At 66.7% G+C, this 56,042-nt stretch carries 58 protein-coding genes and 1 tRNA gene (2 of these 59 cut by a window edge); 38 read left to right on the top strand and 21 right to left on the bottom strand.

The genetic code is table 11. The features are described 5' to 3' along the window. On the bottom strand, positions 1-881 hold the 5' portion of the coding sequence (locus ACOQFL_RS19845; protein ID WP_435545694.1) for a UTP--glucose-1-phosphate uridylyltransferase. 40 nt of this gene lie to the left of the window's left edge; 881 of the gene's 921 nt are visible here — the first part of the coding sequence; the start codon lies at positions 879-881; its stop codon lies beyond the left edge, outside the window. Positions 882-919: 38 nt separating this feature from the next. Between ACOQFL_RS19845 and ACOQFL_RS19840 the strand changes: the two genes are divergently transcribed. The 3 genes from ACOQFL_RS19840 (at position 920) to ACOQFL_RS19830 (ending at position 3,039) form a co-directional block, all read left to right on the top strand. After that, positions 920-1,516, top strand: coding sequence for a 5-formyltetrahydrofolate cyclo-ligase (locus tag ACOQFL_RS19840; protein WP_435545693.1), 597 nt, complete (start codon positions 920-922; stop codon positions 1,514-1,516). A gap of 222 nt (positions 1,517-1,738) precedes the next feature. Continuing rightward, positions 1,739-2,089, top strand: coding sequence for an FmdB family zinc ribbon protein (locus ACOQFL_RS19835; protein WP_435545692.1), 351 nt, complete (start codon positions 1,739-1,741; stop codon positions 2,087-2,089). A 290-nt stretch (positions 2,090-2,379) separates the two neighbouring features. After that, positions 2,380-3,039 (top strand): SAF domain-containing protein, encoded by a 660-nt coding sequence (locus ACOQFL_RS19830; RefSeq protein WP_435545691.1) that lies wholly within the window; start codon positions 2,380-2,382, stop codon positions 3,037-3,039. A gap of 362 nt (positions 3,040-3,401) precedes the next feature. Here the strand turns inward: ACOQFL_RS19830 and ACOQFL_RS19825 are convergent, their stop codons facing one another. From ACOQFL_RS19825 to ACOQFL_RS19795, 7 genes are all read right to left on the bottom strand, one after another. Next, positions 3,402-3,581 (bottom strand): hypothetical protein, encoded by a 180-nt coding sequence (locus ACOQFL_RS19825; protein WP_435545690.1) that lies wholly within the window; start codon positions 3,579-3,581, stop codon positions 3,402-3,404. Between the two features lie 132 nt (positions 3,582-3,713). Then, positions 3,714-4,214: a MogA/MoaB family molybdenum cofactor biosynthesis protein gene (locus ACOQFL_RS19820; protein ID WP_435545726.1), complete on the bottom strand. Its 501-nt coding sequence runs from the start codon at positions 4,212-4,214 to the stop codon at positions 3,714-3,716. 205 nt (positions 4,215-4,419) lie between these two features. Further along, positions 4,420-6,237 (bottom strand): S1C family serine protease, encoded by a 1,818-nt coding sequence (locus tag ACOQFL_RS19815; protein WP_435545689.1) that lies wholly within the window; start codon positions 6,235-6,237, stop codon positions 4,420-4,422. Positions 6,238-6,336: 99 nt separating this feature from the next. Beyond that, the gene (gene galT, locus ACOQFL_RS19810; RefSeq protein ID WP_435545688.1) at positions 6,337-7,434 is read right to left on the bottom strand and encodes a galactose-1-phosphate uridylyltransferase; all 1,098 of its coding nucleotides are present in this window, start codon (positions 7,432-7,434) and stop codon (positions 6,337-6,339) included. After that, positions 7,431-8,270 (bottom strand): DeoR/GlpR family DNA-binding transcription regulator, encoded by an 840-nt coding sequence (locus ACOQFL_RS19805; protein ID WP_435545687.1) that lies wholly within the window; start codon positions 8,268-8,270, stop codon positions 7,431-7,433. The genes galT and ACOQFL_RS19805 overlap by 4 nt, the downstream gene beginning before the upstream one ends. 326 nt (positions 8,271-8,596) lie before the next feature. Then, positions 8,597-10,057, bottom strand: a complete 1,461-nt coding sequence (locus ACOQFL_RS19800; RefSeq protein WP_435545686.1) for a sensor histidine kinase — start codon at positions 10,055-10,057, stop codon at positions 8,597-8,599. Then, positions 10,054-10,746 (bottom strand): response regulator transcription factor, encoded by a 693-nt coding sequence (locus ACOQFL_RS19795; RefSeq protein WP_435545685.1) that lies wholly within the window; start codon positions 10,744-10,746, stop codon positions 10,054-10,056. The genes ACOQFL_RS19800 and ACOQFL_RS19795 overlap by 4 nt, the downstream gene beginning before the upstream one ends. Before the next feature lie 218 nt (positions 10,747-10,964). Here ACOQFL_RS19795 and bluB point away from each other — a divergent pair, with 218 nt between their 5' ends. The 3 genes from bluB to ACOQFL_RS19780 all read left to right on the top strand — a co-directional run bounded on the left by bluB (position 10,965) and on the right by ACOQFL_RS19780 (position 14,608). Continuing rightward, the gene (gene bluB / locus ACOQFL_RS19790; RefSeq protein ID WP_435545684.1) at positions 10,965-11,645 is read left to right on the top strand and encodes a 5,6-dimethylbenzimidazole synthase; all 681 of its coding nucleotides are present in this window, start codon (positions 10,965-10,967) and stop codon (positions 11,643-11,645) included. Positions 11,646-11,750: 105 nt separating this feature from the next. Next, a complete protein-coding gene (locus ACOQFL_RS19785; protein WP_435545725.1) occupies positions 11,751-13,244 on the top strand; it encodes a GGDEF domain-containing protein in 1,494 nt (497 codons plus the stop codon). Positions 13,245-13,372: 128 nt separating this feature from the next. Further along, positions 13,373-14,608: a hypothetical protein gene (locus ACOQFL_RS19780; protein ID WP_435545683.1), complete on the top strand. Its 1,236-nt coding sequence runs from the start codon at positions 13,373-13,375 to the stop codon at positions 14,606-14,608. 143 nt (positions 14,609-14,751) lie between these two features. On the opposite strand, the gene ACOQFL_RS19775 is transcribed toward ACOQFL_RS19780, so the two are convergent. Next, positions 14,752-16,875, bottom strand: coding sequence for an NB-ARC domain-containing protein (locus ACOQFL_RS19775; RefSeq protein WP_435545724.1), 2,124 nt, complete (start codon positions 16,873-16,875; stop codon positions 14,752-14,754). 193 nt (positions 16,876-17,068) lie between these two features. Here ACOQFL_RS19775 and ACOQFL_RS19770 point away from each other — a divergent pair. The 5 genes from ACOQFL_RS19770 to ACOQFL_RS19750 all read left to right on the top strand — a co-directional run bounded on the left by ACOQFL_RS19770 (position 17,069) and on the right by ACOQFL_RS19750 (position 21,633). After that, positions 17,069-17,141: transfer RNA gene (locus ACOQFL_RS19770), tRNA-Arg, on the top strand. 93 nt (positions 17,142-17,234) lie between these two features. Further along, positions 17,235-18,662 carry a tyrosine-type recombinase/integrase gene (locus ACOQFL_RS19765; protein WP_435545682.1) on the top strand — a complete coding sequence of 476 codons (1,428 nt, stop codon included), beginning with the start codon at positions 17,235-17,237 and terminating at the stop codon, positions 18,660-18,662. A 188-nt stretch (positions 18,663-18,850) separates the two neighbouring features. Continuing rightward, complete coding sequence (locus ACOQFL_RS19760) at positions 18,851-19,495, top strand: hypothetical protein (RefSeq protein WP_435545681.1); 645 nt, start codon at positions 18,851-18,853, stop codon at positions 19,493-19,495. 177 nt (positions 19,496-19,672) lie between these two features. Then, positions 19,673-20,476 (top strand): hypothetical protein, encoded by an 804-nt coding sequence (locus ACOQFL_RS19755; protein WP_435545680.1) that lies wholly within the window; start codon positions 19,673-19,675, stop codon positions 20,474-20,476. Between the two features lie 236 nt (positions 20,477-20,712). Next, on the top strand, positions 20,713-21,633 hold the full coding sequence (locus ACOQFL_RS19750; RefSeq protein ID WP_435545679.1) for a phosphotransferase enzyme family protein: 921 nt from the start codon (positions 20,713-20,715) through the stop codon (positions 21,631-21,633). On the opposite strand, the gene ACOQFL_RS19745 is transcribed toward ACOQFL_RS19750, so the two are convergent. Beyond that, complete coding sequence (locus ACOQFL_RS19745; protein ID WP_435545678.1) at positions 21,627-23,018, bottom strand: NsdA family TPR-like regulatory protein; 1,392 nt, start codon at positions 23,016-23,018, stop codon at positions 21,627-21,629. The genes ACOQFL_RS19750 and ACOQFL_RS19745 overlap by 7 nt on opposite strands. 229 nt (positions 23,019-23,247) lie before the next feature. After that, the gene (locus ACOQFL_RS19740) at positions 23,248-23,622 is read right to left on the bottom strand and encodes a winged helix-turn-helix domain-containing protein (RefSeq protein WP_435545677.1); all 375 of its coding nucleotides are present in this window, start codon (positions 23,620-23,622) and stop codon (positions 23,248-23,250) included. Positions 23,623-23,756: 134 nt separating this feature from the next. Here ACOQFL_RS19740 and ACOQFL_RS19735 point away from each other — a divergent pair, with 134 nt between their 5' ends. The 15 genes from ACOQFL_RS19735 (at position 23,757) to ACOQFL_RS19665 (ending at position 32,926) form a co-directional block, all read left to right on the top strand. After that, entirely contained in the window at positions 23,757-24,011 is a 255-nt protein-coding gene (locus tag ACOQFL_RS19735; RefSeq protein WP_092629362.1) for a helix-turn-helix domain-containing protein, read from the top strand. Continuing rightward, positions 24,008-24,475, top strand: coding sequence for a transcriptional regulator (locus ACOQFL_RS19730; RefSeq protein ID WP_435545676.1), 468 nt, complete (start codon positions 24,008-24,010; stop codon positions 24,473-24,475). The genes ACOQFL_RS19735 and ACOQFL_RS19730 overlap by 4 nt, the downstream gene beginning before the upstream one ends. A 13-nt stretch (positions 24,476-24,488) precedes the next feature. Then, the gene (locus ACOQFL_RS19725) at positions 24,489-25,382 is read left to right on the top strand and encodes a helix-turn-helix domain-containing protein (protein WP_435545675.1); all 894 of its coding nucleotides are present in this window, start codon (positions 24,489-24,491) and stop codon (positions 25,380-25,382) included. Continuing rightward, positions 25,363-25,611: a hypothetical protein gene (locus tag ACOQFL_RS19720; RefSeq protein WP_435545674.1), complete on the top strand. Its 249-nt coding sequence runs from the start codon at positions 25,363-25,365 to the stop codon at positions 25,609-25,611. The genes ACOQFL_RS19725 and ACOQFL_RS19720 overlap by 20 nt, the downstream gene beginning before the upstream one ends. Before the next feature lie 83 nt (positions 25,612-25,694). Beyond that, the gene (locus ACOQFL_RS19715; RefSeq protein WP_092629356.1) at positions 25,695-25,874 is read left to right on the top strand and encodes a hypothetical protein; all 180 of its coding nucleotides are present in this window, start codon (positions 25,695-25,697) and stop codon (positions 25,872-25,874) included. A gap of 84 nt (positions 25,875-25,958) precedes the next feature. Next, positions 25,959-26,492, top strand: coding sequence for a hypothetical protein (locus ACOQFL_RS19710; RefSeq protein WP_435545673.1), 534 nt, complete (start codon positions 25,959-25,961; stop codon positions 26,490-26,492). Continuing rightward, on the top strand, positions 26,492-26,875 hold the full coding sequence (locus tag ACOQFL_RS19705; RefSeq protein WP_435545672.1) for a WhiB family transcriptional regulator: 384 nt from the start codon (positions 26,492-26,494) through the stop codon (positions 26,873-26,875). Before ACOQFL_RS19710 ends, ACOQFL_RS19705 begins: the two co-directional genes overlap by 1 nt. After that, complete coding sequence (locus tag ACOQFL_RS19700; RefSeq protein ID WP_435545671.1) at positions 26,872-27,999, top strand: DUF2637 domain-containing protein; 1,128 nt, start codon at positions 26,872-26,874, stop codon at positions 27,997-27,999. The genes ACOQFL_RS19705 and ACOQFL_RS19700 overlap by 4 nt, the downstream gene beginning before the upstream one ends. Then, positions 27,996-28,220, top strand: a complete 225-nt coding sequence (locus tag ACOQFL_RS19695) for a hypothetical protein (RefSeq protein ID WP_435545670.1) — start codon at positions 27,996-27,998, stop codon at positions 28,218-28,220. The genes ACOQFL_RS19700 and ACOQFL_RS19695 overlap by 4 nt, the downstream gene beginning before the upstream one ends. Further along, on the top strand, positions 28,201-28,629 hold the full coding sequence (locus ACOQFL_RS19690) for a hypothetical protein (RefSeq protein WP_435545669.1): 429 nt from the start codon (positions 28,201-28,203) through the stop codon (positions 28,627-28,629). Before ACOQFL_RS19695 ends, ACOQFL_RS19690 begins: the two co-directional genes overlap by 20 nt. Then, positions 28,629-29,180 carry a hypothetical protein gene (locus ACOQFL_RS19685; RefSeq protein WP_435545668.1) on the top strand — a complete coding sequence of 184 codons (552 nt, stop codon included), beginning with the start codon at positions 28,629-28,631 and terminating at the stop codon, positions 29,178-29,180. Before ACOQFL_RS19690 ends, ACOQFL_RS19685 begins: the two co-directional genes overlap by 1 nt. A gap of 18 nt (positions 29,181-29,198) precedes the next feature. Further along, positions 29,199-29,609: a hypothetical protein gene (locus ACOQFL_RS19680; RefSeq protein ID WP_092629339.1), complete on the top strand. Its 411-nt coding sequence runs from the start codon at positions 29,199-29,201 to the stop codon at positions 29,607-29,609. After that, complete coding sequence (locus tag ACOQFL_RS19675) at positions 29,609-30,859, top strand: hypothetical protein (protein WP_435545667.1); 1,251 nt, start codon at positions 29,609-29,611, stop codon at positions 30,857-30,859. Before ACOQFL_RS19680 ends, ACOQFL_RS19675 begins: the two co-directional genes overlap by 1 nt. 77 nt (positions 30,860-30,936) lie before the next feature. Beyond that, a complete protein-coding gene (locus ACOQFL_RS19670; RefSeq protein ID WP_043576250.1) occupies positions 30,937-31,137 on the top strand; it encodes a hypothetical protein in 201 nt (66 codons plus the stop codon). Further along, on the top strand, positions 31,130-32,926 hold the full coding sequence (locus ACOQFL_RS19665; protein ID WP_435545666.1) for an ATP-binding protein: 1,797 nt from the start codon (positions 31,130-31,132) through the stop codon (positions 32,924-32,926). The genes ACOQFL_RS19670 and ACOQFL_RS19665 overlap by 8 nt, the downstream gene beginning before the upstream one ends. Here the strand turns inward: ACOQFL_RS19665 and ACOQFL_RS19660 are convergent, their stop codons facing one another. Further along, positions 32,927-33,220 (bottom strand): hypothetical protein, encoded by a 294-nt coding sequence (locus ACOQFL_RS19660; RefSeq protein ID WP_092604620.1) that lies wholly within the window; start codon positions 33,218-33,220, stop codon positions 32,927-32,929. It lies immediately after the preceding gene. A 135-nt stretch (positions 33,221-33,355) separates the two neighbouring features. Here ACOQFL_RS19660 and ACOQFL_RS19655 point away from each other — a divergent pair, with 135 nt between their 5' ends. The 3 genes from ACOQFL_RS19655 to dnaB all read left to right on the top strand — a co-directional run bounded on the left by ACOQFL_RS19655 (position 33,356) and on the right by dnaB (position 37,191). Next, positions 33,356-33,976 carry a GGDEF domain-containing protein gene (locus ACOQFL_RS19655; RefSeq protein WP_435545665.1) on the top strand — a complete coding sequence of 207 codons (621 nt, stop codon included), beginning with the start codon at positions 33,356-33,358 and terminating at the stop codon, positions 33,974-33,976. Between the two features lie 456 nt (positions 33,977-34,432). After that, positions 34,433-35,710, top strand: coding sequence for a radical SAM family protein (locus ACOQFL_RS19650; RefSeq protein ID WP_435545664.1), 1,278 nt, complete (start codon positions 34,433-34,435; stop codon positions 35,708-35,710). 107 nt (positions 35,711-35,817) lie between these two features. Beyond that, a complete protein-coding gene (gene dnaB, locus ACOQFL_RS19645; protein WP_435545663.1) occupies positions 35,818-37,191 on the top strand; it encodes a replicative DNA helicase in 1,374 nt (457 codons plus the stop codon). Here dnaB and ACOQFL_RS19640 read toward each other — a convergent pair. Beyond that, on the bottom strand, positions 37,152-38,429 hold the full coding sequence (locus tag ACOQFL_RS19640) for an MFS transporter (RefSeq protein WP_435545662.1): 1,278 nt from the start codon (positions 38,427-38,429) through the stop codon (positions 37,152-37,154). The genes dnaB and ACOQFL_RS19640 overlap by 40 nt on opposite strands. A gap of 107 nt (positions 38,430-38,536) precedes the next feature. Beyond that, on the bottom strand, positions 38,537-39,337 hold the full coding sequence (locus ACOQFL_RS19635) for a hypothetical protein (protein WP_435545661.1): 801 nt from the start codon (positions 39,335-39,337) through the stop codon (positions 38,537-38,539). A gap of 392 nt (positions 39,338-39,729) precedes the next feature. Between ACOQFL_RS19635 and ACOQFL_RS19630 the strand changes: the two genes are divergently transcribed. Next, on the top strand, positions 39,730-41,406 hold the full coding sequence (locus tag ACOQFL_RS19630; RefSeq protein ID WP_435545660.1) for a pentapeptide repeat-containing protein: 1,677 nt from the start codon (positions 39,730-39,732) through the stop codon (positions 41,404-41,406). 718 nt (positions 41,407-42,124) lie between these two features. After that, positions 42,125-42,904, top strand: a complete 780-nt coding sequence (locus ACOQFL_RS19625; RefSeq protein WP_435545659.1) for an SGNH/GDSL hydrolase family protein — start codon at positions 42,125-42,127, stop codon at positions 42,902-42,904. Between the two features lie 226 nt (positions 42,905-43,130). On the opposite strand, the gene ACOQFL_RS19620 is transcribed toward ACOQFL_RS19625, so the two are convergent. Beyond that, a complete protein-coding gene (locus ACOQFL_RS19620) occupies positions 43,131-44,012 on the bottom strand; it encodes an NAD(P)H-binding protein (protein WP_435545723.1) in 882 nt (293 codons plus the stop codon). Positions 44,013-44,162: 150 nt separating this feature from the next. Between ACOQFL_RS19620 and ACOQFL_RS19615 the strand changes: the two genes are divergently transcribed. Further along, complete coding sequence (locus ACOQFL_RS19615; RefSeq protein WP_435545658.1) at positions 44,163-45,074, top strand: LysR family transcriptional regulator; 912 nt, start codon at positions 44,163-44,165, stop codon at positions 45,072-45,074. Here ACOQFL_RS19615 and ACOQFL_RS19610 read toward each other — a convergent pair. From ACOQFL_RS19610 to ACOQFL_RS19595, 4 genes are all read right to left on the bottom strand, one after another. Next, positions 45,058-46,269 (bottom strand): acyltransferase family protein, encoded by a 1,212-nt coding sequence (locus tag ACOQFL_RS19610; protein WP_435545657.1) that lies wholly within the window; start codon positions 46,267-46,269, stop codon positions 45,058-45,060. The two genes, ACOQFL_RS19615 and ACOQFL_RS19610, sit on opposite strands and share 17 nt — an antisense overlap. An 81-nt stretch (positions 46,270-46,350) precedes the next feature. After that, positions 46,351-46,845, bottom strand: coding sequence for a hypothetical protein (locus tag ACOQFL_RS19605; protein WP_435545656.1), 495 nt, complete (start codon positions 46,843-46,845; stop codon positions 46,351-46,353). Continuing rightward, on the bottom strand, positions 46,842-48,275 hold the full coding sequence (locus tag ACOQFL_RS19600) for an ATP-binding protein (protein WP_435545655.1): 1,434 nt from the start codon (positions 48,273-48,275) through the stop codon (positions 46,842-46,844). Before ACOQFL_RS19600 ends, ACOQFL_RS19605 begins: the two co-directional genes overlap by 4 nt. Further along, positions 48,272-48,949 (bottom strand): response regulator, encoded by a 678-nt coding sequence (locus tag ACOQFL_RS19595; protein WP_435545654.1) that lies wholly within the window; start codon positions 48,947-48,949, stop codon positions 48,272-48,274. The genes ACOQFL_RS19600 and ACOQFL_RS19595 overlap by 4 nt, the downstream gene beginning before the upstream one ends. 113 nt (positions 48,950-49,062) lie before the next feature. On the opposite strand from ACOQFL_RS19595, the gene ACOQFL_RS19590 reads away from it, so the two are divergent. After that, the gene (locus ACOQFL_RS19590) at positions 49,063-49,725 is read left to right on the top strand and encodes a polysaccharide deacetylase family protein (RefSeq protein WP_435545653.1); all 663 of its coding nucleotides are present in this window, start codon (positions 49,063-49,065) and stop codon (positions 49,723-49,725) included. Between the two features lie 329 nt (positions 49,726-50,054). On the opposite strand, the gene ACOQFL_RS19585 is transcribed toward ACOQFL_RS19590, so the two are convergent. Together ACOQFL_RS19585 and ACOQFL_RS19580 are read right to left on the bottom strand one after the other, a co-directional pair. Then, on the bottom strand, positions 50,055-50,255 hold the full coding sequence (locus ACOQFL_RS19585; RefSeq protein ID WP_435545652.1) for a hypothetical protein: 201 nt from the start codon (positions 50,253-50,255) through the stop codon (positions 50,055-50,057). A 515-nt stretch (positions 50,256-50,770) separates the two neighbouring features. Further along, a complete protein-coding gene (locus ACOQFL_RS19580; RefSeq protein ID WP_435545651.1) occupies positions 50,771-51,205 on the bottom strand; it encodes a VOC family protein in 435 nt (144 codons plus the stop codon). A 363-nt stretch (positions 51,206-51,568) separates the two neighbouring features. On the opposite strand from ACOQFL_RS19580, the gene ACOQFL_RS19575 reads away from it, so the two are divergent. From ACOQFL_RS19575 to ACOQFL_RS19555, 5 genes are all read left to right on the top strand, one after another. Beyond that, positions 51,569-52,033: a PPOX class F420-dependent oxidoreductase gene (locus tag ACOQFL_RS19575; protein WP_435545650.1), complete on the top strand. Its 465-nt coding sequence runs from the start codon at positions 51,569-51,571 to the stop codon at positions 52,031-52,033. A 182-nt stretch (positions 52,034-52,215) separates the two neighbouring features. After that, on the top strand, positions 52,216-52,641 hold the full coding sequence (locus ACOQFL_RS19570) for a MarR family winged helix-turn-helix transcriptional regulator (protein WP_435545722.1): 426 nt from the start codon (positions 52,216-52,218) through the stop codon (positions 52,639-52,641). A gap of 180 nt (positions 52,642-52,821) precedes the next feature. Beyond that, positions 52,822-53,673: a p-hydroxycinnamoyl CoA hydratase/lyase gene (locus ACOQFL_RS19565; RefSeq protein WP_435545649.1), complete on the top strand. Its 852-nt coding sequence runs from the start codon at positions 52,822-52,824 to the stop codon at positions 53,671-53,673. Between the two features lie 86 nt (positions 53,674-53,759). Continuing rightward, positions 53,760-55,277 (top strand): acyl-CoA synthetase, encoded by a 1,518-nt coding sequence (locus tag ACOQFL_RS19560; RefSeq protein WP_435545648.1) that lies wholly within the window; start codon positions 53,760-53,762, stop codon positions 55,275-55,277. Between the two features lie 395 nt (positions 55,278-55,672). Beyond that, a protein-coding gene (locus tag ACOQFL_RS19555) for a beta-1,3-glucanase family protein (protein ID WP_435545647.1) crosses the window boundary here: on the top strand, positions 55,673-56,042 show its start. The gene runs 794 nt beyond the window's last position; only the first 370 of its 1,164 coding nucleotides appear in the window; its start codon is at positions 55,673-55,675; the stop codon falls past the right edge of the window.

Raw genomic sequence — 56,042 nt, 5'->3', positions numbered from 1 at the left:
TCATCCCCGTACTCGGAGTCCCGTAGCGCGAAATCGACCGCGGCTTTCAGGAAACCGCCGGGATTTCCCAGATCGTGCCGCGTCCCGCGATGGACCACGACGTGGACCGGGTGCCCCTCGGCGATCAGCAACGCTACGGCATCGGTCAGTTGCAGTTCACCGCCGGCACCCGGTTCGATGCGCCGCAACGCGTCGAACACCTGGCGGTCGAGCAGATAGCGGCCGGCGGCCGCGAGATTGGATGGGGCATCGGCGGGTTGGGGCTTCTCCACCATGCCGCGGACACGTTTGACGTCGGAGTCCTCGGTGTCGGAAACGTCGAAGACCCCGTAGGAGGAGGTCCGCTCGGGCGGCACGTCGAAGGCACACAACACGCTGCCGCCGTAACGAGCACGCACCTCGGACATCCTGGTCAGCACGCCGCTCTCCTCGGCTGCTGGATAGACCAGATCGTCCGGCAGCAGCACCGCGACAGCCTCCTCGTCGGCGCCGAGGTTCGGCTCGGCACAGGCCACGGCGTGCCCGAGGCCCAATGCCTTGTCCTGAATCGCGGAATCGGCAGTGATGAGCTCCGGGGCCCGGCGCACCTTGCGAAGCAGTTGCTGCTTGCCCCTGGACTCGAGAGTGGATTCCAGCTCCGGCTGAGAACGGAAGTGTTCGACCACCGAACTCTTGTCCGGAGCGGTGACGACGACCATACGGTCGGCACCGGCCTCGGCCGCCTCCTCCGCCACCAGTTCGATTCCCGGTGTGTCGACGACCGGCAGCAATTCCTTGGGCACGGATTTCGTTGCCGGGAGAAAGCGAGTTCCCAGCCCGGCCGCTGGAACGATCGCGGTGCGGAAAGCCGCAGCCGCCTGCGAGCTTGTCAGGCTACTCATGACCGCGAGCCTAGCGATATTGACTACCCTTCGTCGTTGTGACTCTCTCCGCGGATGAACTGAACCGGAAAGAACAATGGCGACGCAGGCTGGGTTCGGAACGTGACGCGCTCACCGAACGAACCCGTGCCGAGGAGAATCAGGCGCTGCGAACGGCGATAATCGAGTGGTTGTCCGAGACGCGGATCACAACCGTCTGCGCCTATGTGCCAGTGGGGTCCGAACCCGGTTCGCCGGAACTGCTCGACAGCCTCGTGGCGCGGGGGCACCGCGTGCTGCTGCCCGTCATGGCTGGCAGAAACCCCTTGGAATGGGCGGCCTACGAGGGAGCGGATTCGCTGCGGCGTGCGACCTACGGACTGCTGGAACCGAGCACGCCCCGCCTGGGGACGAGCGCGATCTCGGAGGCGGGCGCGGCGCTGATTCCCGCCCTGGCCGTGGACCGACGAGGGGTACGCTTGGGCAAGGGTGCCGGTTTCTACGACCGATCGTTGCCGCTGGCCGACGAATCAGCCGAGCTCACGGCAGTGGTTCGGGATTCGGAGTTCGTCGAGGAACTACCCGCCGAGGCACACGACGTGCGTGTCACCGGAGTCATAACCCCCGCTTCCGGCTTCACCCGCCTGCCGGCGTGATTTCGGTTACGGCCGGCTCCCGATACGCCTCGGGGAGCGTGACACTATCGAGGTCGCATTGTGACACAGCCCCGATTGCGTCGATGTCCAGCCGTGCAGCATTATCGTATTGGCACTCGACCTGTTCGAGTGCCAATGTCGTTGTCCGGGGACCGGCACCACGTGTGTCACCGAGCGCGGCGCGCCGATACGTCGCCGTCCGATTCCGGAGGTATGAGACCCGTGCCCACTTACCAGTACGCCTGCACCGCCTGCGGGCACGATTTTGAGACCTTCCAGTCGTTGAGCGAGGACTCGCTCACCGATTGCCCGGAGTGCTCGGGCAGGCTGCGGAAGAAGTTCAACGCGGTGGGCGTCGTCTTCAAGGGCAGCGGGTTCTACCGCAACGACAGCCGCGGCTCGAACTCCTCGAGCGAGTCCGGCACCTCGACGGGCACGAACTCCGGCTCGAGCAGCGGCTCCTCCGACAACTCCGGTTCGGGGAGTTCCGACTCCTCGGGCGGGAGTTCCGGTGGCTCCTCGGAATCGAGCTCCTCCGGAACCCAGACGCAGACTTCCGCGGCCACGAACTGATAGAACCTCTCCCCTCGCGGAGCCCGGGGTCCGCTGTCCGCGCGAGCCGCGGGCGGGCAGCGGGAGACCGCCCCGACGGGCTCGACTCGGCACCTCGGTCGTTCCCCGGCTCGCCCGCCGGGACTCGGCGGCACAGCGACGCGTGAGTTCCCCTGGTTCCACGAGGCACGATGCCGTCCACACCACGCTCGACGCTCCACAGCAGATCCGATCGAGGTTGTTCGGAACCGTCGGAACCGCTCCAAACTCGTGGTGACGCGAATCACCACCGAACCGAGCGGGAGACCGAGTTGCGAGAAAGTGTCGCCGACCGCGGACCACGACGGGGCGTGCGGGAACGGCTGCGCGAGACGATGCGGACGCAGGGCAGACGAATCGTGTTGCTCCGTCGTGCCCTGGCGGCCGTGCTGCTGCTGCTGGCGGGGTGGTACGCACTGCCCGCACACTCCGGAACAGCTTCGAGAACGACGACGGTACTGACCGCCTCCCGCGACCTTGCTCCGGGGAACCGGCTCGCCCCGCGGGACGTCACCGTGGTCCGGATGCCGGAGCGACTGGCGCCCGACCGAGCACTGCGGCGACAGGAACGAGCCACCGGCGAAGTCCTGGCACGCGCGGCACGTCGCGGCGAACCACTGACCGATCTGAGCCTGTTGGACGGGCCGCTCACCAAGCTGACCACGGGCGACGAAACCGAGGCCGCGGTCGCGATCCGAGCCGCCGACGAGGCGATGGCCGAGCTGCTTCGTCCCGGCCTACACGTGGACATAGTCGGCAGCCGGAGCGGAAACACCCGGATACTCGCCGAACGGGCGACCGTCGTGGCGGTTCGTCCCTCCGACAGGGACGCCGAAGGCGACACGGTCGTGCTCGTCGAGCTCGGACACCGCCGGGCCGCCGACGTGGCCGCTGCGGCGCTACGCGAATCGGTCACGATGACCCTCCGCTGAATTCCCCTGCGCTGAATCCTTCTGCACTGAATCCCCTCACCAACCACTGCCGCGCGCACCGGTTGAAGCGAAGCACGGAACAGCCGCGCCGCCGGGTGAGAAACCAGGTGTGCTTGGGGCGGTTCCTCCTCCGGAGGGCGTCAATTTCCCACGAAATCGCCGCGCCACTTCGACGCAGGCCGAACTCCAACCACCCTCGCGGTCGGCGCCGCAGCGGGTTCTCGGGTGCGGCTCTCGCGAGGAAGGCCCGACGTTGTGTAGGTCGCTACCCGATGTCGGGCCTCCCCGCAGCGAGAGCCGTGCCAGAGGTTCCGCCACCCGAGCACCTACGAAAAGCGACCCGCCGAGCTCACCCCGAAAGGTCAGGAGTCGTGGTGGGGCGGCCTGTTCTCGACGTACCAGGAGTTCGAATCCCCGTTTTCGGAACCGTCACGCTCGTCCGTCGTGGTTTCCGGCAGTACATCGCCGAAGATCTCGTCGATCGAACGGGAGCGGCGCCGCGAAGCCGGTCGTCGTTCGGCCGGATATTCCTGCTGGTTCACGACGCCATTGTCCCGCTCGTCATCACCCGCCGCCACGGAGCCGTCCCCGTGCGCACCTCCGGTGTCCCACAGCGGGAAGTCGTGTGGTGGTTTGTTTCGCCGCGCCCTGGTGTCCGCGGCGGGGCACCGTCCTCAGATGCCGTCGATGCCGGAAAGCTGCTCGATCACGTGCGTGACCAGCGGGGTCAGTGTGGCCATACCGTCCCGGATGGCCGCGCGCGAACCGGCCAGGTTGACCACCAGCGTGCTGCCGGACACCCCGACCAGCCCACGAGAAACCCCGGCGTCGACCGCTCCCGCCGCCAGTCCGGAGGCACGCAGTGCCTCGGCGATCCCGGGAACCGGCCGATCCAGCACCCCGGACGTGGCGTCCGGCGTGACGTCGCGCGGCGATACCCCGGTGCCACCGACGGTGATGACCATGTCAACGCCGCCGATCACGGCCGTGTTCAACGCGTTCCTGATTTCCACGGTCTCACCGGCGACGGCGACACTGCCGTCGACGATGAATCCCGCCTCCTCCAACAACTCGGTCACCAACGGACCGATGGTGTCCTCCTGCTCACTCTGCGCGACCCGGTCGTCGACAACGACCACCAGCGCTCGTCCCAACCGCTGCGCGTTGCGTTCCATATCGCTCACCGTAGCGGCTGACGGATCGTCGTCCGGATCCAGTGGATCCGATGTCCTCACCTCGCGGAGCGGGTGATCTACGACACGACCGTATCGATCGTTCATGGCTGCTCCTGATCATCGGGGGTACGGCGTCGCTACTCGGATCCGTCCGGGTGTTCGAAGGCTCCGGGGACTCGAGGGCAGCGCACCCTCGTCGGAGGCCTCACTGCTCCTGGCCGGTCAGTGTCGCTTCGACCGTGTGCTTGTTGCCGCCCTGCTTGTTGGTGATGGTCAGTGTGACGGTATCGCCCGGAGCGTAGGAACGGATGGCCGCGATCAGCTCGTCACCGCTGGTGATCGTGCGATCGTTCACCTTGGTGATGACGTCGCCACTCTTGACACCGGCTTCGGCAGCCGGTCCACCCGAGGGAACCTCCACGACGAGACCGCCATTGACGTTTCCGACGACCCTCACCTGCACACCGAGCGTGGTGCGAGCGGCCGATCCGTCCTCGATGAGCTGCTTGCCGATCCTGCGGGCGTGGTCGATCGGGATCGCGAAACCGAGCCCCACCGATCCTGCCTGTCCGCTGGAGGAACTGGGGCTGTAGATGGCGGAGTTGATGCCGATCACCCGGCCGTTCATGTCGACGAGCGGGCCACCCGAGTTACCGGGGTTGATCGCGGCGTCGGTCTGCAGCGCGTTGAGCACCGTGGCCTGGGTTCCGCTCTGGCCGCCCGCGCGGACCGGACGATCCTTGGCGCTGATGATTCCGCTGGTCACGGTCCCGGAAAGCCCGTACGGAGAGCCGATCGCGACCACTCCCGCACCGACATCCAACTCGCTCGAGTTGCCCAACTTCGCCGGGGTGAGACCGGTGACATCGGCTTTGACCACGGCGAGATCGGACCACGGGGCAGTGCCTACCACGCTGAGCTGACTGACCTGTCCGTCGTTGAAGCGCGCGACCAGACCACCACCTGCTTGGGAGGCGCCCTCCACGACGTGATTGTTCGTGAGGATGTAGCCGTCCTTACTGATGATGATTCCCGAGCCGGAACCCGAAGCACCCCGAGCGGTCTGTACCTGGATCTGCACCACGCTCGGCAGCACCGTATCGGCGACGGATTGCACCGACCCCGAGGGCGCGCTGCTGCTGTTCTCGGAGGAGGGTGCCTGCTGGTCGAGGGAGGTGACTACGCCGCTGCCCCCGGTGATCTGGTGCACGGCGTAGGTGCCCCCTGCGCCTCCCACGAGGCCTGCCACCAGTGCTAACGCGGTCATACCGACCAGCAGGCGTCCACGAGCACCGCCACGCCCGGATCTCGGTCGCTCCTCGACCGGTGGCTGGGGATACTGCTGGGTGGCGTAGGGGTACTGCTGGGCCGCGTAGGGGTACTGCGGATCGGTCTGGGGTGGCGGTTGCTGCGCGCCGTACTGCCCGGGCTGCTGCGCTCCGCCCGCGGCGGCACCGGGCTGGCCCGCGTACTGGCCGGGATACTGCCCCGGCTGCATCGGCTGCCCGGGCTGGGTGGAGTACTGGCCCGGGTACTGCTGTTCCGACTGGCCGGGGTAGGGCTGCCCCGGGTACTGCTGTGGCGGATTGCCCAGCCCGTGGGGCTGCTGGGCCTGCTGCGGCCCCTGCTGTGGGGTGTAAGGCCGCTGGGGTTCCGCGCCGGAGTACTGACTCCACGATTGTTGCTCGGAGGTCCCGGGCGGCCCGGAGGAGGCAGTGGCTTCCGTGCCGGTGGTGGAACCGGTGGAGGTGGGGTGGTCGGTTCCGGACCGCGGGACTCCCGACTGCCACGTGGTCGACTCTTCGGTGTTGTCCGGTACGGAGCCGGAGGCGTCGACTCGTTGGGTCGACTCCGGCGGCGGCTCCTGGGAGCTTTCCCGAGCTTCTCCAGGGTCCGCCGGGTCCGTGGAAGCGGCACCGGCGGTGCCTTGCTCACCGGACTCCGGCCGAGACGAACCGTACTCTGCCGGTGTGTCGGGACGATCCCGACTCTCGTCGGGAGAACCAGGGTGATTTTCGCTCATGTCTCCACTCTGCGCTATCCGGCTGAGAGTCGCCTGAGATCAGGCTTGGAAGCGAACGATGATTCTGTTCAGCCTTCCCGAACCGGGCGGCCGGGCCGATCAGGACACCTCTCGAAGTCGCTCCGCGACCTGCTCCGGGGTCACATCACTGATCCAGACTCCCATCCCGGACTCCGAGCCTGCCAGGTATTTGAGTTTGTCCGGCGAGCGCAGCACCGAGAACAGGTTCAGGTGCAGCCAGGAGAGATCCCTGCCGAACCGAACGGGTGCCTGCTGCCAGGCCGCGATGTAGGGGAACGGCCTGTCGTAGAGGCGGTCCAGCCTGCGCAACGTGTCGAGATAGACCTCGGCGAGATCATCGCGTTCCTCGGCGGTGAGGGCCGCCAGATCGGGAGCCCGCCGGTGCGGGACGACCATGAGCTCCACGGGCCAACGAGCGGCGGGTGGCACGAACACCGTCCAGTGCTCGGATTCACGGATCACACGTTGCCCGGAAGAGCGCTCGGCAGCGAGTACGTCCCCGAGCAGGTGGCTGCCGTGGGTTCGGTGATGTTCCTCGGCGTTTCGCAGCAGCTGGCTGGTCCTGGGGGTGACGAACGGGTACCCGTAGATCTGGCCGTGCGGATGATGCAGCGTCACCCCGATCTCCTCGCCCCGGTTCTCGAAGCAGAACACCTGTTCCACTCCTTCCACCTCGGCGAGTTCGGCCGTGCGGTCGGCCCAGGCGTCCACCACGGTGCGCGCGTGTCGTGGGGTCAGTGCCGCGAACGAGCTGCGGTGCTCGGAGGTGAAGCACACGACCTCACATCTGCCACTGGCCGGAGCCCGTTGAACCAGCGGATCCGTGTCCAGCACTTCGGCGCCGTAACCACCGGGCGGTTCCTCGGGCGCCGCGAACGAGGGGAAGCGGTTCTCGAACACGGCGACCTCGTAGTCGCCCTCCGGGATCTCGCTGGGTTTGCCCGGCTCACTGGGGCACAGCGGGCACAGATCGGCCGGCGGCTTGTAGGTGCGGCTCTGTCGATGTGCTGCCATGGCGATCCACTCGCCGGTCAACGGATCACGCCGCATCTCCGGTGCCGTGGGTGGCCCGTCTAGTTCACGGAGGTCCTCGGCGGTTCGTTCCGGCGCCGTTTCCTCCGAGTCGAAGTAGATGATTTCCCGCCCGTCGGCCAGCTGCCGCGCGGTTCGCCTCACTGCTCACTCTCCGCCCGCATAGTGTCCTCATACGTGAAATCGGCCGGTTCGCCCCGCTCACCGGAGACGGGAGCGATCGACAGCTCCGCGATCCGCTCTCCGAGCACCCGACGCGCTTCCTCCGGCAATCCGTCGTCACTGATCAGCACGTCCGCCTCCTCGAGGCCGACGATGGTGGAGATACCGACCGTGGACCACTTGGCGTGATCCGCTATCACGACCAGCCGGTTGGCCGCCCGCGCGAGCGCGCGGTTGGTCTCGCTCTCGTCGAGGTTGGGTGTGGTGAAACCGGCACGGGTGCTCATCCCGTGCACTCCCAGGAAGACCAGGTCCAGGTGCAGCGAGTGCAGCGCCCGCACGGCCACCGGACCGACGAGCGCGTCGGAGGGGGTACGCACCCCACCGGTCAGGATCACGGTGCGGTCGGCACGCCCGCGCTGCTGGAGCACATCGGCGATGCGCACGGAATTGGTCACCACGGTCAGATCGGCCACGTCGTCGAGGTGACGCGCCAGGGTCCAGGTGGTGGTGCCCGCGGAGAGCCCGATGGCCGATCCCGGGCGGACGAGCCGCGCGGCCCGGTCGGCTATGGCTTCCTTCTCCTCGGGTTGGTACACCGATTTGGCTTCGAAGCCGGGCTCGTCGGTGCTGCGGTCCAGCACGGAGGTGGCGCCGCCGTAGACCTTCTCGACCGCACCTCGTGCCGCCAGGGTGTCGAGGTCCCTGCGAATGGTCATGTCGGACACGCCGAGACGCTGCACGAGGTCACTCACCTGCACAGCGCCGGTTCTACGAACTTCGTCCAGTATCATGTCCTGACGCTGACGTGCCAGCATCACCACTCCAACCCCGCCGTGTTCGCCGCGAATCCGACGCGAGTGCCGCGGTCGAAATCATCACGAAACCACGCGAACTTGACTCGTCAAGTCAACACAAACCAACAATACCCTACACGAAGCAGCACTGAAACCACACAAAGCCAGCACCATCCCACCGGGTGGACCGACATGCCGGAAGCCGTCCGACGAGCAGCACGGGAAACCGGTACAGCGCTGCCACCGGAAGGGTCCGCGGTGTCCCCGCCGTCCGCGAGCCGCGCTGAGCGGCCCGGGCGAACAGCGGGTCCGCCTCAGTTCGAACGCGCGGGCTACTGGGGATCGAGCTACTGGGGATCGAGCTGCTCGGGACCGGTCTGCTCGGGATCGGCGTGGCCGGGCAGATACATCGAGATCATCGCTCCGCCCTCCGGGGCCTCGCCCGCATCCACGCTTCCGCCGTGCCGCTCGGCCACCTGCTTGACGATCGCCAGCCCCAGTCCTGAGCCGCGCAACGGCCTGGCCTCGGTGGAACGGTAGAACCGCTCGAAAACGTGCCTACGGTCCTCCTCCGGGATGCCCGGCCCGCTGTCGGCGACCTCGAAGACCGCGAATCCCGCGTCCAGTTGCCGGGCCTCCACCCGCACGATCCCCCCGGCCGGGCTCCACTTGGCCGCGTTGTCCAGCAGGTTCAGCACCGCACGTTCCAACGCGGTGGCGTCGCCGAGCATCGACCACTGCCCCAGTCGAACGTCGAACTCCACCTCGGAGGCACGGCGCCTTGCCCGGCTCAGGGCTCGCTCCACGACGTCGACGAGTTCGAGCGGCTCGTGCACCGCGTTCGGCGCGTCCTCCCGAGCCAGCTCCACGAGATCTCCCACCAGCGCGGACAGCTCGGTGATCTGTGCCTGCACGTCACCGAGCATCTCGGTACGGTCCTCATCGGAGAGTTGGGGGCTGCCCGGCCGGTCCGAGGCGATGAGCAGTTCGAGATTCGTGCGCAACGAGGTCAGCGGGGTGCGGAGTTCGTGCCCGGCATCGGCGACCAGTCTTCGCTGCTGTTCCTGGGACTCGGCCAGCGCCCCGAGCATCTTGTTGAAGCTGGTGGTCAACCGTGCCAGCTCGTCATCGCCGCTCACCGGAATCGGACGCAGATCGCCCGTCCGAGCGATACGTTCGGTGGCCGCGGTGAGCCGTTGCACCGGCCGCAGCGCCGTGCGAGCCACGGCGGTACCAGCCGCCGCGGCAAGCAGGATGCCCGCACCACCGATCACGACGAGTACCACGCTGAGCTGGGCCAACGTGGCCTTGGTCGGGGCCAGTGACTGCGACATGACCAGGGCACGATCGTTCCCCGCGGGCAGTGCCACCACCCTGCTGTCGGTGGCGTCGTCGGTACGCAGCGAGGAATCCGTGAGCCCCCGCGCCACGGCCAACTCCGCCCGCCCCCACGGCGGGGCGTTGCCGGGTCCGGTCAGCGCCCTGCCATCGGCGGTGACCAGGCAGATTCGCAAGTTGGCCGCCGCGTAGAAGGCGGCGGGAACCGAACGCAGGTTGGGTTCCAGTACCTGCGGGCCGGATACCGCCTGGCTGGCGCGTTCCCGCAGGTTCTGGTCCACCTGTTCGTAGAGACTGTCCCGAACCGTCAGAAACGCGCCGATCGAGACCAGCGCGACGGCCCCCGCCACGCAGACGGCGGCCAGCAGGGTCACCCTGTTGCGCAGCGAAGCCCGCTGCCATCTGCCGGTCTGTCCCCCGGACGTGGGCGACCCGGTCAGTTCGGAAGGTGGAGGGGCCGGTGTGGTCACGGTGGAGTCTCCCGTAGCACGTAGCCGACGCCACGGACGGTGTGAATCAATCTCGATTCACCCGATGCCTCCGTCTTGCGGCGCAGGTACCCGATGTAGACCTCCAGGGCGTTGCCCGTCGTCGGGAAATCGTAGCCCCAGACGTCCTCAAGCAGCCTGCTGCGAGTGAGCACCTGCTTGGGGTGCCCCATGAGCAGTTCGAGCAGCGCGAACTCGGTGCGCGTCAGGCTGATCTCACGGGTCCCCCGCCGCACCTCTCGGGTTCCGGGGTCCAGTTCCAGGTCGGAGAACCGCAGCGACTCCGGGATTCCCTCCTCGGGATCCGGTGGACTCGCCCTGCGCAACAGCGCTCGCAGTCGGGCGAGCAGTTCCTCCAGTGCGAAAGGCTTGGGCAGGTAGTCGTCCGCCCCCGCGTCCAGCCCCGCCACACGATCCGAAACGGCCTCACGCGCGGTGAGTACCAGGATAGGCAGGTCGTCACCGGTCCCCCGCAGTCTGCGCGCGACCTCCAGGCCGTCCACTTTGGGCATCATGACGTCGAGGACCATCGCGTCCGGTCGCGCGGCGGCGAGCGAGTCCAGGGCCTGCTGACCGTCCGAGGCCAGTTCCACCTGGTAACCGTTGAATTCGAGAGATCTTCGCAATGATTCCCGAACGGCACGGTCGTCGTCGACGACGAGTATGCGCATGTCCCCCAGTCTTACCCGAAGCCCTGAGAAGGAACTGAGAAGTGGGGGTCTCATCACCGGCGAGTCGGGGTTTTATGGCGGGCGTCACAACGGAGCACCATCGAGGACGGCCGTGGCACCGCACGCCGGACCGACCCGGCGGGCGGCGATGGTGTGCGGACTCATTCCCGTCGCGGGGCGCTGGGAATCACACCCGCGGGCACGGCAGGATAGCCGGGATGACAACGGCAGACCGATCCGGCCGATCCGAATCCCGACAGCCGGTATCCGACCTCTACGACGTGATCAACCGTCGCCGCGACGTACGCTCCGAGTTCACCGGCGAGACGATCGATTCCGAGGTGCTGTACCGCATACTGGGCGCCGCGCACAGCGCACCGAGCGTGGGACTCTCCCAGCCGTGGGACTTCGTACTAGTACGCGACGAGGCCACGCGGCGCGCCTTCCGCGAGCACGTACTCGCGGAACGAAGCGTGTTCGCGGCCGAGCTCAGCGGGGAACGCGCCCGGACCTTCTCCAAGATCAAGGTCGAGGGCATCGTGGAGTCCTCACTCGGCATAGCGGTCACCTACGACCCGGAACGCGGGTCACCGGACGTGCTCGGCAGACACGCCATCGCCGACGCCGGGCTGTACTCGGTGTGCCTGGCGATCCAGAACCTGTGGCTGGCAGCCACGGCCGAAGGACTCGGTGTGGGGTGGGTAAGCTTTTACCGGGAGGAATTCCTGCGCAGACTGCTGGACATCCCGTCGGGCGTCCGACCTGTCGCGTGGCTGTGCGTCGGGCCGGTTCGCGAGCTCGCCGAAACCCCTGACCTGGAACGGCACGGCTGGCGCAACAGGCTCCGGTTGGAGGATGTTGTACACGACGGGAAGTATCGTCACGATTTCACCCGGTAACCTGTTGCTCGAAGAGCAGGTAGTCGAAGCGGAGGCTCCGGGTGCCCGACCCTCGCGGGTTCGGTGAGAACCCGCAGCGCCGCGATCTGCGAGTGCGAGGACGCCGTGGAACAGGACGATCCGCTGTTGGCGGGCCGGATACCCGAGCAGGACCGTCAAGTACGGCTGTTGCTCGACTCCGGCCTGATCGAACAGTGCGAGGCGGCCTTCGACGATTCGGTGGCCAGCGCACCGAACCTGGTCGGCAGTGAGTGGAACCGCCCCATCGTGCTCGTGAACCGGGCGATCCTCGCCTGGCGGTTGGGACGGATCTCGCTGGCCCTCGAACTCGCCGCGGACGCCTGGACCGAGCTCGACGCGGAGAAGCACCGCGACGCGGAGACCGCCCACGCACTGAGCATGCTCGGCTACCTGCTCGAAGGGCACAGCGCCCCCGCACTCGAACTGCTCAGCAGGGCGGTGCGGATCGCACGGGAAGTGGGCGAACCGGCCACGCTCGCGCACTGCCTGCTGCGGGAGGGGGGCACACTCGCGGCACGGGTGCTCGTCTCCGGGGTGTCGGTGGAACGCTACCTGTCCGACTCACTGGTTCGGTTCGACGAAGTGTTCCGCCTGGCAACACAGGGGGCGGTACATCGCCGTGCGCTGGCCAGCAGCGGCCGGGTGCTGGTGGCACTGGAGGAGATCGACACCGCGCGGCAACGCGCCACCTCCGCACTGGCGGAAGCCGAGAACGCCGGGGACATGTACGCGCAGTCCCTCGCCAACTGGACGCTCGCCGAGGTGTGCAGGCGGCAGAACCAGCTGGAGCATGCGAGGACGTTGGGCAGTCGTGCGCTACACCAAGCGGAGACGGTCAGGGAAACCATGCTGGTCAACCGCATCTCCACCGACCTCTCCGCGGTGTGTCAACGCCTCGGCGACCACGTGGGCGAGGCCACCGCGCTGCGGCGAGCGGTACGTGCGGCCAACGAAACCATTCATGTGCTGCAGGAGGGTCTGGGTCAGGCACTCGAACAACGCCGCATCGCGGTGCACGCCCAGCGCAAGGCCAACGCGGCCGAGGCCGCGGCGCTGCGTGACCCGCTCACCGGACTGGCCAACAGGTTGGGGCTGGAACGTTACGCACCGACGCTGCTGGAGCGCAGCGCCTCCCATGGCGGCATCCCGTGGCTGCTGTTGCTGGACGTGGACTGGTTCAAGGACGTCAACGACGGTGCGGGGCACTCGATGGGCGACGCCGCGCTGCGGGAGGTGGCTTCGCTGCTGCGGGCCGAATGCCGCGCCGAGGACCTGATCTGCCGTTGGGCGGGTGACGAGTTCGTGGTGGTGCTGGCCGCCTACTCCGGGGACTCACGTACGGCGGGGCCCGCCGTGGCCGAACGCATCCGAGCGGCGGTGGACGGGCACGGCTGGCGACAGGTTCTCGGCGAGGTCGAGCAACCCCCCACCGTGAGCATCGGCGCGGCGGCCGGTCCGGCCAGACTGGAGGAACTGTTCACGGCTGCCGACGTCGCGCTCTACCGCGCCAAGCACGGCGGGCGTAACCGCGTGGAGGTCGACGGCCCGGAGCGCCGCGAGCCCCTGCCCGCCGATTGAGGCGTGATCGGCACACCACCCGCGGCGTGCCGCGCGGCGGTAGGATCGGAGCTCATGGGCGTGACGGACGAGCCGGAACGCTCCGGCGAGAACGGTTCGTGCCGCCTGCCGTCGGATACAATCCGGGCATGGAGCCGGGAGCCGGGAGCCGGGAGCCGGGAGCCGGGAGCCGGGAGCCGGGAGCCGGGAGCCGGGAGCCGGGAGCCGGGAGCCGGGAGCCGTGGGGCACCGTTCCGGTACGGCGCCGGGTGCTGGGGCTCGTACGCAACCTGACCGCGTTGGACCGGCTCGGTGACGTGCTGCCCGTGCTCGCCGACGATTTCCGCGTGGAGACCCGGTTCGCCCGTGCCGAGGGGTCGGCGTTCGACAGCGACCTGTCCGCTCACTTCCGGCGGGCCGGGATGCGCGTGATCCCCTGGCAGCGGGCGAGCGCCGCGGAGTTCGATCTGGCGATCTCCCCCAGCGGCAACGGTGCGCTGCACGAACTCGACATGCCGGTGCTCACGCTCTCGCACGGGGCGGGCCACCACAAGCACCGTCCCGCCGCGAGCGGGTTCACCTCGGAGGTGGCCGGACTCTCTCATGATCAACTGCTGCGGAACGGGGAACCGGTTCCCACCGCCGTCTGCCTGACGCACCAGGACCAGCTCTCCCTGCTCGGCAGTCAAAGCCCGCGGTTGCGGGAGCGGGCAGGCGTGGTCGGGGATCCCTGCTTCGACCGGCTGCGGGCCAGCCTCCCGGCTCGGGAACGTTACCGGGATGCGCTGGGCGTCGGCGACCGTGAACTGGTCGTGCTCGCCTCCACGTGGGGTGAACGAGCGCTGTTCGCCCGCCGCCCCGAGCTGGCCGCAGAACTGGTGGGTGCGCTGCCCGCCGAGACCCACACGATCGCGCTGGTGCTGCACCCGAACGTCTGGGACATGCACGGCCCCTGGCAGATCGAGCAGTGGACCAGGCGGGCCAGGGAAGCCGGGCTGGTGCTGGTACCGCCGGACCGGGGATGGAAGGCCACCCTGGTCGCGGCGGACACGGTGGTGGCCGATCACGGCTCCCTCGGGCTCTACGCGGCGGCCCTGGGAAAACGACTGCTGTTGGGCAGTTTCGGAACTCAGGAGATCGTGGCGAACACCCCGAGGTACCAACTGGGCGAACGTGCCCGCCATCTGACGGGCACGGCGGAACTGAAGGAGCAGATCACGGCGGCGGCACCGGTTCCCGGACACGAGAAACTGGCAGCCGAGACCTTCGCCAACCACGACCGGGCGGCAGGCGAGTTGCGGCGCGTCGTCTACGAACTGCTGGACCTACCCGAGCCCTCGTGGCGGGCCACCGCTCCCCCGGTGGATCCGTTCGTCCCCGAGTGAATCACCGGGGCATGCGGCCCGGGGCATGCGGCCCGGGGCATGCGGGCCGGGGCATGCGGGCCGGGGCATGCGGCGGGGTTCTCCGTTCTCCTCCCGGTCGCCGCCCCGGGAAGCCCGCCAGGGCAAAAGAACGGGGACTCCGATCATTCCGTTCCGGCTCGTAGTCTCTCGGCTTTCGGGCTGCCCGCGCGTTCGTAGATCGCGACGGCCTCCCGCAGGCACTTCTCCGCTCGGTCCCGCTCACCGAGCTCGCGCAGTGAGGGGACCAGACACTCGAACGGCGCGGCCAGTTCGAACAGCATTTTCTCGTCGTCTTCGTCCGAGTGGTGGGAGCTCAGTTCGGCAACGGCTCGTTCCAGCTGCTCGACGGCCTGTCGGTGCAGTCCCATGCGCTGCCGGACGACTCCGGTGGTCAGCTTCACCTTGGCGGAGGTGCGCCGGTCGTGCGGGAAGTCCGCGAGGCGTTCCGCCGCGGTCGCCAGGTACTCCAGGGCTTTCCCCTGCTCGCCGAGTCCACTGTGGGCCTGGGCCAGGAAGTGCTCCACCAGGGCCATGCCCCGAGGTTTTCCCAGTCGCTCGCTGATCTCCCACGCGGAACGGAACAGTTCGACGGCGGGCTCGTAGTGCTCCTGCTCCAGGTAGACCCGCCCGTGGAACTCGTAGGCCGAGGCGAGTACCTGGCGGTGCCCCGTGTTCGCGGCTGTCTCCCGCGCTTCGAGGGCCTGCTCGTGCGCCTCGACGAACCGGTGGGACTCCATGAGCAACCTGGTGCGCAGGATCCGCATCCTCGCCTCCGCCAACGGCTCGTTCTGCCGATCCGCCGCCTCGATGGCCAGCTCGAAGGCTCGCAGTGTCTCCTCGTAGTGCTTGTGATGGTTGTGCAGTGTCCACAGTGCGCCGTCACAGAGCGCGAGTACGCTTTCGTGGTCACCGCATCGGCTCGCGTGGTGGACCAGCGCGACGATGTTGCCGAACTCGGTCTCCAGCCAGCGCAACGCGGTCGGTTTGGTGAAGGGGTTCTCCTCGGAGGTCACCAGGTGCTCGTCACCCGCCACACGCAGCCTGCTCGGCTCCATCACCGCCCGATCCGCGTGGGCGCCCATCCGGCGGTACCGCGTGATCAGGCGGCGGTGTGCCCGCTCGGCGTCCCCGGGGGCGAGCGCTCCGGCGTGTTCGCTCGCGTGGAGCCGCACCAGATCGTGCAGGTGGAAGCGCCCCGGCTCGGACTCGCGCACCAGATTGGCCGCGTGCAGCTCGTAGAGCAGGTCCTCCGCGTCGGCGGGTTCGGCGTCGAGCAGCGCGGCGACCGTGGCGGTGTCGAACGTGCGGCAGGGAATCGCGCCGAGCAGTCGGTAGAGCTCGACCTGCTCGGGCGGAAGATCGGTGACCGCGAGTTCCAGGGTGTCCCGGACCTCGGGGTTGTCGAGCAGAATCTCGCGGCCGTGAGCGGGGTCGGCGAGCCAGTCGGCCGCGCGTCGCGGTGTCCAGTGTTTGAGTCGCCTGATCTTTCTGCCCACGAACTCCAGCGCCAACGGGGTGTGCCCGCAGAGTTCGACGAGCCGTTCGACATCCGGGTCCGTGGCGGCCAGATCCGTGTCGGTGATGCGTGCGAGCAGCTCGATCGCGTGGTCCCGGGAAAGCGGTTCGAGGTCGAGCGAGCTCACACCGTCGGAGGAGAACTCGGCGGCACCGTGTTGACTGGTGAACAGGATCATGCTCTCCGGGGCCGCGAGCCGCAGATCGAGCAGCCAGCGTGGGTGCACCAGTCCGTCGAAGACGAATCCCATGCTGCGACCGCGGGTGCGATCACGCAGCAGCTGCAGCGCGTCCTGATCCGCGGCCGGTAGCTCTCGTTCGGCCGTGCCCAGCTTGCGCAGGCACGAACGCGCCAGCTCGGCGGAACCGGACACCGGATGCCCGTGCCAGTCGGTGTAGCAGAAGCCGTCCTCGAAACGCTCGTGCACCTGCCAGGCGAAACTCCGCGCGAGCGTGCTCTTGCCGATGCCGCTGAGGCCGCACAGCGCGATCAGGACGGCACCGGATCCGGAGTCGGACGAGCGGTTCGCGGCGGAGGAGCGTTCGAGGACGCTGTGCAGCGTGCGGTGCTCGTGCTGTCGGTCGACCAGCAAGGTCGGCTCGGCCGGGATGCTCACCGGGCGCTCGGGCGGGCGGGCGGCGGCTCCGTGGAAGTGCAGGTGCTGCTCGAAACTTTCCACTCGACCGGCCTGCACCACGTGATGGGCCTCGCCGTGGTACTCGTTCGTCATGGTCACCCCAGTGCCATCGTCACGCACACGGTAGCGGCAAGTCGACCATACGCGTACGCCGCTCCGGAAGATCGACAGCGGGTGCCGGAACCGGGGCGCACAGCCGCCGCCGGGGCCGGTGTCGAGGACGTCCACCGGGCCGGTATCCTTTGGTGCGGATCGGCACGTACCGATCCGGCGGACAACCGAACAGGCCCTCGTAGCTCAGGGGATAGAGCACCGCTCTCCTAAAGCGGGTGTCGCAGGTTCGAATCCTGCCGAGGGCGCACAGTTTGACCAGCGAAAACGACTTTTCGAGGTCGAGAGTTCGAAGTTCGTGGGCATGGTTGTGGGCATAAGTTGCCCTAGACTTGATGTCCATGGCGACTCGTAAGCGCCGCTCGCGCGGCAACATCGAGGAACGTGGCGACGGCTTCCGCGTCCGGGTCTACGCCGGTGTCGATCCGCTGACGGGCAAGCAGCACTACCTCAAGGAAACCCACGGCAGCTACCGCGAGGCCGAGAAGGCGCTGACCCGGCTGCAGAACCAGGTCGACGAGAAGCGGCACCCGCGCAGCAACGTCACGGTCTCGCAGGTGCTGGAGCAGTGGCTGGAGGTCGCGCGGCACGAGGACAGCACCCGCGAGCGCTACCAGGACCTGATCCGGCTCTACATCGAACCGACCTTCGGCGCCACGGCCGCGGCGAAAATCGACGCCGAACTGCTGGAGCGCTTCTACGCCCGGCTGCGGGACTGCAAGGACCTGTGCGGCGGTAAACGCGCGAAAGACCACGAGTGCACACCATTGGCCGCGAACACCGTACGCAAGATTCACTTCATCTTCCGCTCCGCCTTCGACCGGGCGGTGCGCTGGCGCTACCTCTCGGTCAACCAGGCCGAAATCGCCCAGCCGCCATCGTTCGAACGCAGCGAACCCGACCCGCCGTCGGCCGCCGAGGCCGCGAGTCTGCTGCGGGAAGCCTCGGAGGATCCACAGTGGTGTCTGCTGCTGTGGCTGACCATGGTCACCGGCTGCCGCCGGGGTGAGTTGTGCGCGCTGCGGTGGGGCGATGTGGACCTCGCGGCAGGGATGCTGTCCATCGAGCGCAGCTACTCGAAGACGCGCGAGCGTGCCCGGGAGAAGAGCACCAAAACGAGGCAGCGTCGCCGCATCGCGCTGGACACGCACACCGTCGAACTGCTGCAGGAGCATCGAGAGCAGGCGCGGTCGAACTGCGCCGCCCTCGGCACGGGTTTCGACGACAACGCGTTCGTCTTCAGCACCGAACCCGACGGGTCCGCTCCGCTGCTGCCCCGCAGCGTCAGCCAGCGCTACCGGCGCCTGGCCCAACGCCTCGAACTGCGCAGCACCCGGTTGCACGCACTACGGCACTACTCCGCCACGGAGTTGCTGGCCAACGGCACCGACCTGCGCACCGTGGCCGGTCGCCTCGGCCACGTCGACGGCGGCGTGACCACGCTGAACACCTACGCCGGCTGGGTCACCGAAGCCGACCGCAAAGCGGCCGACACCATCGCCGACACCGTCCCCAGACCCGAGCCCGCCAGCCGCCGGCCCCGCAGCCCCTACGAACACCTCGCCGCCGAACTCCGCGACGCCATCACCACCGGCACCTACTCCCCCGGCGACGAACTCCCCACCGTCACCGACCTCGCCGCCACCCATGGCCTCTCCACCGGCACCGTGCAGCGAGCGATCACCCTGCTCCGGCAGGAAGGGCTCATCGACGTCGCCCGCGGACGACGCGCGACAGTTGCCGATCAGGGGCCCAGCGTAGCTCGCTAGACACACAAATCCTCGAGCTTTGTTCGAAGTGAAAATATCTAACCCAGTGAGCGTGCGAGGACCTGTTTGAGTGAACTTCCGCCAAGACATATAGGAGACGTAGGAACTCGAGCGAGGCAAGTGAGCACGGTACTCTACGTCACGGGGGCATGTTCGCTACATTATGCACGTTGTGTTATTAATTCAGTATGGAAGAAAGAAGCTGGCTAGCCACACGGCTTGAGGAAACGGCATGCTTCGAAGTGCCGCCGAGTTCTGCGTACATCACAGACCCAAGTAATACCAACCATGACAGCGTAGTAGAAGATGACACGCTGTATGCTGTCCGTGCTGCGACGGAAGGACTTGCGGTGCAAGGGCGCCGCGCAAGTGTGGGTCGTGGCGCTGAAGGATTCGGCGCTGTTGTCGAAGTTGTTGTAACGTTCGGCGGAATCGGCGGCGCATTCATGACAGTCGAATGGGCGATTAACAAGACCTTGGCCGCCTACCGGGCATTGTGGCACCATCTCGGACGCCGCCCAAACGTCAGTCTTGGCGCAGCCCGGTTCTTGGCTGCCGCCGACTTAACTCAGAGGATCAAGCATAGCAACTTCACTCTTGCCAACTCAGGTGAAGTCGACCCTAATGTTCCTGATAGATCATTCACGGGAGATGACACATTTTGGGCAATATTTAGCGACTTTCCTTATGTATATATCTACATCATTAGCTCCTCAGGTCGCGTCCACTATATTGGCTCACATGAAATTCGCGCTGGCGCAGGTAGTCGTCTACGTTTCTTGCCAGCAGCCAATGGACGCAGAGCGCGACTTGAACCCGAGGAAGATAATTAACACTTTCTAATTTATAGCATATAATCTAAATAAAGTGGTTATTCTACACCAATATGCACTCATCTGACCACTGTCGAAATCCAAAACCGAAACAAACGATTTCTTGCCCAATTGCAGCTTGGATTAGATCACATACATAAATCGGACAATTTTCCCCAAATATTCAGGAGCAAATACGTGCTATACGCTGAGGTAAACGGAGCACCAAGCTCACCAACAGCAGGAATAACCTTATTTGCTGACGAAAATCCACCACTTGGATTCAAGCTAGGGCCACCTACCAAACCCATACGTTTCTCTGTTGGTCAACCAGGGCGGCGTTCTTCAGTTTGGCGCGTATGGGCCAATAAAAACAAAAGCGATGTATATATAGCTAGCCGATTCAGCGTTAAACTATTCAAAATTAGTTTACATGAATCAGGAGACTGGCGAATGCAATGGATCGATGACAAGCATAAGGGGGATACAGCATACCTGCCTAACGAGGGAAATTCTCCGCCGGAAGGGAGAGTCATGGCTCGCTGGAGCAAGCCTCCGGAGGAGATATCCGGATGGACTGATGCGCTTTCTATCTGGGTCCCCGGAAAAGACATTACTGAGGTACCAGGTGACCACGAAAAGGGCAGCGAGTCACAGTGGATCAACGAACCAAGCGCAACGGGTGCTATAGAATTTCGGTTTATGTTAGTAACACCGCGAATGGGAAAGTTTAATCTATCACCAGCACTCAAAGATGGCAGCGAGCTGGGTTTTGTTAACGGCTTTCGGCTAGCCAACGGAGAAGTATTGTTAATATTTGCAGCCACCGTAGAACTAGACGAAAAAAGAAGAGAAGATATCGAGAAGCTTCGCTCCTGGATTCACAAAAACCGACCTGACGATTTTGATGTTTCACCAGAGACTGGACCAAGATGCGCCGTTGAAGAGGTAGGTCAAGACGGACGAAGAAGTTTTTGGGATTTGTCTTTGCGTCATGGTTAGCAATCTTTAGAATTTTGCAATAAATGCCGTCTTGTGCAACTTATCGTGATCTCCGGACACCGCCTTCAGCTCGCTCCTGTGTCCGGAGATTCCGCATGCCTTTCCGATTCGTGGTCGGGCGACCTTCCCTGGACGCACAGGCCAAGTAGGCAATCAGCTCCCGCAAGGGCTCCTTTGGATAACAGGAATGAACTCTACACACCTGCCCCGGTGCTCTACAGCGATACGGTCGAGGTATGACGCGTAGCCAGGGCGAGGCAGCCGAGACCGTCGAACCGCTCACCCACGAGACCGCCGCTCAGACTCTGAAGCAGGTGTGCCAGCGCACGGGCTTGGACTCGACCGGAGCAGAGCTGGTCAGGATCGGGGAGAACGCCGTGTTCCGGTTGCGGGAACCGGTGATCGTGCGGATCGCCCGCACCTCGCGATACGCCGACGCGGCCGCCAAGGAGGTGAGGGTGGCGCGGTGGCTCGAATCGGCCGGCTATCCGGCTACGCGTGCTCTCGACGTTGAGCAGCCCATCGTGGTCGACGGTCGTGTGGCGACCGTGTGGGAGTCGGTGTCGGAACACGAGGAGTACGGCGACATCGGCCAGGTCGCCACGCTGATCCGCGACCTGCACAGGCTCGATCCTCCGGAGACGCTGGAACTTCCCGAACTCGACCCGTTCGTTCGCGCCGACACCCGCTTGGCCAAGGTCCGCGGCGTCTCCGACGACGACCTCGCGTTCCTCCACGAAGGACTAGCAGACGCCCGCCGCAAGTGGAACGAACTGGAGTTCGTGCTGCCACGCGGCCCGGTGCACGGCGACGCGAGCATCGGCAACGTCATCCGGGCATCCGACGGCCACGCCGTACTCATCGACCTGGACGGCTTCGCCACCGGCCCTCGCGAATGGGACCTGATCCAAACGGCCATGTACTACGACCGCTTCGGCTGGCACACCCGCGAGGAGTACGAGACCTTCGTCGGCATCTACGGCTACGACCTGCTCGAATGGCCCGGGTACCACGATCTGGCCGCCATCCGGGAAGTGCTCATGACCATCTGGCTGAGCCAGAAAGCCGGCGACGACGCACGCAGCGCCGCCGAGGTCCACAACCGCGTCGACGACATGCGAACCGGAGCTAGCCGCCGGGACTGGGCCCCCTACTGACCCGGCGTCCACAGCGAGGTCTCGGCCGCCTGTTCCTCGAAGTCGCGCACCACCGGACTGCCGCCCAACTTGTCCAACCGCTGCCGGAACTCGGCCACGTAGACCCCGCAGCGCGCCGACTTCAACCGTTCCCCGATGTCGAGCGCCCGCAACGCCACCTCGCACGCCCTCTCGGCCTCGCCCTGGTCGAGGAAGGCATCGGCCAGCACCATCGTCGCGAAGAAGTCGCTGCGCAGGTACTCGCCGTTGGCCTCACCGAGCGACTGCGTGGCGTACGTACTCGCATCCACAGCACGGCCGAGATCGCGGTTGCAGTGCCCGAACTCCGCAGCGAGCTCGGCATCGTCGAAGTAGTCGAGGAAGTCCGGTCCCTCTCCGGGGATTCGGCGCTCGAACTCCGTCACAGCGGCTGACATCGCCGAATCACAGGCCGAAGCATCTCCCAACCGCGCGAACGCTCTCGCCTCCATCATGTGGAAGTGCGCGGTCAACGTCGGCGTGGCGGTGCTGCTCGTTCCCATCCGTGCTGCACGCGCGAGATTGGCGGCTTCCTTGAACCGGCCGAGGAACGTGGCCTGATGGCTCATCGCGTCGAGCACGCTTCCGGCGAGCCACCGGTCCTCGCCTTCCTCAGCCAGCCGTAGCGCCTGGATGAAGTACCGCTGTGCCAAGCCGTGGGCTCCGGCGTCGTAGGACATCCAGGCCGCCAGCAGCGTCGACTCGGCGGCCGCGGAGAAGAGCTCACGGCCACTCTCGGTTGTGTAGCTGCCCTTCAACAGCGAGCTGACATCGTTGCGAAGAAACTCGATCAACGAACGCCGGGCATGACCACCGCCGTACTGGTTGTCCATCCGAGCGAAGAGGTCCGTGGTGCTACGCAGCCGCTCTATGTCGGCGGAGCCGACCTTCGTGGGGCCGGTGGAACTTCCGCGCCACGGGGACCGGTGCCCGACAAGCCAGTTCAGCGAGACCTCGTTCCAGGCGGCCGAGTTCGTCCCGGCGTCGACGATCCCACGGACTTCTTCCAGGTCGAGCTGCCACAACCGTGTGACGGCCTCGATTCCTTCGGAAACCTCTTCCTCGTACCGCAACCCCAGATCAGCGGAGATGGACTCACCACGGCCGAAACCGATCTCCTCGGGCATCACACGTCGACCGAGCCTCGTCGCCAGAGCGGCAGCCACGCAGTCGCGTGTCCGCTGGTCGCGAGGAACTACACCGTCGAGCCACCGCTTCACGTAGGTGTGGTTGTACGAGCGATCGATTCCCCTGCTGTGAGCCTCACGAGTCACCGCCCGTGCGAGGACTTTCCGGCCGATCGAGCCGTCCGGCGCGAGAAAGCCGGCTTCTCGCATCAGTGACGCGAGTCGCTCGTTCGCTGCCATCAGTCACTACTCCCCGGAAGCTCCCGAGTGCACAAGTGTGCCCCCGAGTGTGCCCTGTTGTCCGGTGTCACCAGAAGAGAAACTCAAGACATCGACGTTAGTGAAGCCACTTTGGAGTCCGCTTTGAACTTGACCACGGAACAGCGGCGGGAAATAGCCACGGAGTTGGATCAGCTTCGCAGGGAGCTGGAGGCTCGTACCTCGGAACTACACGACCGATTGACTGCCATCACTCGTTCGGTCGATCCTGATCGACGCTCTGTTCCAAGCGGGACAGCCGTTGGTCGAGTTCCTGAACGGCATCCTGGAGAGCGTCGCGCAGAGTGTCGATCTGCTGTTTGATCTCGGCGTAGTCATCGCTGTCAGCAGGGAATTCGGGTACCCGCTGAACGTAGACCCCCTTGCCTGGCTGTCCAACGACCACTCCCTCGCTGCGGAGCTCGCGAACGGCAGCACGTACGACGGTGATCGAGACCCCGTAGCTCTCCATCAAGCGAGAGGTCGACGGAAGCTCACCACCAACCGGTAGATCGCCCCTGGTGATCTGACCGCGAAGATCGTCGGCGAGCCGCCGATACATCGGGCGTGCTTCGTTCGAGGTCAACTCGGCCTCCGTCCCCGTAAACAGCACCTACCCCCCTAGTTCATCACATCGAGGCGGCGCACCCTCGTTGACAAACAATATGCACCTGGTGCACCTTGTGCATGTGGTTGCTTCACAGGAAGGAGACGCAACACATGAAGCCAACGGTGAACACTCGGACCACCCGTCCGCCGGAACGGCAGTACTACAGCGTTCCGCAGGCGGCCAGGATCTTCGGCATCTCACCGGTATCGCTCTACCGGGCTATCAACGCTGGCGAGTTCCCGGCCGTGCGCATCCGCGCCCGTGTCTTCGTTCCGATGCGTGCCGTCAACGAGATGACCGAGGCAGCGGTGGCGAACCAGTCCGTGATCGACGCCGCCGACTACGTGCCGGAGGCAGCGGCATGATCGCGGCCGGCGCGGAGACGGCGCTGACGTTCGCGGGGACCCTTCCGGCGCTGCTGGTGGCCCACCACGTGGCCGACCACTGGGTGCAGACCTCGCACCAGGCGAGCAGCAAAGGACTTCCGGGCCGGAAAGGGCAGCTGGCCTGCGCGAAACACGTCGCCGGCTACACCGCGGTGACCGCGGGATTCGTCGGCCTGTTGTGGAGTCTGCTCGGGCTCCCGATAACCCCCGCCGGGTTCGCGGTGGGCCAGCTGGTCTCGGCACTCACCCACTACTGGGCCGACCGCCGATGGACGTTGCGGCGACTCGCGGGAGCGGTGGGACAGGGAGGCTTCTACGCGCTCGGCTCCCCGAGGGAGGGCAAGGACGACAACCCGTCGCTGGGAACCGGTGCCTACGTGCTCGACCAGTCCTGGCACTGGCTGTGGTTGTTCGTCGCCGCCCTGCTGACCGCACTCGTGTGAACCCGAGGACCGAATGAGCATCAAGGTCATGACGTGGGTCTGGGACAACTCCCCGACCAAGGGAACGGAGCTGCTGATGTTGCTGGCGATCGCCGACAACGCCGCCGACGACGGCGCGAACGCCTTCCCCTCGATCAGCACGCTCGCCCGCAAGACCCGGTTGGACGAGCGCACGGTGCAACGCATCCTGCGCAAGCTCTCCGACCAGGGGCAGCTGCACATCGACAAGCGCGGCGGAAGGGAGGCCAACCGCTACACCCTCCTGATGGGACAGCAGTCGTCCACACCCCCGGCGAAACGCCACCCCCGGCAGAACGCCACCGGTGGCACCGCTGCCGCCCCAGGGGTGGCGCAGCCACGCCACCCCACCCCCGGCACAGCTGTGCCGCCCGAACCACCCGGAACCGTCCTGGAACCCTCCACCGGCTCGCGCGCGGCTGAATCGGGAAAACAGGAGGAGGCGGAGACCGACATCGACGCCGTGCTCGACGGGCTCGGGGGTTCGTGGCCGCTGACGCCGCGACAGCGCAAGCGGATCGCACCGAAAGTGGTCCAGGCGCTGGCCGCGGGCTGGTCCAGCCAACGGCTCGCGCACTACCTCGGCGCGAACCCGGAAGGAGTGAAGTCACCGGCCGCCGTGCTCACCGCACGTCTCGACGATCTGCCGGAACCCGTCGCGGACACCGCACCACCGCAACGGCCGGAGTGGTGCGGGAGCTGCGACGAGCCCAGCCGGACGGTCGAGCGCTCGGACGGCCGCTGGGCGCGCTGCCCGCACTGCCACCCGAGCAACGCAGATCCCGACTCGGGGCGGCCGAAGCCGCCAAGCACCCACCGCCCCGAGCCGTCCACCCCAACCGATCAGGAAACCGGAAGGAGTGATTCCAGTGTCCCGCACGAGCGCTGAGCTCAACCACCGGGAACGCGCGACGCTGCGCGCGGTCGCCGAGGGCCGGGTCGAGATGAGCCAGGGCCGCGAACCCGACCTGTTCGTGGACGGAGCCTGCTGCTGTGACCAGGTCACGGCTCACCACCTGGCGCACGACGGGCTACTCGAACCGGGCGGTTCCGCGATCGGCGGAGCCCGCGTGCGAGCCGTACTCACCGAGTCCGGGAAACACCTCCTCGGACTCTGACCTCCTCGGAGACGGCCGAAGCCGCCAAGCACCCGCTGTCTCTGAGTTTTTCACCCCAGTTTTCCAGGAAGGAAAGGCTGAACATGGCCGCGAAGTGGATCTGCCCGGAGTGCGAAGAGGAAGCGATCAACACTCCGCCCACCAAAGCGACTCCGCAGCTCACGGCCGAGGGACTTCCGGAGTGGAGTCACCGCGACGGTGAGCCGCTCTGCCCGGTGATGAGTTCCTCGGGCTACGTGCCCGCGAAGCCCATCTCGCAGTAAGCGATTCACGGCCGGGGCGATCGAAGCCGCCAAGCACCCATCGCCCCGGACGGTCCACCTCAACCCAGTTATCGGGAGACAACCGTGCGTTCAACACTTCTCATTCACCCCGACGACCGCTACGACCGCGACCACGCCAGCGACTCCGAATCCCGCTTCGGGGCGTATCTGCGGCGCAACACCGCCGCCTTCCTCGACGGAGAAGAGCCCACCGAGGATCCCGTGGAGTTCGCCGCCTCCGCCTGGCGAATCGCGCGGCCACCGGTGATGACGCCGGGCTACCTCGTCGCGCACGACCAGATCCTCGACTCGGCGCTCCTGCGCGAGGAGGACGGCACGACGGCGATCCGCGTCGACCTCGCCACGAAGCTGCCTTCCGAGATCGTGCGCGGGCTGCGAAACCGCGGGAGCGGTTGGATCAGCGGTCCGACGCAGGTGGCCAACATTCTGCGGCTCGACATCCCCGTGCCCACCGACCGGCTTCCCGAACCGGCCTACTCCCCGCTCGCCGTGCCGGACACCGAGACCGCCAAGGAAGCACTCGAACAGCTCTGCGAACTCGTCAATTCCGCCCTCGGCGGCGCACTCGTCGACCTCGTGCGGACGGAGGCCGCGTGATGCCGAACAACAGGATCACCCACTTCCAGCGCGAACAGCTCGAACGCGCCGCACAGTTCGCCGAGTCCGACGGCTGGGAGCTGCACCTGAAGGTCAGCGACGACGAACGGCGCAACTGCGCCGAGGTCCCGGTGGACGTGTTCTTCCCGAACGCCGACGAGGACAGCGGGGAACGGCTCATCCGGGCCGAGCGCGAACGCATCGCCGAGCAGTGCCGGGGCTGCCCGGTGGCCGACGAGTGCCTGGCGGGCGCGCTGCTGCGAGGCGAGCGCTACGGCGGCTGGGGCGGAGTCGGCCAGCCCGACTTCCAGCGGCTGAGCAGGATCTTCCGGAAGCTGCGGCAGCGGGGCCGCCTCGCCGAGATCGGAGGTAAAGCGGCATGAGCACTCGATTCACGGACCCGCGCGCCGCACGAGCAGCGGCCAGGGGCGAGGCGGAACGCGTGAGGGCCGAGGCCGAGTCGGTGCGTGCCGAGACCCGGCGTGCCGTGGCCGAGGACGCCGCACGGCGGGCCCGCGAGGAGCGGGCCGAGCGGGAACAGCGCAGCCGGCGTCGTGCCGCCGAGCGCAGGCAGCGGCTCGCCTCGGCGGGCGGTTGGATCGGCGCGCACCCGACCGAGCTGCTGATGAGCGTGATCGTGGTGGTTCCCGCGCTGCTGGCCTGGTCGGCGATGGCCGCCTACGGGGTGGACATCTACGGGCCGCTCGGTGGCGTGCTGCCGCTGTTCAGCGAGGGCGCGATGTGGGCGTTCGCGTTCTCGGTGCACCTGGCCCGCCGCCAGGGACGCCCGACGGGGTGGCTGCACACCGGGGTGTGGACGTTCGCCGCGGTCAACGCCGCGCTGAACTTCCTGCACGGCTTCGGTGCCTCCGGCGTGGTGACCGGGCTGGTCATGGCACTGGTCTCGGTCGGCGGCGTGGTCGCGCACCAGCTGATCACCGCCGCTCCGATGCGCACCCGCCGTTCCCGCGCCGAGCGGGAAGCCGCCCGCACGGCCCGGATCTCGCAGCGTCGCAGGGTTCGGATGGAGCGGGACGCCGTCCGCCGGTCGGTCGGCGAGCTCGGTGCGGACGGTTCGATCCGGCTCCGGCACGCCCCCGGCACGGTCACGCTCGGGCGCGGTCCGCTCGGTGCCCGGCGGCTGCGGGACGCGGTGGTTCCCGGCCTGCCGCCGAACGGTTCCCAGCGGTCCGAGGAAACCGATCCGGGCGAGCAGTTGGCAGCCGAGATCGGCCGGTGGCTCTCCGGTGAATCCGCCCCTTCGGAACCGGCGGGAACAGCGAAAACCGACTCGGCGACCTCGACAGCGTCCGATTCGGGAACCACCGACGAACTGTCCGAACTGGTGGCCCGGACCCGGCGGGCGATCGAGGCGGGCGAGCTGAACCCGCGGCCGAGCCGGCGGGCCGTGCAGCGGCACCTCGGTATCCGCGCCACCACGGCGCAGGAGGTGCTGCGCGCACTGCGCGGTCGCGGCGGCGACGGCAGGGCGGAGGTCGCGGCATGACCGAACAGTTCAGCCGGGAACAGATCGAACGGGCGCGGCGGGCGCTGCACACCCGCCGTGGCCCGGCCGGGCGGCCGATAGCCGCGACCGCCTGGCAGTGCGAAGGCCATTGGCAGGCCGACGACCAGATGGACATCTGGCAGTGCGCCGACGAAGTGGAACTCGACGCGATGCGCGCACGCGGTGAGGAGGTGGACGAACATGGCGACGACGAAGCGTGAGCCGAAGCGGGTGCGCTCGATGCGACGCCGCAGCGCACACCACGCGGACCGGGCGCGCAAGGCGAGCACCCCGGTGGAGCGGTTCCGGGCCGCGCAGGACGCGCTGCTCAGCGCCGTCACCCACTCCCGCGCTCCGGCCCGCACGGCGCGCGGGAAGTACGAGGAGATCGCCGAGCACGTGCGGCGGGTGCTCGACCGTGGCGAGCCGAACGCGGCGAGCGCGGCGCTCTACGACAGCAAGCTCAACCAGAGCGGCACCGATTCGGCGCGGTTGGGCAACGCGCTGATGTGCCTGCGGGGTGCGATCTCGCTGCTGCCGGAAACGGAGCGTGACCGGCTGTTCGAGCACTACGCCCGGCACCTGGGCGAGGAGGCCCAGCTGATCGACGCCGAAGGTGGTGACCGCTGATGCCTATCCCGGATCCGTGGGAGAGCCCCGATTCGGCCACCGCGAACCCTTCGGAAGAAGGTCCCAATCGGGGGCGTGAGCGCGAGCCCGAGCGCGATCGCGCACGCGCGCGCGAGGAACCCACCGAACAGGACGCGGAAACCGAGGGCGGCGAGGTGCTGCCGTTCCCGAGCGACCGACAGGGTTCGAACACGACGAGTAGTCGAGTCGAACCGCACTCGGACGGCGGGAGACCCGCACACGTCTCCGTGGTGAAGCTGCGGAAGGCGGCCGCCGCCTGGACCTCGGAGGCCGGCAGCAGCGCCCGTGCGGCCCTGGACGGCTCGGTGTGGCGGGCTCGCCCACCGTCCCTCCGCGACATCCACACCCGCGCGCGACACGCCGAGTGGTCCGGCGACATCCCCGCGCTGCGGGCCGCCGGGCAGTGGTTCGGCTGGGTGTCCCTGGTGATCACCGCCGTGGGATACGCGCTGCTCTGGCTGGCTCGCCGGCCTTCCCGACTCCTGCTTACCACCGCCGTAGCCGTGCTGATCACCGTGCTGGCGGTCTGAACTCCCCGAGGAGGAATCTTGTCCTGGGCGATCATGATCGTGGCCTTCGGACTGGTCGCGATCCTTTGGAAGCGCAAGAAGGCCAACCCCTGGTGGCTGAAGTCCTCGCTGGTCTTCATCGGCGGGTGCTCGCTGGCGGACACCGCGCTCGGCGCGTGGCTGGCCGCCCGCATCAACGAGATCGTCGGCATCGTCCCGGTCAACAGCAGCATCGTCGTGGGAGCGGCGACCCTGCTGCTCATCGTGCTGACCGTCTACGACATCGGCATCGACCGGAAGGCCGACAAGACGGCGCTGATCTGCCTGGTCGTGCTGCCGGTGCTGTTCCTGGCCGGTGTCGGCCCGCTGGCCGAGGCGGGCTCCGGGCTGACCGAAGCGATCTCGCAGGTCGGTGCGAACAGCATCGGCAGGCTGATCGGAGGTCAGTGATGGGGATGCTGCTTCTGGCGATGGTGCTGGCTGCCGCGATCACCCACGCCGCCGAGCAGAGCACCGCCCGCACCAGGGCCCGCTGGGACGAGGCCCGTCGCCGCGCCGAGGAACGCGGAGCGGCCAGGGAACGAGCACGGCAGGAACGCCTCAGGTCGGCCAAGTCCCGGTGGCACGCCGCCGTGTCCACCGGGCCGCGCCACCTGCTGTGGTGGGTCTACGCCGCCGGCTGGGTCACCGCCGGAGCGGTGGCCGCGCTCGGTGCGGGCGCGGTCGGCGTCTACTCCGGAGCCGTCTCCGGTGGCCGCTCGGGATACCAGGTCGGGCTCGAAGCCGGACGCCGGGGCGCCCACTACCGCGAAGCCTGGCAGCAGTGGCGCCGCGAGACACCGCGGCCTCGGGTGGAGCTGGCCAAGTGCCGCAACTGCGGCTACTGGGTCCGCGCCGAACAGCTCGACCAGACCGGCGCCTGCCCCGACTGCACCAGCCCCGCCGAAAGCGGCGCCGCCTGCGGAGCCACCGGGCAGTGCGCGGCTTGCCGCGCCCGCTACCCCTGGACCGAGCTGCGCGTTATCCACACCGGACGTCCCCTGTGCCGCACGTGCTGGCGCACCCCCCACGTGCGCAGCACCGTTCCCCGCCGCTGCGCATGGTGCGCCCGACTGACCGAGCCCTACGAGCTCGACCAGGACGGGTGGTGCCCGGACTGCGCCTGGTGGCACGACTCCGGCGCCTTCGACGACTCGCGCGGCGCAGGCCCCACGCCGGGAACGAGAACTCCGCCACCCGGCAGCTCCCAGTCGTCCGGTGGTTCGCAGCACGCCAACGGCGAGCAGCAACCCGACCGGATCTACGTCGACGCGGAACGCGCCGACAAGCACGAGGAAGAAACCGAGGAACCGAAAGGAATCACCAACACCATGGCCGAACTCATGCCCGCCAACAACACGGTCGCCGCGACCGGCGAGGGCTACAGCGACACCGTCCAATCGCTGCAGTCGCTGGCGAAGCTGCTCACCCTGGCGCACGAGGAGGTGACCAACCTCGGCGACGTGCTCACCGCCAACAGCCTGGACGCCGAGACGCTGAACCAGATCAACGAACTGGCCGACCTGCTCGACACCGCCGCACCGATGGCCGACCGACTGCACAAGCACGTGGAAGGCAGGCACGGCGGGGTGGCGGACGCGATGGCCGCCGCGGGCGGAAGTAGCAACGTCGCCGAGAAGGGCTGGTACGACCAGTACTGAGCTGCCGGGTGCGTGGCCCGCCCCGGCAGCCGCCGGGGCGGGGTGCGGGTCACGACAGCTCATCCCGAGGAGCCCTGATGGACAGAGACATCACCCTGCTCGAACTGGACCACGACGAAATCGCGGTGCAGCAGACCAGCACAGACACGTGGGACATCTACGTCCAACCCGGCCACTACTGGGACACCAAACCCACCGGATTCCTGGACGAACTGCACCGCAACGGCGAGGTCGCCGTGCTGCACCGCGACACCGGATCGGAGTGGAACCATGACTGAAACCGCCGTCGCGAAGGTCGATCACTCCGACGGGGTCTCGAGCTCCCCGGAGGGAACACAGCGGACACAATCGGTCCTACGCGAGATTCGCCGCCTGACGCGCCGTTACCGGATGCAGGCGATACCGTTCGCGGCGATCGGCGCCACTCACGGGATCGGGGCCGTCGCGGCGGCGCTGGAGCCGCCGGAGGCGCTGCTGCCGGTGGCGGCGGGCTGGACCGCCTCGGCCGGGATCTACGGCTACGTGCACCGCGAAGCGTCCCGCTGGGACCGGCTGTACGCCTGCGTCGCGGCGGGAAGCTCCGCCGGTTGGCAGGCGGCCCTCGCGCTTGCCGGTGCGAACGGTGTGACGGCTGGGCTGATGTGGGCGTTCGGCGCGGCCCTGTCGATCCCCTGGTGGGTGCGGCACGCGGAACCCGATCCGGACGTGACCGCCGAACTCGCCGCACCACCGCAGCCCAGGGAAGCGCTGCCGGTGGCGCCCGGCACGGCGGATCGGCGGTTGAAGCTGTGGAACGAGCACATCGCCGCCAACGGCAAACCACTCCCCGGCTCCGCCCTGGACGGGATCACCGGGTTCGCCTACGGCTGGAAGGCCACGGTGACCCTGGCCATCGGGGAGCACTGGCACACCACGCTGCAGGCGCGGAAGTCGATCCTGTCGGTCTACGACCTGCCCGACGGTCGGGTGTTCGTGGAGGCGATGCACGGCGAGTCGGTCCGCAAGTCGCGGCTGACCGTGCTCACCAGCGACCCGCTGCAGCAGAAGAACCACTGGAACGGGCCGGGCCTCGACCCCGAGACCGGGAAGTTCCCGCTGATGATCGCCGCCGACGGCGAGCCGCTGCACTTCAAGTTGTGGAACCCGGGAGCCGGCGCCCTGCACGCGCTCATCTCCGGGGTGACGCGTTCGGGCAAGACCAAGGTGCTGGACGTGGTGCTGACCGAAGCGAGCATGTCGGACCGGGTGTATCCGCTGGTGATCGACGGAGGTGGCGGTGCCTCCCTGCCGCAGTGGCGCGAGCGCGCCAACCTGTTCGCGGGCACACCGGAGCAGGCCCGCGAGGTACTGCGCTACACGCTGCGGCTGATCGAGCGGCGGCGTCCCGTCGTGGAGCGGCAGGGCGGCGGCTCGCTGGAGCCGTCCCCGGAGCTGCCGCTGGTGCCCGTGGTCATCGACGAGGCGCACAAGCTGCTGATGAGCGACGACGAGACCGACAACCGCGACATCGTGCGGATGTGCGAGCAGATCACGCAGGAGGGCGCCAAGTTCGGCGTCTGCCTGATCCTCGCTACCCAGGTGCCCTCGGTGAAGCAGCTGGGCAACTCGACCGCGCTGCGCGACCAGGTCAAGGCGGGAACGATCGTGGGACTGCGGATCACCGAGAAGGGCTCCGGGAACATGATCGACACCGGTGATCCGATGCCGGAGCACCTGAAGGACCTGCCCGCCGAGTTCCCCGACGGCAGTTCGACGCACGGGCTCGGCTACATGATGACCTCGCGCAAGATCCGGGCGCGGGCGCTGCTGCTGGAGAACCCCGCCGAGCAGCCGGTGACGCCGACCAGGCTCGATCCGGATTCGGCGGCCGAGCCGGCACCGGCGCTGAACGCGGCGAAGAAGCCGGCGGAAACCGACCCGCGACGGCGGTCCGGGCCGACGGCCGAGGACATCGACGCGACGGTGCGGGAGGCGATCGAGGCGGGCACCGAGTCAACTGTGGAAGCGCTGATGCGGGACACCGGGCTCGCGATGACCCAGGTACGCGCCGCGTTGAAGCGGATCTGATCAGACCTTGCGGTAGATGTCGTCGATCGTCTTGCGCAGCTTCGCCGCGTCCCTGTCGGCCACCCCGGAACGCCCCTCGGTGACCAGCAGCAGGACGTAGCGCCGGAAGAGCTTGTCGGAGTCCCCGGTGGACTGCGCCAGCCAGCCGCGGAACTCGTGCACGAACAGATCGACCGCCGCGAACTCGCTCGGAGGACCGACCACGTTGCACGCCGCACGCAGCGCGATCAGCCGATCCATCTCCCGGTCGTCCACACCGGGCAGGTTCACCACCGAGTTGTTGTCGAGCTCCATGCGCCCAGCCTAGCCACCACGACCGACGCACCGAGGACTTCCGGCCGAACCACGGCCGGGACGGTCCGAGTCACCACGAAGCCGCCAAGCACCCGGTGACCCGGATTCATCCACCCCACTCGAAAGGAGAACACCGTGCGAATCCGCGACGGTTCGACGAGGAACGGAATGCTCACCGCCCTCGCACTGGGACTGACCGCCACCGGCTGGTGGTGCACCGGCCGCTACGCCTCGCGATTACACCGCGAGCTGCGCACCGACCCGCTGACCGGACTCGGCAACCGACTCGCACTGCGGGAGGCCTTCCAGCGCGACGGCGCGGGCAACGGCCGGTGCGTGGCCGTGCTGCTGCTCGACCTGGACGGTTTCAAGGAGCTCAACGACACCCACGGACACCGCTTCGGCGACCAGGTGCTGCGCGAGGTGGCGCGGCGGATGCGCGAGAGCCGGCGCCCGGGTCGGCTCGCCGTGCGGTTGTCCGGCGACGAGTTCGCCTGCTGGCTCGGCACGCTGCCGGACACGCCGGCGCACTGGCAGCGGGTCGAGGAGCTGCAGCACGCGCTGGCCGAACGGCTCGCCGAACCGATGCTGATCGAGGGAAGCACCGTGCGGGTGAGCGCGAGCATCGGAGCGGCGATCACTGCCGGACCGGCCGACACGCTCGAAGGCGTGCTGGAGCAGGCCGACCGCGCGATGTACCGCGACAAGCGCGGCCGCTCGGACCGCCGCAGGCGGCACCAGGAAGCGCGAGGATGACACGCGGCCGCCCACCGGATCCCGCCAGATCCACCCATCAACAAGGGGCTATCACCCGCAGCTCGCGCCGAGGTGATCCCGCCGAGTGAGCACGGAGCCGCGCCTCCTCAGCGCACACGCGGATTGGGCGAGCATTCGCTCGCTAGGTCGGTGGTCAGGCAAGCGGCGAAGCCGCTTCCGCCACCTACGCGGCCGGAGCCGCCGCGGGTTCTCTCGTGAGGCTCTCGCGAGGACGGTCCCGACGTTGTGTAGGTCGCTACCCGATGTCGGGGCACCCGCAGCGAGAGCCCGCGAGAGGTTCCGCCACCCGCGCCGATTGAGCAAACCAATCCGCCCAACCTTCTGAACGAGGTGCGGCGCCGGGTCCGCTCGGACCAGACCCGACCGGGACGCGTCTGCCTGGCAAGCGTGGCGTCCCGGCCGGGTTCCCACGACCCGAAGGAAGTGGAGACCCCATTGTCTCTGGACAGGAATCTGCCGCTCGTCGACCTCAACCGACCCGGCTCGAACGAGCCGAACCCGACGGAAACCCCGGACGAGCTGTACGGACGACTCAACCGGTTCCTCGCCGAGGGCCTGGACTACATCGCCGGGTTCACCCCGCTCGACGACAGCGATCGGGAGGACCCGGACACCGCGCTCAGCCGTACCCAGCTGCTGTCGCTGCTGATCGGCTTCCTCGGCTGCGACACCACGGAACCGCTGGACAACCGCACCTACACCCTCGTCTACACCGACGGGGAGCAGAACAAGTCGAACTACCAGACGATCTGCGTCCCCGACTACCGCACGGCCTCACCGGTCCTGTTCACCCGCGAGCAGGACAACCGGGCGCGCCTGGTCAACCGCTCCACCGGACGGACCCTTGCCGAGGTGCTGGTGCACGCCAGGATCTTCGCGGCCAGCAACCACTACTACAGCCGCGTCGCGCCGGACTTCACCGAACTGCCCACCGCGGCGATCATCTCGCCGTACTCCACCTGCGCGGGAGGATGCCTGGGCTGCTCGCGCGGCGCGGTCAAGAGCTTCACCCCTCCGCCGAAGGACTACATCGAGCGGCACGTGGCGCAGTTGGCAGCCGACTACGACCGCCGTGGCTGGGACCGCGGTGAACTGGTCAGCGTCAACATCACCACCGGTTGCCAGCCCGACGAGGACCGCGAGCTGGAGATGATGCTGAACCTGATGCGGACCTACCGCCGCTACGGGTTCGGCAACGCCGCCTTCCACGCCTTCACCTACGCCATCGACTCCACCAGGGCGATGGAGCTGCTGCGCGAGCACGGCGCGATCGGGTTCATCGGCACCGTCGAGACCATCAACGACGCCGAGCGGATCCGGCAGTGGGGGCGCAAGAAGGGCTCGATCACCTTCGAGCGGCACCTGGAGAAGTACCGCCGTGCGCGCCGGGTGGGCTTCGACATCGTCGAGACCGACTACGTGCTCGGTGCCGACTCCTACACCGAGATGCTCGACGGCATAGCCGAGCTCGACGAGAACGGCGTCGCCGTGGTGCCCAACATCAAGCGCAACTACACCGTCGAGCAGCTCGACAGCAACCACCGGGACCTGTGGCGCCACGGAATGCGCTACATCGCCGACGGGTTCCGCGCGGCGCTGTCCAGCTACGACAACGGCACGATCAAGCGGCGCGCGGCGCGCTACTCGGTGGACTACCTGCGCCGGTGCGGCCGGGAAGTGGGTCTGCGGGACCTGCCCATCCGCCACACCTGATCCCAACCCGCACGTAGTCCCAACAAGCCCGTAGCCCCAACTCATTCGTAGTCCCAGCCCGGCCGGGGAACGTCTCCCGGCCGGGCTCTTTTCACCGAGGAGTCGTCATGTCCGTCACCGTGAACACCACCGAAGAAGAGCTCCACGGCCCGCACGCACCGATGCCGCCGCAGGACATCGAGGCCGAGCAGTCCGTGCTCGGCGCGATGATGCTCAGCCGCGACGCCATCGCCGACGTGATCGAGGTCGTGCGGGCCGGGGAGTTCTACCGCCCCGATCACGGGGTGATCTTCCGCCACGTCGTGGAGCTGTTCGGCCGAGGCGAGCCAGCCGACGCGGTCACCGTGCGCGACGCGCTGGAGCAGTCCGGCGAACTCACGCAGATCACCCGAAACTCCGACACCGGGACGTACCTGCACACGCTGCTGGAGGCGGTGCCGACCGCGGCGAACGCGACGTTCTACGCCGAGATCGTGGCCGACCGGGCGCAGCGGCGCCGCATCATCGAGGAGGCCAGCGGCATCCTGCAGCAGGGCTACGGCGGGCAGGGCGAGGCCGCCGAGCTGCTCGACCGGGCGCAGGAGCGGTTCTCCTCGATCGGGCGCAGCCGCACCGAGGACATGTACTTCCTGCAGGACCTGGCCGACCCGCTGATGTCCGAGCTGGAACGGATCCAGCGCAACGACGGCCGCTCCGGCATCCCCACCGGGTTCACCGAGCTCGACCGGCTCACCAACGGGCTGCAGCCGGGACAGCTCGCCGTCGTGGCGGCCAGGCCGGGACTGGGCAAGTCCGCGCTGGCGCTGGACATCGCCCGCTCGGCCGCGATCCGGCACCGCCGTGGGACGGCGCTGTTCAGCTTGGAGATGGGGCACGGTGAGCTGATGATGCGGCTGGTCTCGGCTGAGGCGAAGGTGCGGCTGGACCGGATGCGGGGCGGCTACATGTCCGAGGCGGACTGGAGCGCGACCGCGCGGCGCACCGGCGACGTGCAGGACGCGCCGCTGGTGATCTCGGACGCGCCGAACATGACCATGATGGAGATCCGGGCCAGGGCGCGCAGGCTGAAACAGCGCGGGCAGCTGGACCTGGTGATCGTGGACTACCTGCAGCTGATGACCTCGGGCAGGCGGGTCGAGTCCCGCCAGCAGGAGGTCTCCGAGTTCTCGCGGAACCTCAAGCTGCTGGCCAAGGAACTGGAGGTGCCCGTGGTGGCGCTCTCGCAGCTCAACCGAGGGCCGGAACAGCGCCTGGACAAAAAGCCCGAACTCGGGGATCTGCGGGAGAGCGGCTCGATCGAGCAGGACGCCGACCTGGTGGTGTTGCTGCACCGGCCGGACGCCTTCGAGCGCGACACCGCCCGCGTCGGCGAGGCCGACCTGATCCTGGCCAAGCAGCGTTCCGGACCGACCGGGGTGGTCACAGTGGCCCACCAGCTGCACTACAGCCGCTTCGTCGACATGGCCCCGGAGCCCGGCTGAACCGCCTCCGGATGTGCCCGAATGGTGGGTGCGGCAAGTGCCACCAGGGTGCTGGCCAGTGCCCACACCGCCGTGGTGGCCAGCAGCAGGCGGGCGTCGACGTGCTCGGCCAGCGGGCCGGCGGCGGCCAGGCTCAGCGGCACGAGGACCAGGTTGCCGAGCTGGAAGCAGGACGCCACGCGGGCAAGCTGCTGGTCGGGCACGTGCCGCTGCAGCAGCCAGGCTTGGGTGGCCAGGTAGTACGAGCCCTGCAGCCCGAAACCGAGCGCGGCCAGGCTGACCAGCCACAGCGGCGCGGCAGCGGCGAACAGCGCCAGGTACGGCAGCATCAGCAGCGAGGCGGCCACCGCCGCCACGAGCGGGCGTGATGGTCGCAGTCGCAGTGCCAGCGCGCTGCCTGCGATCGAGCCGATCGCCTGGACCGCTCCGATCACCGCCCACGAGGCCGCACCGTGGTAGTGCTGCCGCGCCAACAACGGCCCCAGCAGCATGTGCGGGCCGATCACCAGCGCCTGCAGCAGCGCGGTGTAGCCCAACAGAGTCCGCAGCCACGGCGTGACCGCCACGTGCCGCCAACCGCCCCACATCTCGCCCAGCACGCCCCGGCGCCCCCGCTTCCCGGCGAGCGTAGTCACAGGGCCGATCAGCAGCAGCGAGAGCGCACTGCCGGCGAACGTGGCCGCATCGGCCAGCAACGCCCAGCCCGAGCCGAGCCCGGCCACCAGCAGGCCCGCCACGCTGATCGCGGCCACCTTGTTCACATTGGCCGCCAGCCCCAGCAGCGCGTTGGCCTGCCGCAGCAGGTTCTCCGGCACCAGCGCGGGGAGCAGTCCGGTGGCCGCCGGGGTGAACACCGCGGTGCCCACACCCGCGCAGCCCTGCAGCACGATCAGCGCCCAAAGTGGAAGCTGACCGGCCAACAACAGGGCCCCGCAAACCGCCTGGGAGGCCATGCGCCACACGTCGGCGGCCACCATCACCCACCGCCGGTCGAACACATCCCCCAGCACCCCACCGGCCAGCGTCGCCACCACCACCGGCAACCGGTTCGCCAGCAGCACCCCGCCCAGTCCGACCACCGAACCGGTCAGCTCCAACGCCGCGAACGCCACCGTCAACGGCACCAAGCTATCCCCGAACGACGACAACACCCGCCCCACGAACAACCACCGAAACCCCCGCACACGCAGCGGAGAGACAACACCAGGACAGTCCACACACGACGTTGAAACGGCCATCCGGCCATCACAGCCGGGAAGAGCGACCTACGGAAGAGACCAAGACAGTGATTGATGAACCCCGAAATCATTATTCATTGTCTGTATCTAAATAACCGTAATCAATACTAACCACCCAGAAGCGGACTTTCTATTTCAGCAATAGCTTCACCTGTTCGCGAACACTCATTAGCAAAATCTTCTACATGGTCTTCATTAACAATATGAACTAGGTATCTTTCATAAAGAACTCCTGTGTTTACCTCCACACATGATCGCTTTACTTTTCTCAATTGAAGGTCACCATCGCTACTCAGCGAACAATCGTAAATACTTCCCGAAGTAACGACAACTGGCACATAGAAACTGGCCTTATCTTTAATCCTCCTAGTCTTTTCTTCTGTAGCCATACCAACCGCTGCAGCAAGCGCCTGGCGAGCTGAGTCATAGGACCAATCCTTCGCATTACCAGTACGTAACCCTTGAGTGACAGCATAACCAGCCATTGACGGGCCAGATAAGAGCCTATTCTCTTGATCAAGAACAGCAAGGGAGAGCTCGAAATCTAGATCAGCATCAACAGGGGAAACACCAGGATATCCAGTTATAGTAGCTATTTTTTCGTCATCAGTGAAAAAGTTCTCCTCTGGGGAATCTAGGTCATAGCTTTTAAAGACCACACTAGGGGAAGAATTTGATTTACATTCGAGGACAATATTCAGCGAGACAGGACCGCCCCTCTTCAATCCGCCCCAGCCAGCTACTACATCAGTTTCTCTAAGGAGAGAACTATCCCGATCTCGATAGCGACAAGACTGACCTATAGTATGACTAAGCTGTTCAAATATATAGGCAACCTTCATCTCAAGCGGATAACCTTGCCCTTGGAGCCACTCCCTGATAGATTCCTCTTCGCTCTTCTTATTCAAGATCATCCTCACTAATAAAAACGCGGAATCAAATAAAATAAAAATCCGACATTTAGGGGTTTTACATCAAATCTTAGCATGCTTGTCTTTTTGCTGTAACCTAGACATGCAACCCTAACACCACATAAACCTCTTCGCTAGATTTTTTAAACCACCGCTATCATAGCCTACTGCAAGAATTCATCAGATTATACAAACCTCATAGGGAGACTCGACAGACACGTCAACGAGGCCAAACGAGCGCTGCGCGGACACTGATGGCGTGACCGAAGTACTCGATTCACTACGGGTTTCATTTCTGAAGTTTTCTTACCCACAAGGTAACTGAAGGGGTTAACAACAAGGTCGTGACCTCTCAGCCATCCAGGTGTGATCATGGTCGAGTGAGGATAGTGACCAGGCGAGCTTGGCAGTGGTTGCGGGACTCCACATGGGCGCTGCTGGCTGCGGTGGTGCTGCTGGCTGGCGGGTTGCTGACGTGGTTGCCAATCCCCTGGGCAACCCTGGCAAACCAGCTTGGCCAGAGCCTGGCCGTGTGGGGCGTCTTCCGCGGTCCAGGATTGGCCACCCTGTTCGGGACCGTGCTGCTGGCTATGATCGTGGTAGCCAGGATGCTCACGTGGCGTCGTCAGCGGCGCAGCGCGGAGGAGCGGCGTCCGACGGTGCGACCGCTGCGCTGGTGGTGGGTGGTGCTCATCGCGCTGGCAATCGCGGCCGTGGCCGGTCTGGCGCTGTGGTGGCTGATGGGACTGGCCGAGCAATCTCCACCCAAGGACGAGCCTAAAGCTCGCATCGACGCGGTGCGGACTGCCCTGACGCTGGGTGCCGGGCTGGTCGGGATCGTGGCGCTGGTGTTGACCTCTCGCAAGCAGTGGCTGGCCGAGCACACCCAACGGCACACCGAATCAGACGCTGCCGAACAGCGGGCCACCGAGCTCTACACCGCCGCCGCCGAACAACTGGCCTCCGACAAAGCCCCCGTGCGACTGGCCGGGCTCTACGCCCTGTCCCGACTCGGACAGAACAACCCCACCTACCGGCAGACCATAGTCGATCTGTGGTGCGCCTACTTGCGCATGCCCTACACCCCGCCCGGAGTCGAGTCCCCGGAGGAAAGCAATCCCGATTTGCCCGACCAGGATAAAACAGAGCAGAACAGCAACAACCAGCAGCTGCTGCTCGATCTCGCCCCCACTCTGGCCGAGGCCGCCGGGCTCTCCCTCGACGGGGCTGACAAACACCAACAGGAACGCCAAGTGCGGTTCACCGCCCAACGCCTAATTGCCCACCACCAACGCCCTAACTGGGATGAACACGGCCAACCCATCAACCCCGCCTTCTGGGCCGGTGAACACGGCACAGGCCTGGACCTCAACCTAGCCGGAGCCATCCTCGAACATTGGAAATTCCATCGGTGCTCCGCCCGAACTGCCGACTTCACCGAGAGCCACTTTTACGGCCCCGCTGAGTTCACCAAGACCCACTTCCACGGCTCCGCTGAGTTCGCTGGGTCGCAGTTTCAGGATCGCGCTGGCTTCGGCGGGACGCGGTTTCACGGCATCGCGAAGTTCTTCTGGTCACTGTTCCACGGACCCGCCGACTTCACCGGGTCACTGTTCCACGGACCCGCCGACTTCACCGGGACGCGGTTTCACGGCATCGCGAACTTTTTCCGGTCACTGTTCCACGGACCCGCCGACTTCACCGGGACGCGGTTTCACGGCATCGCGAAGTTCTTCCGGTCACTGTTCCACGGACCCGCCGACTTCGAAAGATCGGGACTCTACGGTCCCGCCGAGTTCACCGAGTCACAGTTCCACAAACGCGCCAACTTTTTCCGGTCGCAGTTCCACGACCTAGCCTACTTCGAGGGAGTGTTGCTATGGCTCGAGCAAGATGCTTTTAGTGAATCGACGTGGCCTGAAGGATGGACGGCGTGTGAGACCGAGTCCTGTGACGGCCACGCGGACCGGTGGGGCAAGCTCGTGCCCGTCGACGACACAGCAATCGACACAACAGAAGGCACCCCCGAACTCAAGTCAGCCGAATCGGAACTCACCAACGAATAATCTGCGAAGCACGTTCCGCTGCCGTTGGTCCAGTTAAGAAGGCCTTCGAGTACTATTCCGACTCCGGCATCAACGCTTGGCCGGCTCTGGGCATGACCGTGGGCATGAAGTAGGTGAATCGGGCGAGACAGTTGGAACGACAGCGACACATGGAACAACCATCGATGCAGGTCAAACGCCTGCATGCGGTGTCGGCAGTCCTCCTAAAGCGGGTGTCGCAGGTTCGAATCCTGCCGAGGGCGCACTCCACCAGCCCTGGAAAAGGCCCCGTGAGCTGCACGGACAGCCCACAGAGCTATTTCACGGTTACCTGGCTGTACCCAACTCAGCCCAGGTCCCCACGACGCTCCACGTACAGAGTGCGTACACGGCTCACGTGCGTTGCCCGCCCAAGGCGGATTCGACCTGAGCTCGGGCGCGAACCTCCTCACCGTCCAGGCAGGCCGCGTACACGTCCAGCAGCACCGCCACGGAGTGTCCGGTCCACCCGGGTCTACGCCGGTGTCGATCCGTCGACCCGCTGACGGCCAAGCAGCACTACCTCAAGGAAACCCACGGCAGCTACCGCGAGGCCGAGAAGGCGCTGACCCGGCTGCACGCGCTGCGGCACTACTCCGCGACCGACTTGCTGGCCAAACGCCGTCTCGGCTGCTGTCCGCGACACGACGGTGACATTTCATGGATGTCATTCGGACACGGATTCGGGAACCTCGACTGTATGAGCAAAGGCACGAAGCTTCTGACCGCGACGTGTGCGCTGTTACTGGCGACTGTCGGTGCATGTTCACAGAGCAACCGAGCCGACACGTCCGCTGCCGACGGGACACCCTCGTCCGGCCAGGCGCCCGAGGTGTTGTGGCTCGGGGACTCGGTGGCAGCGCAACTGGCGAAACCGCTTACCTCCGCCGCTAAGGCCAGTGAACTACCGTTCAAATCCATCGCCGCCGCAGGCGGCGGCAACGTGTCGGGACGCGAGAAACTGACGCAATCAACATTTCAGCGCCTGAACAAGGCGCTGGACTCGTACAGCCCGGACGTGGTCACCTACCAGGTATCCACGTACGACTGGGGAACCGAAAAGGAGCAGCGCGCGGCGTACGAAAAGCTACTGCAGACAGTCGCGGACTCCGGCGCGAAGCTCGCGATCGTGACGATGCCCCCGATCAAACCCGATGACTTCTACAAGGACCACATGGACGAGCTCGATCGCACCACCCGATTGGTCGAGGAGGTTGCCGCGAGCTCGGACGGCAAGGCCGTGGTCTTCGACAGCACTCAGGTGTGGGGTGAAGAGTTCCAGAAGAAGCGCGACGGCGAACTCTACCGCAAATCCGACGGAATCCACACCTGTCCGCAGGGAGCGGCTCAGTTCACCGACTGGATGCTGGAGAAACTCGCCAAACAGTTCGGCGGGTTCACCCCCACGAAACCCGAGTCCTGGGCTGACGCGGGCTGGTCCGGCGATTCCGAGTTCGAAGGTTGCCAAACCAAGGCCTGACCGCCGCGTCTGCTGGATGCCGAGCGCCGCTTTCGTCATGTCGCGCACCGACTTCGGTGCGCGACATGACGAATTCGCGTATCGGCTTCACCATGATTTTATGGCAGGAATCATGCGGAGCCGACGGAAGCGACGGCAGATATTTACCATCGATTATTTACCATCGATATGCGGAGTCGGACCACGACTGGCTGACTCCCCCGCTTAGGCGGGTCGGCTGCCGCATTCAGCGTGTGTCGGCGGGCTTCAATACTTCCTCGCACCACCGGCGGAAGCTCGTGGGTGTGGTGGATTCCGGAGTGCGTGGTTCCGCGTTGTCCAGACCGTCGTTCTTGGCCAGCATCATGTCGACCATGCCCTGAGCCATCGCCTCAGACATGCCGTGCCCGTTGAGGGACTCCCGGAGTGTTTCACCGCTGATCCGTTGGAAGTGGATCGGGCGTCCCAGCACCTCGGACATGATTCGTGCCATGTCATGGAACGAGAGATCCTCCGGCCCGAGAACCGGAACGCTGCCGTTGCCGGTCCATGAGTCGTCGCTCAGCAGCGCGGCGGCTGTCCTGGCGATGTCCCGCGTGGCGCAGACGGGGGCGGGGCGCTCTCCGGACATCGGGGAGGTGAACACACCGCTGTTCAACACGTCGGTCTGATTGAGGATGTTGTCCATGAACGACGGCATGGTCAGTGCGCGGTAGTGCACGCCACTGTTCGCGATCATGTCGTCCATGGCCAGCGACGCGGTGACCAGCCCGGCCTGTTCGGCCTGCGGCGTGCCGCGCCCGAGGGCGGAGATGCCGACTACCCGCTGAACGCCGTGGCGGGTGAACGCCTCGCACGCGGATCGCGTGAAGTCGAGATAGGCCGCCTCGACGCTGTCCGCCAGCGGGTCCGGGGGCGCCAACCAGAACACGGTGTCGGCCCCCGCGAACGCCCGGTCGGTCACCGCAGGATCACCGTGCGAGCCCTGCACGATCTCGACACGGTTCCGTGCGTGGTCCGGTAGTCGTGACAGATCGCGTGCGACCACTCGTAGCTTCTCGTCCACCGCGAGCAGCCTGTCGAGGACCTGGCGGCCGATCTGGCTGGTGGGTGCCGTGATAACGATCAAGAGAATCTCCGGATAGGCGTCGTTGTCGTACATGCGAGATATGCCGACATCGCGGGCTGTCCCGGCAGCGCGTGAGCGGCAGCACCCAGTCAACCCAGCGGGCTCGGCGGCGTGAAGGATCGATCCGGCCGATATTGATACCCTGCCGGTATGAATGAGCCGGATGTGCGCCAGCTGCGGTATTTCGTAGCCGTCGCCGAGGAGCTGCACTTCGGACGTGCCGCCAGCCGACTCGGCATCGCACAACCGCCCCTCTCGCGGGCGATCCGCGAGCTGGAACGCCAACTGGGCGCGCGGCTGCTGGAACGCACCACGCGACAGGTCACGTTGACCCCAGCGGGAGAGGGATTCCTGCGGGATGCACGCAGTGCACTCGACGCGGTCAAGGCGGCTGCTCAGCGAGCGCGGAACGCGGCCAGGGAGACGCCCACGCTGCGGGTCGCGTTCAAGGCAGACTGCGATGCGGGCCTGCTGCCCGGCATCCGCACCACCTATGAGCGGGACGACGCGGCGCTGCCGGTCGAGCCGTTGATGGGCGGGCTGGGGCAGCAGGTACCGGCGCTGCTTGACGGCCGTGCGGACGTCGCGCTGCTGCTGACTCCCTTCGACGACCGGGGACTGGACGCCGAACCGCTGCTGACCGAACCGCGCCTGGTGGCATTACCGGCGGACGACCCGCTGGCCGCCAGGGATTCCCTGCGCCTGGCCGACTTGGCGGGCAGAGCACTGCCCGACGGCGCTCCGGCCGAACAGGGTCCGTCGGCGGGTCCGGGGAACCGGACCCGGACCAACCACCTCGACCTCACCCAGATCTTCAATCTGGTCGAACTGGGCGAGATGGTGCTGTTCTCACCCACCTCGCTGGCACACCGCTACCCACGTACGGGAATCGCCTACCGAACTGTCACGGATCTCGAACCGAGCACCCTGTCCGTTGCGTGGCCAAGCGACTCCCGCTCGCACGCCGTCGCCGCATTCGTCCGTGCCGCCACGACTGTCGCGGCCAGCGCACCGCCGGACGGCGCGGCGCCGGTAGCCGGCCCCGTCAGTCCAGGTTGCTGACGTCGACCATGGGCGGGTCGGGAGCGGGCAGTGTCAGCCACAGCATCGCCATCCCGGCCATGAGCGCGACGAACGCGACCAACCCGTTGCGTCCCCTCGCCCACTCTGCGCGGAACCGGATCGGGTCCTCGATCAGGTACTTCGAGAGTGCGGCCGAGCCGATCGAGACAGCGCACACCACGGCGGTCAGCGCCCACCCGTCGAGCCCGGTCCGTTCCGGAGACAGCAGCACGATGATGGGCCAGTGCCACAGGTACAGGCTGTAGGAGATCAGCCCCAGCCACCGCAGCGGCTGCCAGGCGAGGACCTTGGCGAGCAGCGCGTGCGGTGTCTGCGCACACAGCCCGATCAGCAAGGCAGCGGCCAGGGAGTGCGCGAAGAGTCCGCCGTTGTACAGCCACAGCGACTCCTTACCGGCGGCAAGCGCCCATACGGCGCCGATTCCGACCGCCAGCACCACCAGCGCGGCGCCCGCCCAACGGCCGACCGCGCGGGCCAGCACGGCACGCATCCACGGAGTGGCGACCATGGCGCCGAGCAACAGCGAGAAGGCCCTGGTGTCGGTTCCGGTGTAGACGCGCGTCGGATCCACCGGGCTGACCAGCACAATCATCAACACCAGTGAGACAGCCGAGCACACGGCAGCGACCACGGCGACCCGGCGATCCCCCCGTAGGATTCCCCGAGTGACGAGCAACAGCAGCACCGGCCACACGAGATAGAACTGCTCCTCGACCGCGATGCTCCACAAGTGTTCGAACACCCGCTCCTGCCCGAAGCTGTCCCAGTAGCCGGCGGATTCCGCCAGCAGGTGCCAGTTCATCAGGTTCAGCTGTACCCACGGGGCGTCCGCGAGTGTCGTGCGCACCATGCCGGGTGTTGCCACCAGCCATACCAGCACGGTCACACCGACGAGCACCGTCGCGAGCGCGGGCAGCAGCCTGCGGATCCGCCTGCCCCAGAAGGCGACCAGCGACACCGTTCCCGTCGCCTCTACTTCCCGCAGCAGCAACTCGGTGATGAGGTAACCGGACAACGCGAAGAACAGGTCCACACCGAGGAAACCACCGGGCAGGTGCTCGGTGTGAAACAGCAGCACCCCCAGTATCGCGATGCCGCGCAGCCCGTCCAGCGCGGGTTGATACGCCTTCCCGGTCTTCGGTCGAGCAACCGTATTCGGCTGGGCCTTCGTCATGGCATCCACTGTGCTGTGCCCGTGTCAGGATGCCGTCCGCGTCATGTCGCGGGTTTGTCGCGGCCGGGTGTTCGCGGGGTACTACTGCCCCAGTACCGGGCAGGTGCGCGGTTCGGTTGGCCTGTCCGTGGTGAACGTCAGCACCACCTTGCTGGAGGGGGCACCACCGCGCTGGATGTGTACGGCGAGCACGGTGCATACGATCTGATCGATACCTTTGGCCCCGTAAACTCTCCGGCGCGGTATCGGTAGCCGAACCGTGATCGTGTCGCCCGAAACGGTCACCGGAATGTCCAGCGCAGTAGGCACGGAGCCCAGATACACGCGTGAGTGTAGGGCTCCCGCATCGGGATCCGTTCCGGTGAACAGCAGCCGCAGGGCCTGGCCGATGGTGCCGAGGCTGCTTGTCGGTCGCCGTAGCACCAGGTCCCCTTCGGAGTCCAGCAGGTACACGGGAGTGCCCTTCGCGATGCCCGTCGCCGCATCTCCCTCGTTGAACACCTCGCTCGGCCGCACCGTGCATCCGGTAAGCAGCACAATCAGCAGCACGCACAGCGTCGAAGCCGTTCGTTTCATGTTTCCTCCGACCAGCGCGGCAGTCTGACCGCGAACCGGGCTCCCGCACCGTCGGCATTGCCCGCCTCGATGGTGCCGCCGTGCAGCCACACGTTCTCCGCGGTGATCGCCATCCCGAGACCGCTCCCCGCGGATCGGCCGCGCGAGGAGTCCGCCTTGTAGAAGCGGTCGAACAGCTGCGCCGCGACCCCCTCCGGCAGCCCCGGGCCGTTGTCGATCACCTCGAGGTGCACCTCCTGTTCGTCCGCGCTCAACCGCACCACCACCGGTGGCTCCCCGTGCCGGAATGCATTGCCGACAAGGTTCGCCACGATCACATCCAGTCGGCGCCGATCCAGCACGGCAGCCAGCTCCTCCGGCGAGTCCAGCCGCACCTGTTCGGTCCAGGACCGCGACCGCAGACACTCCCGCACCACACCGGGTATGTCCACCCGTTCCAGATGTGGTTGCGCGGCGCCCGCATCGAACCGGGCGATCTCCATCAGGTCCTCGACGAGCGACGCCAGCCGCCGGGTTTCGGCGATGGCGAGTTCGATGGAGGCCCGTGCGTCGGACGGCATCCGCTCCAGATCCTCTTCCAGCATCTCGGCCACAGAGGTCAGAGTGGTGAGTGGCGTGCGTAGCTCGTGTGACACGTCGGCGACGAACCGGCGGGAGTCGGCTTCCATTCTGGCCAGCTCGCTGATGGAGGACTGCAACGAGGCCGCGGTGTCGTTGAACGTGGTGGCGAGCTCGGCCAACTCGTCGGCGCCGCTGGGCCGTAACCGGGCGTCGAGGTCGCCCCCGGCCAGTTTGCGTGCGGTTCCGCGGAGCTCGCGCACCGGCCGCAGCACGCCACGCGCCGCCAGCAGGGCCAGCAACACGGCTACCGGTAGCGCGAGCGCACTTGTCCATATCGCGTTCCGGGTGAGCGCGTTCACCTGCCGCACCACGTCACCGAGGTCACGCACCAGATACACCTCGATCCCGGACGGCCGCTGCTGCCCGTCCACACCGGTGATCAGCACCGGGACGCCGACGAGCAGCTTCATCCCGGTGGCAGAGTCCACCCGCTGCAGCGCGAGGTGATCTCCGCCATGTACGGCGGTGCGCAGTTGCTCGGTGATCGCCGCTGTCTCGCCGGTGTGTACGCGCAGCGACTCGTACGTCACCACGACAGGCCCGTCGAGGGCATCCCGGATCTTGCGCAGGTCATCGGTGTCCGGCGGGTAGACGAGCGCAGGCGCGGTGTCGGTGATCCGCCGCGCAGCGGTGTCCGCGATCCGCTGTTGGGTCGACCGCAGCAGCGAGTTGCCGGCCGAGGCCGCACTCGCCCAGGACGCCGTCGCGGCTGCGAGTACGGCAACCGCGACGCATGCGGCGATCAGTCTGGCGCGCAGCCCGCGCAGCACCCGCGGCGCCCGCACATCACGCGGCGAACGTCGCCTCATACCGGTCCGAACCGGTAGCCGAACCCGCGCACCGTCTGCACGAACACCGGCCGCGCGGGCTCGTCCTCGATCTTCGCGCGCAATCGCTGCACACAGTTGTCCACCAGGCGGGAGTCGCCGAGGTAGTCGTACTCCCACACCAGTTCGAGCAGCTGCATGCGACTGAGCACCTGACCGGGCGAGCGGGACAGTTCCAGCAGCACGCGCAGCTCGGTCGGAGTCAGCGCGAGCTGCTGATCGCCCTTGGTGACGGTGAGCGCGGCGCGGTCGATGATCAGGTCGCGATAGCGGCCGGACTGTGTCTGCTCGGCGAACGTCCCCCTGCGCAACACCGCACGAATGCGCGCGTCGAGCACCCTCGGCTGTACGGGTTTGATCACGTAGTCGTCCGCACCGGCCTCGAGGCCGCCGACCACGTCGAAGTCGTCGCCGCGCGCGGTGAGCATGATGACGGGTACTGCGGACTTCGCGCGGATGCGCCGACACACCTCGAAGCCGTCCATTCCGGGCAGCATCAGATCCAGCACCACGACATCCGGTTCCGCCGAGGCCAGCATACCGAGACCGTCCTCTCCGGTGCCCGCTTCGCGTATCCCGTGCCCGTGCCTACCAAGGGCGAGCGCGAGGCTGGTACGGATGGACTGATCGTCCTCGATCAACAAGGTCTGCGCCATTACCGAGATTTTCAGGGAAAACGAACCGTTCTTGCGGGAGCGGGGCCTGTTTACGACACGATCGAGACATAACGACGACCGGATCGCCAAGCTCGTAACGGACCTTCGGTTCCATGACCAAGACCACGTCGTGGCGCCGTGTCGTTACCGGACTGATCCCGCTCCTGTGCGCCATTGTGCTCGCCGGCTGTGCCGTGCCCACCCAAGCAGGCAGCGATACCAAACCGCTGTACCTGACCTTCGATGACGGGCCGTCGAACGCCACCGACGAGATCCTGAGCGTGCTGAACGGCAATGACGTCCGGGCGACGTTCTTCACACTCGGCAAGAACCTGGCCGAAAATCACGAGCTCGCTCAGCGCATGCTGGGCGAGGGCCACGTCGTGGCGATGCACACCTGGAACCACCGAAACCTCACCAAGCTCAGCCCCGCGGAGCTGGACAGCCAGCTAGGGCGCTCCGTGAACGAGGTGCGTGCTGTCGGCTCGGACAGCGACTGCATACGTCCCCCGTACGGCGCCACCAACGATGCCGTCCAGGATGCGATCGCCGAGCACGACCTGCGGTCGGTACTGTGGAACGTCGACCCGAAGGACTGGAAGCGCCCGGATGCCGAGGTGCTCGCCGACCGCTTGGTGGAGGCGGCCTACCCACGCGCCGTGGTGCTACTGCACGACGGCGGAGGCAACCGCGAGAAAACCATCCAGGCACTACGCACCGCCCTGCCCGAGTTGCGCGCCAAGGGCTACGAGTTCCGTCCCGTGCCGGGGTGTTGAGAACTGGCGAACGCCAGCTCCGGCGTCCGTATTCGGTTGCCTCGCAGCTCGCCGACGAGATCCGCGGGTTCGCGCGTTAGCGCGACGACGAGATCCGGGAACTGTGTCCGCAAACCCACGACGCGATCACCGCAGCGCTGAAGACCGAGCCCGGGAAAGTCGAACGCGGGTCGCAGGTCAAAGCTGCGCAACGCAAGTAACACCCGTCGAGAACCACACGACGGGTCGATCATCACGTCTCACAAGGCGCACTGGCACCGGGCCACCCGCACCGGTTCGACTCCGGCGTGGCAGGAACTCGACCACGGCCTGTTCGCTGCCAAGGTTGATCAGCGACAACGCCACCGGCACCGGGGCTTCGCCGTCCGGGATGCGCCCGACCGCCACGACATCCCGCCGCGTGGCTCGACCCAGAGGTCGAGACGTTGTTCACTGGACAGGTTCATCGCGGACTCGATCGCCTGGAGTTCCGGCAGCTCCTGCGCACCGCGGTAGACCTCCCGACCCGCCATGTGGACGTGGCTACGCATGATCCGCCCTCGCGCTGTCCGCCGCCCGCCACTGCTCGCTCCGGGTGTGCTCGGCCATGCGGTCCGCCAGCCCGGCCACGTCGGTGTCGGGCTCGACGGCGTAGCGCAGCCAGGCGAGATTCCCCCCACGACGGGCCTCACCGTGACTGCGCTCCTCCTAGGCGATCCGCGAGGGACGTCGAACGGGCCGAGATCGGCGAGATCCTGGAACGCCTCGCGCGTCAACTCAATGTTGCGTTCGCGCTCGCCACGCTGGCGGGACAGCTCGGCGCTGAACTCGCGGGCTCAGCAGGGAGCCACATCCTCTTTTCACGCTCCACACAGCCATTCCGCAACACGTCGCCGGTCACCTCATGCGCGAAAGCCCCGAGAAGCATCAGCACGAACAGCAACTCCCGGAACGAAAACAAGCGCGATCCGTCACCGGCGAGTGAATCAACTCGCCATTGCGAGCGCATTCCACCGGGCGACCGAAATCCCGATCGGGCGATCGTGCGGCCCGCGAAGGCGCCCACTCAGTCGAGACAGAACTCGTTGCCCTCGAGGTCCTGCATGACGATGCACGACTCGTTCTCTTCATCGGCAGGCAGCAGTCGCACGCGTGTCGCGCCGAGCGCGACCAGTCGTGCGCACTCGGTCTCGAGTGTGGCGAGGCGCTCCTCACCGACCAGCCCGGTGCCGACCCGCACATCAAGATGCACCCGGTTCTTGGCAACCTTGCCTTCGGGAACTCGCTGGAAGAACAGCCGCGGCCCCACACCGGAGGGATCAACGCAGGCGAACGCGGATCCCTGCTGCTCAGGCGGCAGCGAACGGTTGAAATCGTCCCAGGTGCCGAACCCCTCGGGCGGGGGTGGCACAACGTACCCCAACACCTCGCACCAGAAACGAGCGACGCGCTCGGGTTCCGCGCAGTCGAAGGTGACTTGGAACTGCTTGACCGATGTCATCGGTCGAGCATAGTGGAGAGTGCTGATCGCAGCGGCAGCGGAAGAGCGACAGCGGAAGATGCAGTACTTTTCCGCTCCCGCGAGGTCTGAGGTGCTTGGACTCGCGGACCTGCCGGTCGGAGCTCGCCGTGTGGTACGAGTGTCGTTACCGCACGCGAGCTGTCGCGACACTGTCCTCACACTCCCGAACAACCGCGGCACCGAGGCAGGTGTTCACCAGGTGCTTTTCGCACCCGACCCGCCGCGTGAATTCGATCTTGTCGGATTCCTCGGAGTCCAGCGCGCCCACCGGCGACCAACCGAGCCCTGAACAGTCCGGAAAGGACAGTCCGGTATAAGACAACAGCGTGAGATGCTGGACTCATGCCACGCATCGCCACGGCTGAGCGCGTCGAGCGGGAAGCGCTGCTCGAATTCCTCCGCCCACGTCATCGCGGCCTGCTGTCGACCACCCGCTCCGGAGGTCGTCCACAGATGTCCCCGGTCACCTGCGGAGTGGACCCGCATGGCCGGATAGTGGTCTCCACTTACCCGGATCGGGCGAAAGCCAGGAACGCGCGGCGCGATCCGCGAGTGTCGATCTGCGTCCTCTCCGACGACTGGGACGGACCGTACGTGCAGGTCGACGGCCGCGCACAGGTACTGGACATGCCCGATGCGCTGGACGGACTCGTCGACTACTTCCGCTGCGTCTCGGGCGAGCACCCCGACTGGGACGAGTACCGCGAAGCCATGGCCCGGCAGCACAAGTCACTGCTCCGCATCGAGATCGAGGACTGGGGCCCGATCGCCACCGGTGGTTTCCCACCACACCTCGCGGATTCCTGAATATCAGCATTCCTGATTTTGGATGAGCAAGACAGGAGGCGGTCCTCCGAACGAGGCAGGAGCGGATACCCGCACCGGGGTGACAGGATGGCCGCGTGACCGACTATGCCGAGGACGCGGGCGGAGCGGACTCGTCCGACGCCGACGCGCCGCTGACGCTTTACCTGGTCAAGCAGCTGGAGATGGTCGTCCGCGCGCTGATGGACGACGCGTTGCGCCCCCACGGCCTGACCACGCTGCAGTACACCGCGCTGACCGTGTTGGAACGGCGCGGCGAGCTCTCCTCCGCGCAACTGGCACGGCGCTCCTTCGTCACTCCGCAAACCATGCACGAGATGGTGCAGTGGCTGGAGCGGCGTGAACTGGTGCAACGCAGGCGTGACGAGACCAACCGCCGCGCCCTGCTGATCAACCTGACCCCGCGGGGCCGGGAACTGGTGACCACCTGCGCTCCCATGATCGACTCGCTGGAACGGCGGGTGCTCGACTCGATGAATCCCGGGGAGCGCCTGGTTTTCCGGGAGTGCCTGGGCAGAAGCTACTCGGCGCTGACCCCTTTGGTGCGGCACAGGACCGATACCGGACAACCCTCCGGTTCGGACTCCTGATCCCACCGTCCGAGGCCGGTCCACACCCGGATCGACCAAGCGGCTCGATTGGAGTATTGCGACGTCCGCTCTTCTTGTGCATTATCAGGGTACCTGATTAATTTGCTGTTGTTTCGGTAGGGACCGGAGCTCACCACCTGTGAGCGGACCCCGACCGTCACTCGCACGAGGAGCGATCGCTTGTCCACCACGAACGGATCCGCCGCTAACCGGTACGAAACCGTCGGGGTCGAGATCGACGACTCCGGGATCGGCTGGCTCTCATTCGACCGGCCCGAGAAACGCAACGCGATGAACCCGACGCTCAACCGCGAGATGATCCGGGCGTTGGAACAGCTCGAAGCCGACGAGCGGGTACGCGTGGTGGTGCTGACCGGAAACGGTCAGGCCTGGTCGGCCGGCATGGACCTCAAGGAGTACTTCCGGGATGTGGCGGAAGCTCCGCCGCACGTGGAGAACCGGGCCCGCCGCGAGAGCGCCGAATGGCAGTGGCGACGCCTCATCCACTTCGCCAAACCGACCATAGCGATGGTCAACGGGTGGTGCTTCGGTGGCGCGTTCACCCCGCTGGTCTGCTGTGACCTGGCGATCGCATCGGAGGACGCGACGTTCGGCCTTTCCGAGGTCAACTGGGGGATCCCGCCCGGCGGACTGGTCTCCCGCGCACTGGCCGAGACCGTTCCCGCCAGGGACGCGCTGTGGTTCATCATGACCGGCGAAACCTTCGACGGCCGTCGGGCGGAGCGAATGCGCCTGATCAACGAAGCGGTTCCCGCCGAACGGCTGCGGGCCCGCACAGTGGAGGTGGCCGGCAAGCTCGCGGGGATGAACACCCACGTGCTGCGGGCCGCGAAGGTCGGTTTCAAGAAGGTGCAGCAACTCTCGTGGGACCAGGCGGAGGACTACCTCTACGCCAAGCTCGACGCCACGACCGGGCACGACCCCGAGCAGGGCAAGCAGCAGGGGCTCAGGCAGTTCCTGGACGAGAAGACCTACCGGCCGGGCCTCGGTTCCTACGAGCCCGAGGCATGACGAAGAGCCCACCGGAGCTTACCGGAGTTCACCGGTCGGCTCCGGCCGGATCGTGCACTGCCCCAGCTCGGGAGAGGTGAGAACGCATGCGCAATCAGGGGCTGGGCTCCTGGCCGGTCAGACGCGCCCGCAGCACGCCGGACAACGTGGCCACGATCCACCGGGGACGCACCCGCACCTACCGCGAGTTGTGCGCTCGAGTGCAAGCCCTGGCCAACGGGCTGCACGAGCGGGGGCTGGGCAAGGGCGACCGGATCGCCTACCTCGGACCGAACCACCCGGCGTTCCTGGAGACACTGTTCGCCGCGGGGACGCTGGGCGCCGTCTTCGTGCCGCTGAACACCAGGCTGGCCGAAGCCGAACTGGAATTGACCCTGCGGGACTCCGGCACCGAGGTGCTCGTGCACGACCAGCGACACGCCGACACCGCCCACGCGCTGCGGGAGTGCCTGCCCCACCTACGGCTGATCGCCGTGACAGCGGACGAGACGAGCCACGAAGGGTTCGAGGCACTCATCGGAGTCTCACCGGCAGATATCCGCGACGAGTCGGTCGGCTCCGACGAAACGGCACTCGTCCTCTACACCTCCGGCACCACCGGACGCCCCAAAGGTGCTCGGATGAGCCACGGCAACGCCGTCTGGAACGCGCTCAACGTCGTGGTCGACGTCGACCTCACCAGCACCGAGGTCACCCTGCTCAACGCTCCGCTGTTCCACAGCGCGACGCTGGGGATGACCTGTCTGCCCACACTGCTCAAGGGCGGAACGGTCGTGCTGGAGGAGGAGTTCGACGTGGGGACCACCTTCGACCTGATCGAACAGCGGAGGATCACACTGACGTTCGGTGTGCCGACCATGTTCGAAGCGTTGAGCCGCTCCCCACGCTGGCCCGGAGCAGACCTGTCCAGCCTGCGCTTCCTGCTGTGCGGCGGAGCACCCGTCCCGGAGGAGCTCATACGACGTTACGACGAACGGGGACTGAGCCTCATGCAGGGCTACGGCATGACCGAGGCTTCCCCAGGGGTGCTGCTGTTGAGCGCCGCCGACAGCCCGGCCAGGATCGGGTACGCGGGCAAACCGGCGTTCTTCAGCGACGTACGTCTCGAAAGGCCGGACGGAACGGTTCCGGACCCCGGGGAACCCGGGGAGGTTCTCGTGTCGGGCCCCAACGTTGTGGACGGTTACTGGCAACGGCCGGAGGAGACCGGGAACGCCTTCACCGAGGACGGCTGGTTCCGCTCCGGCGACGTGGCCACCGTGGACGAGGACGGTTTTCACCGCATCGTGGACCGGATCAAGGACATGTTCATCTCGGGTGGGGAGAACGTGTATCCCGCCGAGGTTGAGGCCGTGCTGCACGAGCACCCGGCCGTCGCGGAGGCGACGGTGATCGGCGTGCCCGACAACACGTGGGGTGAGGTGGGCAAGGCGGTCGTCGTCGCACGCTCCGAAGGCGAGCTCGACCTCGCCGAACTCGCCGACTTCGTCGGCGAACGCCTCGGCAGGTACAAGGTTCCCAAGAGCATCGACCTCGCGGACGAGCTGCCGCGCGGGGCCACCGGAAAGGTGGACAAGAGCGCGATTCGGCGACAGCACACCTGAGAATCAGCCGGAGCATCCACCGGGAGCGATGCGCGAGCTCGTCGAGCGGAGGGATTACGACGACGAATTCCCGCCGGCAGCGAAGGCGCTCGATGAGAACCTTGTCCGGACGGTCCCCTCCACGGTGAGGCGTCGGCTCGCCGAGGTACTCCGGTAAACCGGTAAGCGCTGATCCGGCAACGGGAGATCCGACCCCAATACTGCGTTACTTTCGGGGAAAGCAGCAGCCGAGAGAGGTCGCTGGCCCGTTCGGGACAGGCCGGTGGCACTTTTCGGCTCTGCCGGACGTGCCATCGAAAGCGCCGAATCGACGTAATGCTGGATCGGTTCCGGGGGCAGCACACTGGTCTGGACCGCATGAGGGCCGTTACCGCGGCCCGACCAAAGGAGGCACCTTGTTCAGCAGGAGAACATTCCTGGGGGGACTTTCCACTGCGGCGCTGGCGACCCCGGTACTGGCCAGCGGCGCCACCGCGGCGGCACGGCCACGAACCACCGCCGCGGCCGTGCCGCTGCCGCTGACGATCGCCAACCACACCGGCAACTTCGCGAACACCTCGATCTCGCTCTACATCGTCGGGGTCGACCACTCGGGCCAGCAGGTTCGGGTCACTCCGGACGGCAGGCGGGTACCGATCTCGTTCTCGGACAACGGTTCGGACGGTTACGCCCACTACGGAATCCCGCTGAACAACAGCGGCGACACACACCTCAGCCTGCCCGCCATGTCGGGACGCATCTACTTCGCCCTGGGCGGCGAGCTCA

The organism is Actinopolyspora sabaoui, assembly GCF_051225635.1.
Classification (GTDB): Bacteria; Actinomycetota; Actinomycetes; order Mycobacteriales; family Pseudonocardiaceae; genus Actinopolyspora.
The sequence above is the reverse complement of the archived record's forward strand: the minus strand, read 5'-3'. Positions and strand labels throughout refer to the sequence as shown.

What these genes read in the sequence shown, in the direction of transcription:
- ACOQFL_RS19820 (WP_435545726.1), bottom strand. Translation starts at nt 4,214, where the DNA reads ATGGAACGCAACGCGCAGCGGTTGGGACGAGCGCTGGTGGTCGTTGTC.
- ACOQFL_RS19815 (WP_435545689.1), bottom strand. Translation starts at nt 6,237, where the DNA reads ATGAGCGAAAATCACCCTGGTTCTCCCGACGAGAGTCGGGATCGTCCC.
- ACOQFL_RS19805 (WP_435545687.1), bottom strand. Translation starts at nt 8,270, where the DNA reads ATGCTGGCACGTCAGCGTCAGGACATGATACTGGACGAAGTTCGTAGA.
- ACOQFL_RS19795 (WP_435545685.1), bottom strand. Translation starts at nt 10,746, where the DNA reads ATGCGCATACTCGTCGTCGACGACGACCGTGCCGTTCGGGAATCATTG.
- bluB (WP_435545684.1), top strand. Translation starts at nt 10,965, where the DNA reads ATGACAACGGCAGACCGATCCGGCCGATCCGAATCCCGACAGCCGGTA.
- ACOQFL_RS19780 (WP_435545683.1), top strand. Translation starts at nt 13,373, where the DNA reads ATGGAGCCGGGAGCCGGGAGCCGGGAGCCGGGAGCCGGGAGCCGGGAG.
- ACOQFL_RS19775 (WP_435545724.1), bottom strand. Translation starts at nt 16,875, where the DNA reads ATGACGAACGAGTACCACGGCGAGGCCCATCACGTGGTGCAGGCCGGT.
- ACOQFL_RS19765 (WP_435545682.1), top strand. Translation starts at nt 17,235, where the DNA reads ATGGCGACTCGTAAGCGCCGCTCGCGCGGCAACATCGAGGAACGTGGC.
- ACOQFL_RS19760 (WP_435545681.1), top strand. Translation starts at nt 18,851, where the DNA reads ATGGAAGAAAGAAGCTGGCTAGCCACACGGCTTGAGGAAACGGCATGC.
- ACOQFL_RS19750 (WP_435545679.1), top strand. Translation starts at nt 20,713, where the DNA reads ATGACGCGTAGCCAGGGCGAGGCAGCCGAGACCGTCGAACCGCTCACC.
- ACOQFL_RS19745 (WP_435545678.1), bottom strand. Translation starts at nt 23,018, where the DNA reads ATGGCAGCGAACGAGCGACTCGCGTCACTGATGCGAGAAGCCGGCTTT.
- ACOQFL_RS19735 (WP_092629362.1), top strand. Translation starts at nt 23,757, where the DNA reads ATGAAGCCAACGGTGAACACTCGGACCACCCGTCCGCCGGAACGGCAG.
- ACOQFL_RS19730 (WP_435545676.1), top strand. Translation starts at nt 24,008, where the DNA reads ATGATCGCGGCCGGCGCGGAGACGGCGCTGACGTTCGCGGGGACCCTT.
- ACOQFL_RS19725 (WP_435545675.1), top strand. Translation starts at nt 24,489, where the DNA reads ATGAGCATCAAGGTCATGACGTGGGTCTGGGACAACTCCCCGACCAAG.
- ACOQFL_RS19715 (WP_092629356.1), top strand. Translation starts at nt 25,695, where the DNA reads ATGGCCGCGAAGTGGATCTGCCCGGAGTGCGAAGAGGAAGCGATCAAC.
- ACOQFL_RS19705 (WP_435545672.1), top strand. Translation starts at nt 26,492, where the DNA reads ATGCCGAACAACAGGATCACCCACTTCCAGCGCGAACAGCTCGAACGC.
- ACOQFL_RS19700 (WP_435545671.1), top strand. Translation starts at nt 26,872, where the DNA reads ATGAGCACTCGATTCACGGACCCGCGCGCCGCACGAGCAGCGGCCAGG.
- ACOQFL_RS19695 (WP_435545670.1), top strand. Translation starts at nt 27,996, where the DNA reads ATGACCGAACAGTTCAGCCGGGAACAGATCGAACGGGCGCGGCGGGCG.
- ACOQFL_RS19690 (WP_435545669.1), top strand. Translation starts at nt 28,201, where the DNA reads ATGGCGACGACGAAGCGTGAGCCGAAGCGGGTGCGCTCGATGCGACGC.
- ACOQFL_RS19685 (WP_435545668.1), top strand. Translation starts at nt 28,629, where the DNA reads ATGCCTATCCCGGATCCGTGGGAGAGCCCCGATTCGGCCACCGCGAAC.
- ACOQFL_RS19675 (WP_435545667.1), top strand. Translation starts at nt 29,609, where the DNA reads ATGGGGATGCTGCTTCTGGCGATGGTGCTGGCTGCCGCGATCACCCAC.
- ACOQFL_RS19670 (WP_043576250.1), top strand. Translation starts at nt 30,937, where the DNA reads ATGGACAGAGACATCACCCTGCTCGAACTGGACCACGACGAAATCGCG.
- ACOQFL_RS19665 (WP_435545666.1), top strand. Translation starts at nt 31,130, where the DNA reads ATGACTGAAACCGCCGTCGCGAAGGTCGATCACTCCGACGGGGTCTCG.
- ACOQFL_RS19660 (WP_092604620.1), bottom strand. Translation starts at nt 33,220, where the DNA reads ATGGAGCTCGACAACAACTCGGTGGTGAACCTGCCCGGTGTGGACGAC.
- dnaB (WP_435545663.1), top strand. Translation starts at nt 35,818, where the DNA reads ATGTCCGTCACCGTGAACACCACCGAAGAAGAGCTCCACGGCCCGCAC.
- ACOQFL_RS19640 (WP_435545662.1), bottom strand. Translation starts at nt 38,429, where the DNA reads ATGGCCGTTTCAACGTCGTGTGTGGACTGTCCTGGTGTTGTCTCTCCG.
- ACOQFL_RS19625 (WP_435545659.1), top strand. Translation starts at nt 42,125, where the DNA reads ATGAGCAAAGGCACGAAGCTTCTGACCGCGACGTGTGCGCTGTTACTG.
- ACOQFL_RS19615 (WP_435545658.1), top strand. Translation starts at nt 44,163, where the DNA reads ATGAATGAGCCGGATGTGCGCCAGCTGCGGTATTTCGTAGCCGTCGCC.
- ACOQFL_RS19610 (WP_435545657.1), bottom strand. Translation starts at nt 46,269, where the DNA reads ATGACGAAGGCCCAGCCGAATACGGTTGCTCGACCGAAGACCGGGAAG.
- ACOQFL_RS19605 (WP_435545656.1), bottom strand. Translation starts at nt 46,845, where the DNA reads ATGAAACGAACGGCTTCGACGCTGTGCGTGCTGCTGATTGTGCTGCTT.
- ACOQFL_RS19600 (WP_435545655.1), bottom strand. Translation starts at nt 48,275, where the DNA reads ATGAGGCGACGTTCGCCGCGTGATGTGCGGGCGCCGCGGGTGCTGCGC.
- ACOQFL_RS19595 (WP_435545654.1), bottom strand. Translation starts at nt 48,949, where the DNA reads ATGGCGCAGACCTTGTTGATCGAGGACGATCAGTCCATCCGTACCAGC.
- ACOQFL_RS19590 (WP_435545653.1), top strand. Translation starts at nt 49,063, where the DNA reads ATGACCAAGACCACGTCGTGGCGCCGTGTCGTTACCGGACTGATCCCG.
- ACOQFL_RS19585 (WP_435545652.1), bottom strand. Translation starts at nt 50,255, where the DNA reads ATGCGTAGCCACGTCCACATGGCGGGTCGGGAGGTCTACCGCGGTGCG.
- ACOQFL_RS19580 (WP_435545651.1), bottom strand. Translation starts at nt 51,205, where the DNA reads ATGACATCGGTCAAGCAGTTCCAAGTCACCTTCGACTGCGCGGAACCC.
- ACOQFL_RS19575 (WP_435545650.1), top strand. Translation starts at nt 51,569, where the DNA reads ATGCCACGCATCGCCACGGCTGAGCGCGTCGAGCGGGAAGCGCTGCTC.
- ACOQFL_RS19570 (WP_435545722.1), top strand. Translation starts at nt 52,216, where the DNA reads ATGGTCGTCCGCGCGCTGATGGACGACGCGTTGCGCCCCCACGGCCTG.
- ACOQFL_RS19560 (WP_435545648.1), top strand. Translation starts at nt 53,760, where the DNA reads ATGCGCAATCAGGGGCTGGGCTCCTGGCCGGTCAGACGCGCCCGCAGC.